Source organism: Oryzifoliimicrobium ureilyticum, from assembly GCF_037199735.1.
GTDB classification, from domain to species: Bacteria; Pseudomonadota; Alphaproteobacteria; order Rhizobiales; family Rhizobiaceae; genus Rhizobium; species Rhizobium ureilyticus.
In genome coordinates this window covers 1-57,267 of record NZ_JBBBVQ010000012.1, presented here as the reverse complement: position 1 = coordinate 57,267, position 57,267 = coordinate 1, and the positions used below count along the sequence as shown (strand labels likewise).

Below are 57,267 nucleotides of genomic sequence, written 5' to 3'. Positions count from 1 at the left end.
GACGGCATCGAACTGACCCATCAGGCGAAGACAGCCTACCCCGGCTTGAAAATCCTGCTGATGACGGGATATGCCGAACAGCGCGAGCGCGCGGATGATCTTGCAGAAAAGATCTTCGATGTCGTCTCAAAGCCGTTTGCGCTTCCCGATATTCGCCGCGCGGTGGCACGCGCTTTGGCCGCCTGAGGACAGCGCGACCGACGGATTTAAGGCCGTGCAAGGGAAATACTTTCCCCTCGGGCCAGGAAGTCAGCGATGAGATATTCATCATTTAAAAGTGCGGCGTGTCCTTCAACGCGCCGCGCTGTCAGCTTTTTGATCGAATGCATTTTTGTGTTGTCAAAAGTTGACGCGTCTCGGTCGCACACGCGTCCAAAACACGACGTCGCAGCCCTTACTATCGAAGAGATGTCTCAGGCTCTACAACGCGGCAGCGAGCCCATCCAGATCATTGCAGATCGAGCAGGCGCTCAAGATATTGGCGCTCCAGGACGCCGGCGGGATTATTTCCCAGCTTCTCACGGATGGCATCGAGGATTTCGCGAGCACGCTGCGCATCTATTTCGTTCGGGATCATATTGCGCGGATCGCCGTCTTGTTGCGTTCCGCCGGTTTCTCGTCCCAGGATGTCGCGCCCGTCCTGATTGCCCTGACCGACCTGACCGTTCGGTCCTTGATTGCCCTGCTGCCCGCGCATGGCCTGCATCATCTGGTTCATCATATCGCGCGTACCCTGGCGCAAGGCTTCCAGAGCGCGTCCCTGACCTTGCACGGCAGGATCGCTGCGTCCATCGCCAAGCTCGCGGCCAGCACCTTCCATCTCACGCTGTGCCTGAGGAAAGCCTTGACCCGGCTTCACGCCCATCTTGCCAAGGTTTTTCTGTAGCTCGCCAAGTTGCTTTGCAAGATCGTCCTGACGCGAGCGCAACTGCTTCAGCGCTTCACGCAATTGTTCCTGCGTCATCTGATTGTTCGGATCCTCGCGAGGCTGGCCGTTCTGGCCTTGCTGTTGGCCCTGTTGTCCCTGGTCCTGCGGATTTTGAGACTGATCCTGCTGCATGGGTGGCAAGTTGTCGAGCGGCAAGCCGTCGTTATCCATCGGCTGGTCTTGCAGCAACGGGTCATTCATGCCGAAGCGGGGATCGCCACGCTGCATGCGGTCTTTCAGTTGCTGATCAAGCTTGAAGGTTTCTTCCATCAACTTCTGCTGATCGCGCAAAATGCTGCCGAGCTTGTCCATCTGCTGGCGCATCTGGCTGTTGTCGCCCTGCTGCTGTTGGCCGCCACGCTGCGGCCTGCCTGCCTGCAGATTGTTCATCATCCGGTTCAGCTCGGAGAGCATCTGCTGGGCTGCGTCCCGATTTCCGGAGCGCGCCAGATCCTCCATCTGGTTCATCATCCGCTCAAGATCCTGCTGGCGAAGTACATTGCGCGCCGTCTGATTGGATTGCGGCGCATTGCGCATGCGCTCAGCCAGCTCCTTCATATACTCGCGCATCGCCTTCCGAAGCTCTTCCATCGCTTTCTTGATGTCTTCGTCAGAGGCGTTGCGATTCAATGCGTCCGAAAGCTTCTGTTGCGCATTGCGCAGATTGCGTTCTGCGTCCGATAGTTCGCCATCCTCTATGCCAAGGGCAATGTCCCAAAGGTAATCTGCGGTATCTTTCATCGCCTGATCTGTTTTGGCGAGCTTCATCCGGTTCTTGGCAGATTCGATCAGAAGGTAATGGGTCAGGTTCGGGATTGTTTCTTCCGGTCGCAGGGTCAATGATTCATTGAGCGCAATCGCTTGCGGCATCTGTCGCTTATCCAGCGCAAAGACCTGCCGCTCTTCGGCTATCGCAGCGGCCAACGGTTCGGCGAAAGGTTTTGCAGGAAGAACCATTTCATGTGGCGGGCTGCGGCCGATCTGGCCGCTGGCATCCTTGGCGACCAAGGTTACGCGCACGCGTTTACCTGAGAGCGGATGCTCGTTGATGTTCCTGCTTGTCACGGCCTTGATGTTGCGCGGGTCGCGGCGCGGCAGGTCGAGACGAAAATCCGGGAGAGGATAAAGGGGTTCGGCGCCGGCATCCGCGTCTGCCGGAACAATTTCCGCATAGGCCTGATCGACGCCGTAGTCGTCCTTTGCTGTGAACCCGATTTCGAGGGCACCCGTTACCGTCGCCTTCGGCATGCCATCGAAAGCAATCTCCGGAGCCTTGTCGGGGACAACCTCAAAGAGCCAGCTTTTGCCGTTCACCGTCACAGTCCCATTGTCACTCAGCTTCAAAAGGTAGCTGGCGGCCGCAAGACCTTGTGCATCTGCAGACGGGTTATTTGTATTGGCCTTTACCGGTGTTGCTTGGGCTTGGGGAGGTGCGCCAGCCGGCGTTTGTGCCTGCACATCCTCAGGGTTGGCTGCGGCGATCTCTTCCGTTTGTCCGTTTGCTTTGCGGAAGGTGACTTTTTCAGGCGTCTTGCTCCCGCTGACCCTCACCGTAGCGAGAGAATATTGCGGCACCTTGATCGGGGCGGAATCGCTTACAGTCGTCGCCAGGTAAATCGGCGCCTTTCCTGTATAGGAGGGTGGTGTCACCCAGGCATCGATGCGCACGCCAGGATCGGTATTCGGCGAGCCGACGCGCGGCAGAAATGCGTCGACGGCTGTGCCGCCGTTGACGGAGAGCGAATAGCCGAAGGCGATGAATACCATCAGGGCCGGAATCGCACGAAGGCCCCATCTGTCGAGGCCTGCAATGTCGGGCTTCGGAAAGCCCGCATCAAGGTTCGCGATCCGCGCCGCCATGCGCGTTTGGTGTTCGCGCCATAAAGCGCGCGCGAAGGGCGTATCAAAGGCCGGCTCGTCTTCCTGGACGCTCACCGGCTGGTGCGCCAGTCCGTTGCGCTCTTCCAGCAGACGATCAGCCGCATTCGTGGAAGGCCATTTCAGTTTGCGCAGAGGAAGAAGGCACGCGGCAAGCCCGAGAGCGCAGATGAAAAGAAGTGCATATCGCAGCCAATCCGCCCCGAAGCGGAACACCCCGAACCATGATAGCGACAGATAGAGCGCAATTACGCAGGCCAGTGCCAGCGCAAAGGGCGCCAGTTGTTCTGCCGTCAGAACAAGTTTGGCCACAAAGCGCTTTGCCGCGACCATCCTCCCCAGCGCTGGGCGCGCCGAAAAGGCGTTGTCGGGTTCCCGGCGAGGGCTTTTGTGGCTTTCGATCAATTCGCTCTCCGCGATCGTCCTTCTTGGTCTATGGATGTCGTAACCTCCTCGACCAACTCCACCGGCTCGTCTTTACCGGGCGTCTGGGAGGGCATCAACGGCACGCTACCAAGGACCCGCTCCATAAGAGCAAGGATAACATTCTTTGTGGCGAAGACGAGGGCAGACGGCCGGAAAATTGCATTTTCCGGCCAATTTACGCAGATGTTACGACGCGTTGATCTGGATAATCAATCCAACCAACCGGGCACGCTGTCGAGGCCGATCAGGTCCTCGTAGCTCGTACGCGGACGAATCACGTGGAATTCGTCTCCTTTGACCAGCACTTCTGGAACGAGAAGACGGCTATTGTAAGTGCCGGCCTGAACAGCGCCATAAGCGCCGGCCGAAGCGATGGCGAGAAGATCGCCTGCAGCGGGCTCTGCCATTTCGCGGTCGAGCGCAAGATAATCGCCGGTTTCGCAGACCGGGCCGACGACGTCGGCGCGAAGCCGTGGCACGCCGTCGTAAGGCTGAATGACGGGACGGATAGAATGATAGGCTTCGTAAAGCGTCGGGCGGATGAGGTCGTTCATGCCTGCATCGACGATGATGAAGGACTTGTCGTCGCCGTCTTTTACGTAGACGACTTCCGTTACGAGAATTCCGGCATTGCCAACAATCAAACGGCCGGGCTCGGTGACGATCCGGCAGTTAAGGCTTGCAAGCTGTTCCTTGACGATGGCCGCATAGGCATCGGGAAGCGGTGGCGGTTCGTTATCATCACGGTAGGGAATTCCAAGCCCGCCACCGATATCGACATGCTGGATCTGATGCCCATCGCCCCTCAACTGGTCGACAAGATCGCGCAGCAGGCGAAAGGCGTCCTGGAATGGCTGAAGTTCGGTAATTTGGCTGCCAATATGCATATCGATGCCGCTGACTTCGATGCCCGGCAGACTTGCTGCATGGGCATAGACGGCACGCGCACGGCGATAAGAGATGCCGAATTTGTTTTCCTTCTTGCCCGTCGAGATCTTGGCATGGGTGCGCGCATCGACATCCGGATTGATGCGGAAGGACACATGTGCTTTGCGGCCGAGCTTCAATGCTTGCTGGTTGAGCACCTCAAGTTCAGGCTCGGATTCGACGTTGAAGCAATAGATACCGGCTTGAAGGGCCACATCCATCTCATGTGGTGTCTTGGCTACACCCGAAAACATGATCCGCTCGGCCGGAATGCCTGCTGCCAGAGCCCGGCGCAGCTCGCCTTCCGATACGACATCGATGCCCGCGCCGAGGCGACCCAGCGTTTTCAAAACCGCCTGGTTGGAGTTTGCCTTCATCGCATAGCAAACCATCGCGTCGACATCGGCGAAAGCGTCCGAGAAAACGCGATAATGGCGCTCCAGCGTTGCGGTGGAATAAACGTAAAAAGGCGTTCCCACAGACTTTGCAATCTCCGGGACCGGAACATCCTCGGCATAAAGAACGCCGTTGCGATACTCGAAATGGTTCACGGTGCTTGCGCCTATCAGAGAAGCGGGTCGAGAACGAAAGGCTTGTCGGCGACGCCGGGCTGTTTCGTCGGCTTGCTTGCGTCACCATTCTTCGTTGCCATTGCGCTCGGCGGGTCAAGATCGCCCTTGCGTCCGCATCCGGCAACAGCAAGACCGATCGCAGCAACGATCAACGTCAGGCGGACATAATTCGGCAGGCTGGCAGGCATGAGTCCCTCTTCGTCAGGCAATCCGGCAAAACTTCATAGCGAAGTTCATACCGCTTGTGCACCCTTATTCGTTTGTCATCAATTGCGGGCGCGCCACCAGGCAATCTGCTGACGCACCTGGGAGGGGGCGGTGCCGCCAAAACTGGTGCGGCTGGCGACGGATGCGTCTACCGAGAGAACATCGAATACCTTTTCCGTGATCGCCGCATGAATATCCTGCAGTTCCGACAGCGATAGATCACTGAGATCGCAGCCCTTGCTTTCGGCAAGCGCCACGGCGCGACCGGTCACGTGATGGGCTTCGCGGAACGGCAGGCCCGCTTCGCGCACCAGCCAGTCGGCAAGGTCTGTCGCCGTCGAGTAACCCGAGCCGGCTGCAGCGCGCATGCGGTCGGTACGAATGGTCATATCGCGCACCATGCCGGTCATGGCTGCAAGCGCAAGCTCCAGGTTTTCGGCTGCATCGAAAACCTGCTCTTTGTCTTCCTGCATATCTTTGGAATAAGCGAGCGGCAGTCCCTTCATGATCGTCAGGAGAGCGATCAGCGAGCCGTTGATGCGGCCGGTCTTGGCGCGCACAAGTTCGGCTGCGTCCGGATTCTTCTTTTGCGGCATGATCGATGAACCAGTCGAGAACGCGTCCGACAATCGGATAAAACCGAACTGCGGTGTCGACCAGATGACGATTTCTTCGGCAAACCGCGACAGATGGGTGGCGGCGATCGCGGCAATTGACAGGAATTCCAACGCAAAGTCGCGATCAGAGACGGTATCGATCGAATTGCGCGTCGGTTCACGGAAGCCAAGCGCCTTTGCTGTCATATGCCGATCGAGCGGAAAGCCAGTGCCGGCCAAGGCCGCGGCACCGATCGGGCATTCGTCCATATGCTCGATGGCGTGGCGGACACGGGCACGATCGCGGCCGAACATTTCCACATAGGCCATGCAGTGATGGCCAAAGGTTACAGGTTGAGCAGTCTGCAGATGCGTGAAACCGGGCATGACGCTTTCGGCATGTTCGTCAGCGCGATCGAGCAGTGCTGCGATCAGATCCGAAAACATCGTTTCGGTCTTCTGCAGCTCTTCCTTGACCCAGAGACGAAAATCGAGCGCCACTTGATCGTTGCGCGAGCGCGCGGTGTGGAGGCGTCCAGCCGCCGGTCCGATCAAATCGGCCAGCCGTGCCTCGATATTCATATGGATGTCTTCAAGCTTGCGGGAGAATTCGAAGCGTCCAGACTGGATTTCTGACAAGATCGTGTTCAACCCCTCGACGATCTTGTCTTTATCATCAGCCGAAATGATGCCCTGATGAGCCAGCATGGTCGCATGCGCTATTGAGCCGCGGATGTCCTGGGCAAACAGCTTCTTGTCGAAATCGATCGAGGCATTTATCTCCTCCATGATCGCATCGGGACCGGACGCGAAGCGCCCGCCCCACATCTGGTTGGAGGATTTGGTATCCTGGTTGCCCTCTGCCATGGATGCGCCTGCCTTGCCTTGATCGTTCGGAGAATGAAATGACTGGAAAGACGCCCTTCCGCCTGCCATCCCTCAAACTGATAGGGATCGCCGCCGTAGCGGGCCTTCTTGCCGGTGCCGCAGCGGTTTACATGAAGGAAGCGGGGTATGGCAATGGCGACGATCAGGTTGCCGGCAACTGCCCGGCGTCAGCCTCCGTCAAAGAAAAAATCGCGCCGCTTCTGAAGGGAGATGTCGCGGCTATGACGGCTGTCGACAATCCGCGCCCCTTGACCTCGATCGCCTTCAAATCAGCAGACGGGCAGCAGACGTCTTTGCAAGGTTTTGCCGGAAAGACGCTGCTCGTCAATCTTTGGGCCACATGGTGCGTGCCCTGCCGGGAGGAAATGCCAGCTCTGAATGCGCTGCAACGGGATCTTGGCAGCGATCGCTTCACAGTGGTGCCGATCAATATCGATACGGGCGACGATGAAAAGCCAAAGGCCTTCCTCAGCGAGATCGGTGTCGATCATCTGCCGCTCTATCGCGATGCGACGATGGGTGTGTTCAACACCCTGAAGAAGGAAGGACTTGCGTTCGGCCTGCCGGTCACGCTGCTCGTCGATGGAAAGGGTTGCCTGATCGGGGCGATGAACGGACCTGCTTCATGGGACAGCGCCGATGGAAAAGCCTTGATATCAGCCGCCAGCGCGGCCGATCTTTAAGATGCTTTCGAGTACACCTTGATTTAGCGGGTCGGAACGGGCGTTTCGCCACGGTAGTCGTAGAAGCCGCGCCCCGACTTACGCCCGAGCCAACCAGCTTCGACATATTTTACGAGCAGCGGGCACGGCCGATATTTGCTGTCGGCGAGCCCGTCATGCAGCACCTGCATGATCGACAGACAGGTATCAAGCCCGATAAAATCGGCCAGCTGCAACGGCCCCATCGGGTGATTGGCACCAAGGCGCATGGCCGTGTCGATCGCATCGACCGTTCCAACACCCTCGTATAGCGTGTAGATCGCCTCGTTAATCATCGGCAGCAGGATGCGGTTGACAATGAAGGCTGGAAAATCTTCGGCCACGGTCACGGTCTTTTCCAGGGTCGCGACAAAAGCCTTGGCGGCCGAAAAGGTTTTTTCCTCTGTCGCAATGCCGCGCACGAGCTCAACCAGCTTCATGACCGGGACAGGGTTCATGAAGTGGATACCCATGAAACGTTCGGGTCGATCGGTAGCCGCCGCCAAGCGCGTGATTGAGAGCGAGGATGTGTTGGTGGCCAAAATCGCTTCAGGCTTCAGGACAGGGCAGATCAGCGTATAAATCTTGCGTTTGACCTGTTCGTCCTCGGTGGCGGCCTCGATGACAAGGTCGGAGACGGCGAGGTCGTTGACGTCGGACGATCCTGAGATCAGCGATAGCGCCTCGGTTCGCTGTTCATCCGTCATCTTGCCATTGGCGACCTGCCGGCCGAGATTCCCGTTGATCGTGGCGAGGCCAGATTCAATTCGATCCTGTGAGATATCGTAGATGTGGACTTTGTAGCCTGCCATTGCCGAGACATGTGCAATGCCGCAGCCCATCTGCCCGGCACCGATCACTCCGATATTCCTCAGGTCCGCATTCATGGCGTTTTTCCCCCGTTGGCGGCTCCTGTGGCGCCGTATTCCAGTCAAAAAAATTGCCGGGCAACAATTGCCCAGCATGATTAGTAGACTGGTCGAAGCGTTTTTTCCAGACGCTCGTAGCTTGGTTTAAAGTGCCTTTTCCAATTCCGGCAGCAGTTCGAAGATGTCTCCGACCAGGCCATAGTCGGCGACCTGGAAGATTGGCGCCTCTTCGTCCTTGTTGATCGCGACGATCACCTTGGAATCCTTCATGCCGGCCAGATGCTGGATCGCACCGGAAATGCCGCAGGCAATGTAGAGATCGGGAGCGACCACCTTGCCGGTCTGTCCGACCTGCCAGTCATTTGGAGCATAGCCCGCATCAACAGCCGCGCGTGATGCGCCAACGGCTGCGCCGAGCTTGTCGGCCACGGGCAGAATGACTTCCCTGAATTTTTCTGCCGAACCAAGCGCGCGTCCGCCCGAGATGATGATCTTGGCCGAAGTGAGTTCCGGACGTTCGGATGTGGAGATCGCATCTGAGACGTAGGAGGAAAGGCCTGGATTCCCAGCTGGCGAAACAGCTTCCACCGCTGCCGAGCCGCCCTCTGCCGCTGCGGCAAAGGCCGCCGTGCGCACCGTGATCACTTTCTTGGCGTCGCTGGACTGAACTGTCTGAATGGCGTTGCCAGCATAGATCGGCCGCTTGAATGTATCGGGAGATACGACTTCGATGATCTCCGAAATCTGCGCAACGTCGAGCAAGGCGGCAACGCGGGGCAGCACGTTCTTGCCAATCGACGTGGCCGCAGCAATGATCGTATCGTAGTTCGGCGCCAGCGATATGATGAGATCCGCCAACGGTTCGGCCAGAGCGTTGCCAAGGCTGGGATCGTCCGCCAGCAGCACTTTCGAGACACCTGCGAGCTTGGCAGCCGAATCGGCAGCCGCCTTGGCGCCGGCACCCGCTACCAACACATGAACGTCTCCGCCAATCTTCTGCGCTGCGGTCAGGGCCTTGGCAGTCTGGTCCGAAACCGCGTTGTTATCGTGCTCTGCAAGAAGAAGAATTGCCATTTTATCGTTTCCTCTGCGTGATGATCAAAGCACGCCGGCTTCAGTCTTGAGCTTCGATACGAGTTCGGCGACCGAACCGACCTTGATGCCGGCCTTGCGGCCGCCGGGCTCTTCCGTTTTCAGAACCTTCAGGCGAGGCGTTGTGTCGACGCCGAAGTCTGCCGGGCTCTTCTTGTCGAGCGGCTTCTTCTTTGCCTTCATGATATTCGGCAGGGACGCATAGCGCGGTTCGTTGAGGCGCAGGTCCGTCGTCACCACCGCAGGCAGCTTGACGTCGATCGTTTGCAGGCCGCCATCGATTTCGCGCGTAACGGTCGCTTTGCCGTCGCCGAGTTCCAGCTTCGATGCGAAAGTTGCCTGTCCCCATTTCAAAAGGGCAGCCAGCATCTGGCCGGTTTGGTTTGAATCGTCGTCGATCGCCTGTTTGCCCACAATGACAAGACCCGGTGCTTCCGTCTCGACGACACCCTTCAAGATTTTGGCAACGGCAAGTGGTTCAACGGCATCGTCGGTTTCGATCAGGATCGCGCGGTCGGCGCCCATGGCAAGTGCGGTACGCAACGTTTCTTCGGCCTTGGCCGGCCCGATCGAAACGACGACAACTTCCTCAGCCCTGCCGGCTTCCTTCAGCCGCAAGGCTTCCTCGACGGAAATTTCGTCGAAGGGGTTCATCGACATTTTCACATTGGCAAGCTCCACGCCGGAACCGTCCGACTTCACGCGGATCTTCACGTTGTAGTCAACCACCCGCTTAACGGGGACGAGTATCTTCATCGGGTCCTTCCTTCCCAGATCGGTGCTGTCAACATGCGCACTTGCAGGCCGGTCTGATTGTCGATTGGCGACATGGATACGCGTTTTTCCTCCAAATACAACGATTCCATGCCGCAGACAGGCAATTTACCAGCTATATTACGTTGACGTTCACGTCAATATTTTCATCCTGCGAAAGTTTATGCTGCGGTCCTGTGAGCAGCTCAGCGCCGTCAGCGATTCTTTCCCGGTACCCACAGGACGTCGGCCCTGCCTTTGTCGTTGGCGTGGCGGGCGGCGACGAACAGAAAATCGGAGAGGCGATTGACGTATTTCAGCGCATTCGGTCCGACAGCCTCGCCGGGGGTACGATCGAGCGAAACCATGAAACGTTCGGCACGCCGTGCGATCGTTCGCGCCAGATGCAGGTGGGCTGCAGCCGGGTGCCCACCGGGCAAAACGAAAGAGGTGAGCGGGTCAAGTTCTGCATTCAGGCTGTCGATATCGGCTTCTATCCGATCGACCTGAGAAGCGACGATGCGCAATGGCTCGTAACCGTCAGGAACATCCGTCTGCGGATTGGCCAGGTCGGCGCCGAGATCGAAAAGGTCGTTCTGGATGCGCATCAGCATCCCGTCGAGCGGATCGTCTTTCTCTAGATGTAGCCTTGCAATCCCGATGGCCGAATTTGCCTCGTCTATTGTGCCAAACGCCTCAATCCGCAGGTCGTCCTTGCGACGTCTGGGTCCCGACACAAGTGCCGTGGTGCCGTCGTCGCCGGTTTTCGTGTAGATCCTGTTCAGCTTGACCATTTCGTCCCTTTTTTAGTCTCGACTTGCTACCCTGGCCTGCCGCCACCGGTCAGCCAGAGCGTCAACATGATGAGGATGATAGCGACTGCCTGCAAAAGCACGCGAAGCTGCATCAGCCGATTGGATAGATTGGCGTCGCCGCCTTTCGTCATGTTGAACAGGCCGCGGATCAGAACCAGCGCCACTGCTCCCATAACGATGATGGCAAGTACATAGGTAAATGTCGACATGATGCGAGAGGCCTCCTCCTCAATCCACCCAGCGCATCAGACGATAGAAGAGTGCCGAGGGTAAAAGCCGCTTCAGAATCATTCCTTGCCGTGCCGGGACGGTGACCGGATAATGGGGCTTCGGTTGGGGCGCGGTCAATGCGCGTTTCAGCGCGGTATAAACGGCTTCCGGCCCCAACTTGTGGCGGTTTATCGGGCCGGAGCCATCAAGGCGCGCCAGCTGGCGACGATAGGCCGCAGCATGGACCGAACCCTCGAGATCGATATTTTCCCTGAACTTGGCAAGCCCTGTTGTGGTGAAGCGCGAGGCAATTGGTCCCGGTTCGATGAGGCTTACGTGAATGCCGCTTCCCATCAACTCCATCCGCAGCGTAATGCTCAGTCCTTCGATCGCGAATTTCGACGCCGTATAGGCACCGCGAAACCGATAGGGAACGATGCCGAGGATCGAAGAACACTGCACGATGCGGCCTGCGCCGCGGCGACGCATGAAAGGAATGACCTGTCGCGTCAATTCATGCCAGCCGAAAACGTTGGTCTCGAATTGCTCGCGCAACACTTCGGTCGGAAGGTCCTCGACGGCGCCCGGTTGACCGTATGCGCCATTGTTGAACAAGGCGTCGATCTGTCCTTCTGTTCGTTCTCCCGCCGCTGCGACAAAGTCGTTGATGCTTTGCTGGTCACGGTAATCCATTAAGAATGTCTCGATGCCATCGGCCTCAAGAGCAGCCTGGTCTTCGCTCTTGCGCACGGTTGCCAGAACGCGCCATCCATCGCGCACCAGTGCCCTTGCGCAATAAGCGCCGATGCCGGAGGAGCATCCGGTCACAATAACGACGGGCCGGTCTGACATCGGGCGGCTCCCTGTTTACGAAACGATCTTCGTTTCCCATATTCAACCCATCGAGACAATGCCATAGACATGCGAGGTTGGATGGCGAAGTTAGCGCGCAGGTTCTATGACGTGGCATACGATGCCGTCTGCCATCTCATCGATGATGACGGCTTTGCTATGGCGAGCCACATTGCGCTATCGACCTTGCTCGCGGTTTTCCCTTTTCTGATATTCGGAACGGCACTCGCCAACTTTCTGGGGGCCGATCAGTTCTCGTCGACGGCCGTGCATCTTATCTTCGACACATGGCCCGAGGAAATCGCCAAACCGCTGGCCGATCAGGTACTGCAGGTTTTGACGGTTCCGCGCGGCGGACTGTTGACGATCTCCGTCTTGGCGGCTGCCTACTTTGCCTCTAACGGCGTCGAAGCGTTGCGAATTTCGCTCAACCGCGCCTATCGCGTGCAGGAGACGCGTCCGTGGTACGTGACGCGCATGGCAAGCCTTGGCTTCGTCGTGATTGCCGTTTTCATTCTTGCGGCTGTCAGCATCCTGCTTGTCGTTGTGCCGCTCGGTCTCGATTATGCGCGACATTGGCTGCCACTGCTGGCGGACACCCTCGAGGTGATCTTCTCCTGGCGTATTTACGGTACATTGTTCATTCTGACGGCGGGCCTGCTCATCGTTCACCTCTGGTTGCCGGCCGGAAGACGCAAAGTCTATGACGTTATTCCGGGTGTTTTCATCACGCTCATCCTGTGGCTCGCCGGCGCACTGATCTTTGCTTATTACCTGAGCACTTTTGCTAACTACACGGCGACCTATGCCGGCCTTGCGTCGATCATGATCGTCTTGATCTTTCTTTATATGATCGGCGTCATCTTCATTATCGGCGGTGAGATCAACGCTGCTATGATGAAATTTCGCCTGCGCTCGATGCTGTCGCATCGCTTCTTGAGCGGACGCAATCGCAATAAGGCGTCAACAGCCGACAAGGCGGCGGATGTCCGCCGGTGACAGCCCCCGGTGGCGAAGCGCCTCTATGCCGGCATCGCCATCGCTCTTGGAAAGCTTGCGGCCGGTAGCATCTGTGATCAAGCGATGATGATGGTAGAGCGGCTGCGGCAGACCAAGGAGCTTCTGCAGGAGAACGTGGACGGCCGTCGCCTGGAAGAGATCGGCGCCGCGCACGACATGAGTCACGTTCTGGAGGGCATCATCTACGACCACGGAAAGATGATAGCTCGACGGCGCATCGGAGCGCGATAAGATGACATCGCCCCATTTTTCTGGATCAGCAAGGATTATGCCCCGTTCGCCGTCGCCGCTTTCCATCCAGGAAAGGTCGCGGCCGGCATGCTCGATCGCTTTTTCCATATCAAGACGCCAAGCATAACGACGACCGCTCTTCAGCAGCTCCGCGGATTCATACTCGGATCTTTGCCTGTCGTCTTGAGGATAAAGAGGGGAGCCATCCGGATCGCGTGGCCATCGTCCTCCTGCTATCTCGCTTTGCTTGACGCGGGCCTGGACCTCGCCGCGTGTCATGAAAGCCGGGTAGACAAGGCCCATCTCTTTCAGGCGTTCCAATGCCTGGCGATAGTCGGAAAAATGATCCGATTGCCGGCGGACCGGCTTTTGCCAATCGATTCCAAGCCAGGCCAAATCTTCGTATATGCCAGCCTCGAAAGCAGGGGTGCAGCGGGCAAGGTCGATGTCTTCGATGCGCAGAAGTAGTGTCCCCCTGGTTTGCGCGGCCATATCACTGTTCAGAAGAGCAGATAGCGCATGGCCAAGGTGCAGACGTCCATTTGGACTTGGGGCGAAACGGTAGACCGGACTTTGACGTTGGCGATCGAGCATGCTTTCTTCTGACACGAATTTTGCGCAAGGGGGAGCGGGGCTGACCATCATTCGCCATGAAGCTGATATCGCGCTCGGGCTTGCAGAGTTGATGCGCCTCGATCCGCGTCTTATACCCGTTGTCGACGCGGCCGGTCCTGTGCCGCTACGCCTGCGTGCGGCTGGTTTTTCGGGGCTTGCTCACATTATTGTGTCGCAGATGATTTCCCGCGCCAGCGCCGAAGCGATCTGGCGGCGCATGACGTATGGCGGCAACGAGCTGACCGCAGAGGAATTTCTTGCCGCTGGCCCAGAGGCATGGCGTGGCTACGGCCTGTCTGGGGCGAAGGCGAAAAGTCTTGCGGCTCTTGCTGAGGCGGTCGCTGCGGGAAACATCGATCTTTTTGATCTTGGCACCCTCGATGCTCCTCAAGCTGTGCAGAAACTGACGGCCGTCAAAGGTGTAGGCCCTTGGACTGCGGAGGTCTATCTGATGTTTTGCTGCGGCCACCAAGATCTTTTTCCGGTGGGCGACGTTGCTCTGCAAAATGCGGTTGCGGCGGGTCTGTGCCTCACTGAGCGGCCAAAGCCAGCGTTACTCGCCTCCATGGTCATGGCATGGTCGCCGTGGCGTTCCGTGGCGGCCCGACTTTTCTGGGCCTATTATTCAGCCAAACTGGGGCGCGGCGTTCTTCCGGTGGCGTGACTGTGCCTCATACCGCTCTCTGTGGCGCGGTTTTGTCGCAGTCTTCTGCATCCAACGAATGCGTGTGAGAAAGCTGAGATTTTTAAAGAAATTGAAGATTTTGGGCCGATTTTTCTGATCGGGCATTTCAAATCGTCGATTCTGGGTGACAAAATTATTGGGACTTCACAATAGCGTCACAACGCGCCTAATATAAGGATGCAGATGCCGAATCGATCAGGAGGGTTCCTTGACGATTGCAGTCTCTCCCCAGGCCCTTCCGGCGCTCGTGTTGAACGCCGACTATCGGCCGTTGAGTTATTATCCCTTGTCGCTCTGGTCCTGGCAGGACGCGATCAAGGCGGTCTTCCTTGACCGTGTGAATATCATTGCCGAGTACGACCATTCCGTATCCTCACCGAGTTTTTCGATGCGGCTGCCGAGTGTTGTCAGCCTGAAGACATATGTGCAGCCATCGCGGCATCCTGCCTTCACCCGGTTCAATGTGTTCCTGCGCGACCGGTTTCAATGCCAGTATTGCGGATCGCATGACGAACTGACATTTGACCACGTCATCCCACGCGCCCATGGCGGTGAAACGACCTGGCAGAACGTCGTTGCCGCGTGTTCGCCGTGCAATCTCAAAAAGGGCAGCAAGCTTCCGAAGCAAGCCGGCATGTTCCCGGCGCAGAAGCCGTATCAGCCGACCGTTCAGGATCTGCACAACAACGGCCGCCTGTTCCCGCCAAACTACCTGCACGAAAGCTGGCTCGACTATCTCTACTGGGATAGTGAATTGCAGCCTTGATCTCTTGCAATTCAACGCCGTGCCGTCCGGCTCGTATGTCTCAATCTCCGGCGCTCATATCGGCCTTGCGGCGTGAGCGCCTATGACTGACAGTCGAGCGCAGAGCCGGAGCGGCGATGTCGTTCCGCTGCCGGAGGCCGTCAAGGTCTGGGCGCGTGTGGCAGCTCTCAGCTTCGGCGGTCCTGCCGGTCAAATTGCCGTGATGCATCGCATCGTCGTGGAAGAAAAACGCTGGGTGGGAGAGCATCGTTTCCTCCACGCGCTCAATTACTGCATGCTTCTGCCAGGGCCAGAAGCGCACCAGCTCGCGATTTACATCGGATGGCTTCTCAACAAGACGAAAGGGGGCATCATTGCCGGGCTCCTCTTTGTCCTGCCGGGTTTTCTCGCGATTCTTCTCCTCAGCTATATTTATGTGATCTTCGGGAACGTCGCTGCGATTCAGGGCCTTTTCTTTGGTCTTAAGTGCGCAGTGCTCGCGATTGTCGTCCAAGCTGTGTTCAGGATCGGAGGAAGGGCGCTCAAGAACAAAGTCATGATCGCGATTGCGGCGCTCGCCTTTGTTGCAATTTTCGCGCTTCATGTGCCGTTTCCAGCGATTGTTATTGCAGCCGCGATGGCGGGCTATGTCGGTGGGCGGAGCGGGCTGCCTGCCTTCAGGGTTGGCGGCGGGCATCAGTCCGCATCGGACAAGACCCTTGAAGATCGGGACTCGGTGCTTGGCGAGGACATCCCTACGCATGCGCGGCCTAATCTCGCCTGGTCTCTCAAAATCTCGGGCCTGCTCGCATTGCTCTGGTTCCTTCCCGTGGTCTCGCTCATCCTTGCGCTCGGATGGGATAATGTCTTTTCGAGGATTGGCCTGTTCTTTAGCCAGATGGCAGTCGTCACCTTCGGCGGCGCTTACGCCGTGCTCGCCTATGTTGCCCAAGCTGCGGTCAATCACTATGGCTGGCTTCGTCCTGGAGAAATGCTCGATGGGCTGGGCATGGCGGAAACGACGCCTGGTCCCTTGATCATGGTGACCCAGTTTGTCGGCTTCCTGGCAGGCTATAGAGATCCCGGCAGCTTATCGGCACTGACAGCGGCGACGCTCGGGGCGATCCTGACGACCTGGGTGACGTTTTTGCCAAGCTTCCTGTGGATCTTTGCCGGCGCGCCCTTCATCGAAACCTTGCGTGGCAACAGGGCGCTTGCCGGGGCTATGTCGGCCATCACGGCTGCCGTTGTCGGGGTGATCCTCAATCTTGCCGTCTGGTTTGGTCTTCATGTGCTCTTTGCCGAAATCCGATCTGTCGCTTTTGGCCCGCTGATGCTGGACGTCCCTGTCTTCAGTTCGCTGGTGGCGCCTTCCCTCGTTCTCACGCTGCTGTCGGCCTTCGTTATTTTCCGTCTCAGATGGTCGGTCATCGCGAGCCTATGCATGGCCGCTGTGCTCGGCATAGGTTGGCGGTTGCTATCGCCGATTTGAAAAGTCGAAGGCAGTAGTTCCCTCAGGGACAATCGATCGACCTCTGATCACAGCAGCCTCACCTGTCCGGGCCATCGCTTTCGCCGGGGGCAAATGTCAGCGGCCAGATCAAGGTCTCCGGCGCATCCGGATAGAAGCGATTGTAAGCCTTCATGGTCGAAAGCAGCATCTCTCCCAAGCCTGTTCCGAGATCTGAGAGGGAGCAGCGGAAGCAGGTCAGCCTCGGCTGGAGGAATTTTGTGCGCGGCTGCTCGCGAAAGCCGATGACTGCGATATCGCGTCCGGGCAACAGCCCTTCTTCTTCCAGCTTGCGATAAAGCCCGATCGCCATCAGCTCGTAAACCAGGATAACTGCGGTTGGCCGTTCGGCCAGTTGAAGCAACTCGCATCCGGCTTGGTAACCGCCTTGCTCGCTTGCGCCGACGCGGATCACAAGCTCGTCGTTAAAAGCGATGCCGTGCCTTTGTAGGCTGGCGCGATAGCCTTCAAGGAAAACGTGGCCGAGATTGATATCGCTGGACGGGACGACGACGGCGATCCGTCGATGTCCTTTGGCAACCAAACGATCCACGGAAAAGCCGGCGACGCCTTCGAAGTCGAGATCCGCCCAGCGGAAGGGATGTGCGCTTGCGCTCCGTCCGAGCGCGACAAACGGGATCTTCGCCTTCATGAGAAAATCGAAGCGTTTGTCGTTGCGCCGCGTACTGGTGATGATGAAGGCATCGACGATATGGCGCGCGACCATTCGCTTTAGATATTCAAAGCGGTCTTCCTCGTTCGGACAGGGAAGCATGACGAGGTCAAGCTTATGCCGGCTAAAGACGCTTTGCAGGCTCGCCGTCAGGGCAGGAAAGAAGTTGTCGCTGTTTTCGATTGCCTCTGCATTCCAGTCCGTCATCAGCCCGATGACGTTGGTCTTTCCCTGGCGCAGGCTGCGGCCCGATTGATTGGCGACATAACCAAGTTCTTCAGCGGCTGCGAGGACGCGTTTACGCGTTTCCTCGTTGACGTCGTGCTTTCCGTTCAAGGCGCGCGAAACCGTTCCGATCGAAATATCAAGATGCTCGGCCAGCTTTCGAATGCCTGCCATCCGTGTTGTCTCCTCCGTCCGCCTCTTGCTCTCTATTGACATAGCATCTCACTTCCGCATAGTCTCGTAAACGTTTACGGAGCGAGGTTAGGAGGAGACTTGACCTCACCGACGGAGGAAAATTCTTGAGATATAATGCCGTTCTTTGCGGGTGCGGAGCTATGTCGAAAGGCTGGCTCACGGCCATCACGTCGGATCCGATGCTAGCGGGGTCGATCGATGTCGTCGGCCTGGTCGATCTGAATAGATCCGCGGCTGAGGAGTTGGCGGCTCAGTATGGTCTGGATAAGGCAGTAATTGGCTCGGATCTTGCTGATGTTATCGCAAAGAGCGGCGCCAACATTGTTTTCGACGTCGTTATTCCGACTGCCCGCTTCAATGTCGTTTCGACCGCCTTGAAGAGTGGTTGCCATGTCTTGAGCGAAAAGCCGATGGGCACCTCGCTGGCGGAGGCGGCTGCTCTCATCGACCTCGCTGCCGAACGAGGTCAAATGCATGCCGTGGTTCAAAATCGCCGCTTCATTTCCGGCGTCCGGCGCTTGCGTCGATTTGTCGAAAGCGGTGCGATCGGCACGTTAACCGCACTCCACTGTGATTTCTTCCTCGGGCCGCATTTTGGCGGTTTTCGCGAGGATATGGATAATGTGCTGCTTCTCGATATGGCGATCCACACATTCGATGCAGCGCGCTTCATGGCGAACAAGAAGCCGCTGGCTGTTTACTGTGTCGAGAAGAACCCGATTGGCTCCTGGTATCGACATGGCGCTTCGGCCAATGCCGTCTTCGAGTTTGCCGACGATGTCGTCTTTACCTATCGCGGGTCCTGGTGTGCCGAAGGTGAGCCGACGAGTTGGGAAGGTCGCTGGCGGCTGATTGGCTCCAAGGGTATGCTCACCTGGGATGGGGCCGAAGATTTTCGTGCAACGGTCGCCGGCAATGAGCCTGGCCTTTTGCACGGCTTTGTTCTCGCTGACGTGCCGCCGCCTGAACATGACGAAGAGACGCATGGCCATGCCAGCGTGATCGCGAGCTTCGTAAACGCGCTTGATACTGGAAAACCTCCCGAGACTGCCGGCTTTGACAATATCCGAAGCCTTGCCATGGTTTTTGGCGCAATCGAAAGTGCCAAGACCGGGAAACGTGTTGAAATTGCTGCTTAAGGTTTGAACAATGTCTGATCCCGCAAAAGCCATCCGCATCGGCACCATGCTTCAATCGACCAATTCGGATCCCGCAAGGCGGATTACCGAAATTGCCGATATGGGCTTTGAAAGCTTCCAACCTTTCTTCTGGCAGACGACGAATGGCAAAGACCTTGCCGAGCTTGGCAAGCGCTGCCGTGAGGCGATCGGCGACCGCGACATCACTATCCCGACGCTGGGTATGTTCGGTAACCCGCTTGAAGAGACTGAGATGGACCTTCAGACTCTGAAAGGCTGGAAAGATTGTATCGACAATGCTCATCACTTCGGTGCAACCTGTGTCGCAGGCTTTACCGGGCGTGTTCGTGGCCGACCGCTGCCCGAAAGCCTGCCGCGCTACCGGCAGGTCTGGAGCGAGCTTGCCAAGCGCGCCGCCGACAAGGGCGTAAAGATCGCGTTTGAAAACTGCGCCATGGATGGCAACTGGCAGAGCGGCGATTGGAACATCGCCCATAATCCCGATGCCTGGGAGATGATGTTCAACGAGACGCCTGACGACAATCTCGGTCTCGAATGGGAACCCTGCCATCAGATGGTCTATCTCATCGAGCCGTTGCCGCAGATCCGCAAGTGGGCCAAGAAGATATTCCACGTGCATGGCAAGGATGCCACCATTCGCTGGGATGTCATCAAGGAGCACGGTATCTTCGGCAAGGTGCCCTTCGTATTCATGCGCACGCCAGGGTTTGGCGACAGCAACTGGACCGACATCATTTCGGAACTGCGTCTTGCTGGATTTTCCGGATCGATCGACATCGAGGGCTGGCACGATCCTGTCTACCGGGACGATCTGGAAATGACCGGCCAGGTGCACGCATTGCGCCACCTGAAGCAGGCGCGTGGCGGAGACTTTGTTGCCTGACGAGAGGGTATAATCTGACCGCAGTGAAAAGAGGAGCGGTCGGATGATGCTTGAATTGAAAGGCTGAGAGTGCAGATCGGACGCAATCGTTTCGAACGGCGCTCTGATGTGCTGGTGGTAACTGCTGGAGGAGGTGTCGGCGGTTGCAGTCGGCAGACCCTTGAGTATTGGACGATCGATACGATGGGGTGAAGGACAGTGATCTTCCCGGTGCGATCGGGAAGAACGCTTTGGCGGTGAGGCGAGCAACGCCGCTGGGGAAGGTAAGACGCTCAAGACAGTGGAGGAGCACGGATGAGCAAGTTTACCCGCTTGATGGGGGCTGCAGGCGTCACGCTGATGATGGCGGCCGGTGTAGCGCAGGCACAAAGCAAAACATTCAGCGTGTGGTGGTTTGAGCTGCCCGATACGCCGCAAGCCAAGGCTTGGACCAAGGCTGTCGAGGAATTCAAGGCCAAGCATCCCGGCGTCGAAGTGAAGTTTGAGCAGAAGACATTCGATCAGTTGCAAAAAGCAGGCAGCATGATTTTGAACTCGGATCAGGCGCCCGATGTTCTGGAATATAACAAAGGTAACGCGACGGCCGGTCTCGTCGCCTCCCAAGGGCTTTTGACACCCCTTGACGACGTCGTAAAACAACGCGGCTGGGATAAGATCCTGCCCGAAGCCAATCTCCAACTCAGCAAATACGACGAGACCGGCATCTATGGGTCGGGCCCGATTGTGGGTCTTCCAGCCCATGCGGAATTTGTTTCCGTGTTCTATAACGAAGATATGTTCAAGGCGAACAACATCAAGATACCGACTTCGATGGAAGAGTTCGAAGCGGCGCTTGAAGCCTTCAAGAAGACAGGCGTTACCCCATTGACCGTTGGTGCAGTTGATTCCAACGGCCAGCACCTCCTTTATACGCTTGCGCTGACCCAGGCCGACGATACCTGGGTGAAGAACTACCAAGGGCTGAAAGCGCCGCTCGACACGAAGCCTTTCCTTTTTACCGCACAGAAAATCGCCGACTGGATTAAGAAGGGTTATATCTCTAAGGACGCGACCGGTCTGAAGGACATCGACGTGGCAGGTCTGTTTGCCGCGGGCAAAGCGCCGATGCTCGTTGCCGGGACCTGGAATAACGGCAAGTTTGCCGCCGGCATCAAGAATTTCCAATGGAACCAGTTCCTGTTCCCGACGCCGCAATACAGCGTCGGTTCCACCGGAAACCTTTTCGTCGTGCCGAAGAGCGCGAAGAACAAGGAATACGCCTATGACTTCATCGATATCCTGCTGAGCAAGGAAAATCAGAACCTGCAAGCCAATTACGGCGGCGTTGCCGTGGCGGCAGACCCTGCCAATATTACCGATCCGATCGGCAAGCGAAATGTTGAGATGTTCAAGCAGATTGCCGACAAGAATGGGCTCGGCTTTTATCCCGACTGGCCTGTTCCAGGTTATTACGAACTGCTGAACCAAGCCGATACGGGTCTGTTCAGTGGCTCGATCACTCCTGAGCAATTCGTCGAACGATTGAAGAAGGCTTATGATGACGAGCAGTCTTCCCGCTAAATCGCTTCGCGCATCGTCGCAATTGCGGTTTACGCCTTAAGGTCCCTTTTGCATGTCGCAGCCGGTCACAGATGAGAGTTCGGCGCGACATGCATCAAGGCCTTAACCTGAGCGGCGGGCTGTGACCGGCCCGCCTCGTTGCTTCCCAATGGAGAACGACGATGGCGAATGCCAAGGCAACCAGCAGAGCAGGCTATTATCTTTATCTCATTCCCGGCTGTACGGCCCTGATCTTGATCGTGCTCGTGCCGTTGATCGCCAATGTCTTCATCAGTCTGACGGCCTGGAAAGGGATCGGCACGCCGCGCTTCATCGCGTTCGACAATTACGTTCGGCTCCTGAGCGACACGGTGTTCTGGGGTTCCTTCAAGCACGTCGGTCTTTTCGTCATTCCGATGACCATCCTGCCGATCATGCTTGGTCTTGTCCTGGCGGCGGTGCTTTATGATTACGTTGCCGTTCACTTCAGCGAAAGACTGTCGAGCTTTTTTCGCGCCGGCTTTTATCTGCCACAGATTCTACCGCTGACAGCCGCTGGCGTATTATGGAGCTGGATTCTCAATCCCGTCGGCGTCGTCAACGCCGCCTTGAAGGGGATCGGCCTCGACTTCCTGGCACAGAACTGGCTGGGCGATGCCAACTACGCGATCTGGGCCATTTCAGCGATGATTGTCTGGATTCAGGTTGGATATTGCCTCGTGGTCTTCATGTCTGGGCTGGCGCGCATCGATCCATCGCTTTACGAGGCAGCCGAACTCGACAACGCGACCTGGTTCATCCGTTTCCGCTACATCACCATTCCCATGTTGAAGCCGGAAATCTTCGTGGTGGCCCTCACGACCTTGATCGCAGCGCTGAAAATGTTTGCGCCTGTCTATGTCCTGACTTCGGGTGGTCCGGATAATGCGACGACGGTGCCTTCCTTTATGTCCTACTATCACTTCTTCACCACCAACCGGGTCGGTTATGCCGCCGCCATCGCAACCCTGCAAACGGCTGCGACGATCATCGTCGGCGTCTTTTTCCTGCGCGTGCAGTCCCGGCAATCGGAGGAGGCATAATCCATGGCTCTTGTTGCTCCCTTTCCCGCAAAAGAAGCGGCACAAAATTCTGCCGCCCACCGGATCAGCCGGGGTAAAGGTGCCTGGTTCGTGCTCCTGATCCTTTTCGTGCTGCTGCTTGGCACACTCTTTCCCTTCATCCTGGCGGCGATGAACGCCATCAAGGCGCCTGCCGATTATGGCGCGAATGGCCCACTTGCCTTTCCTCGTTCTTTCGACCTCACAGCTCTGCAGAACTTCTGGGTCAACGTGAATTTTCCTCGAAAGCTCTTCAACAGCATTCTAATCAGCGCGTGCACGGCCGTCCTGTCGGTATTTCTCAGTCTTCTTAACGCCTACGCGATCGGCATCGGTCGGGTCCGAGGCGGGCGGGCGCTCCTGGTCGTGCTGATGATTTCGATCATGGCGCCGCAAGAAGCGCTCGTTTATCCACTTTATTACATGGCCAAACAGGTTGGCCTGTTCGATTCGATGATCTCCGTCATCTTGATCCTCGGCGTCTTGCATACCGCGTTCGGGACTTATCTCTTGTCGTCCGTGCTGAGCACCTTTCCGAAGGAGATCATCGAAGCGGCTCTCATTGACAATGCCAGCCGCTGGCAAATCCTCTGGTCAGTGGTGGTGCCGGTGCTGCGTCCGACGCTCGCGGTCCTTGCAACGTTCTTCTTTATCTGGACCTGGAATGAGTTCTTGATTCCGTTGGTTTTTCTCGTGTCGAACGACAATCAGACCGTCTCGGTTTCGATGGGGGTTCTGGTAGGTGCCACCACATCGGATCCAACCGCCATTGCGGCCGCCTCGCTGCTCGGCGTCACGCCAACGATTATTTTCTTCCTGATTTTTCAACGCACGCTCACCAGAGGTGTCGCCGTCGGCGCAGTTAAGTAGCCGCAAGGGGATCCGTAGGAAGTAGGCACCAGAGGACGCTTGGCGTCTTTCATATGAAGGAGACAAGGGTGTCAGGCATACAAATCAAGTCATTGAGCAAGAGCTTTAGCGCGTTTCAGGTATTGAGCGATATCGACCTGACGATCGAGCGCGGCGAATTCGTCGTGTTTCTGGGTGGCTCCGGTTGCGGAAAGTCGACGCTGCTTAGAATGATTGCGGGGCTCGAGAGTGTGAGCAGCGGCGAGATCTGGATCGGTGGGCGGCGCGTCGATCAGCTCGCGCCTGGCGAACGCGGCGTGTCGATGGTGTTCCAGTCCTATGCGCTTTATCCGCATATGTCGGTGCGCGATAACATGTCCTTCGGATTGAAGAATATCAAAACGCCGAAAGCTGAAATTCAAAAGAGGGTTGATGCCGCTGCAAAGATCCTCGAAATGCCGCACCTTCTCGATCGAAAGCCGTCAGAACTATCCGGCGGCCAGCGCCAGCGCGTCGCTATCGGGCGCGCCATCGTGCGAGAACCGGAGGTCTTCCTGTTCGATGAGCCGCTATCCAACCTCGATGCAGGGTTGCGCACGCGCACACGCGTCGAGCTTTCTCAGCTTCACCAGAGGCTTGGTGCGACAATGATCTTCGTGACGCATGATCAGGTCGAAGCAATGACCTTGGCAGATCGGATCGTGCTCCTCAACAACAGGAAAATCGAGCAGGTCGCTACGCCGACCGAGATCTATACGCGTCCTGCTACAAGGTATGTGGCTGGGTTTGTCGGCTCTCCCGGCATGAATTTCCTGCCCATCAAGGCCGTGGCCGACGAGGGCGGCTTTATTGCTGTGACGCTTGCCGATGGCGCGGGGGTCAAAACCTCTATCCGATCCGGCGACGTGCCGCAGGGTTCGCTGACGCTGGGCATCAGGCCTGAACACCTGGTGATGGCAACGAGCGCACCGGCCGACATCAACGGAACGCTTGAGACCGTGGAGCGTCTCGGCGACCGTTCGCTCCTGCACGTTCGCTTGAAGGACGGCTCCAAGCTCATCGGAACCGATCCCGGCATGAGCGGCGCTTCGGTCGACAGCGCCGTCGGTTTTACGATCGATAAAGCGAAACTTGCCCTTTTTGACGATCAGGATATTGCCTATCATCCGGCTCATTAGCGCCGGAGGTTCACGATCAGGCAGATTTGCGAACCCCGATAAATGCAAAGACGGCGAGCGCCAGACTTGCGATAAAATTCCAACCTGCGAAGGACAGGCCGAGGACGCGCAGAGCAGCATCCGTGCAGGACGGTCCTTTGATGGTATTGAGGTCACTCAAAAGGTTGCTGGCATCCTGGGTTACACCGGCAGCCGAGGTAGAGCAGGTCGCTGGCCCTGGCCAGAAGTGCCATTCTACGCCGGCGTGGTAAGCGGCCATGCCTGCATCCACCACCATCAAAAGGCCAACGGCGAGGATAAGTGCACGTGGAATCCACGCGGGCGTACGTGTCAATGTTAGAACCGCAGCAAGCAACGCGATCGGAATGGCATAATAATAGGGCTGGCGCTGCAGCAGGCAGAGCGCGCAGGGGATGTACCCGCCAAGATGTTCAAAGCCAAGCGCAGTCCCGACGACCGCAGCCATGGCGACGGCCAGAATAGCGGCGTAGGTAAAGGTAGGGCGGGAGACAGAAGCTGCAGCGGTCACAATGTTTCTCCAGAACCTTAAGTCAACGTCACCGTAATGGCTTGGGCGAGATCGACAGGTGGCACCATTCAAAGTTTAGAACGCCCGATGTCGAATCAGAGCGAAAATGACGTCAATGAGCAAGAAGTTTGTAGGCGAGGAAGGCTAGGATCACGACGACCGCAGCAATGCCGACGATCTGGCCGAGCCTTTTCTCTATAAAGTGGCGTATCGGTTCGCCATAACGGCGCAAAAGCCAGGCAAGCGCAAAGAATCGTGCACCACGCGCGATGACGGCTGACACGATGAAGAGCGTCAGGCTCATATTGATGACGCCCGAGAGGATGGTCACCACCTTGATGGGCGGTAGATGCGCAAGCCCCGAGGTCACCAGCAGCAGCAGGATCCACTCGCTATCGAAGTAGTTCTTCATCTGCTCGAAGCTGTCGAGCTTGCCATAAAATTCCAGGATCGGCCGCGCAACGCCTTCGAAAAAGTAATGTCCGATAGCCCAGCCAGCAATGCCGCCAAGAACCGACGCGATGGTCGCCACAGTTGCATAGCGGTAGGAGCGTTCAGGCTTGGCAAGAGCCATCGGCAAAAACAGCACGTCGGCCGGAACCAGAAAAACGGAGCTTTCAACGAAAGCAATGACAGCAAGCCAGACTTCAGCCGATTTGCTGGCGGCGAGGGACATTGTCCAGTCATAAAGTCTGCGCAGCATTCAGATCCTTTCCACCGCCTCTTTCGCAGCGCAAAAACTGTTGCTGCGCATGCTCAAAAACGCCAGGAGGAGGTTTAGGGATATGATTGCCCGCTGTAAATGCCCCTCTGTGACATGACAAAAGGCGCGGTCACATTTTTTCGTGAAACGATGTTTCTACAGCTCGCGCAACTTCGCGCTGCCGGCTGTGTAATCACTCTGAAAAGAAGATATGGTGCGGGCGGTCGGACTCGAACCGACATGTCTTTCGACGGCGGATTTTGAGTCCGCTGCGTCTACCAATTCCGCCACGCCCGCACAGGGCCGATGTTGCAAACAGTGTTGCAAAACCTGACGAGGCGGGTCTCTAGCATGGGGCGACGGGGCTGCGCAAGCGGGCGGTTGACCTGCTTGCGCTTTTTCTGTCAATGCCTCTCTAAGCGGCCGCAGGTGTCCTGACGGTTATGCCGGGCTTCTGCAGTGTAATGGCAAGGATTGCCGCGAGAATGCAGAAGGCGCCAGCGATGAAGAACGCCGGAAGATAGCTCGACAGCGCGGTGCGGGAGAGCCCAGCGCCATAGGCTGCCGTTGCCGCCCCCAGTTGATGCCCGGCAAAGACCCAGCCGAAAACAAGACCTGCTTTTTCCCGTCCGAAACGATCGGCAGCGATCTTGACTGTTGGCGGTACCGTCGCGATCCAGTCGAGCCCGTAAAAGATTGCGAAGATCGAGAGGCCATAAAACGTGAAATGGCTGAATGGCAGGAAGAGCAGGGAAAGCCCGCGCAAACCGTAATACCAGAACAGAAGCCAGCGATTGTCGAACCGGTCAGACAGCCAGCCGGAGCCCACTGTGCCGAAGAAATCAAAGATGCCCATGACGGCAAGCACACTGGCGGCGGCAACCGGAGCAATGCCAAAGTCGCCGCATAGAGTCACAAAGTGGGTTTGAATGAGGCCATTGGTGCTTAATCCGCAGATGAAGAAGGTTGCGAACAGGATCCAGAATGTGGAGGAACTCGAAACATCCCGCAGCGTCGTCAGCGGTGTTTTCAGCGCCGCCAACAACGTGCCTCTTGCGGGCGCCGGTGCAATCTGTACCTCACCGAACGGCGCAAGGTTCAGGTCGGATGGTCGGTCGCGCATCAACAACACAACGATCACAGCCGCAACGGCGATCATGGCACAGACGAAAAGCACCGTGGCGCGCCAGCCATAATTTGCCGTAAGGTCCGCCATCAGCGGCAGAAAGACGAGCTGGCCCGTCGCCGAACTGGCCGACAGCATCCCGACCACCAGACCGCGGCGCTTGGTAAACCATCGCGCTGAAACGGTGGCCGCAAGAACCATGGCCGTCAGCCCGGTGCCGAAGCCGACGACGATGCCCCAAAGGGCTAGAAGCTGCCATAGCTGCGTCATGAAGATGGAGCCGATGAAGCCTGCTCCTATCAACGCCAAGGCAAAGATGATCACCCTTCGAACACCGTAGTAGTTCATGAAGGCTGCGGAGAAGGGACCCATAAGGCCAAATAGCAAAAGGCGAACGGCAAGCGCCGAGGAAATCTGCGAAGTTTCCCAACCGAACTCGTCCTGCAACGGCTTGATCAGTACGCCCGGCGCGCCCATGGCGCCCGCCGTTACGAGCATTGTCAGAAAGGTGGCGACGACGATCACCCATCCATAGTGGACGTTTCGCCTCGCGAGGCTGGCAGCAAGCGGCGTGGATAACATTGGCGATCCATTTGTCTGGGTGATCAATCCATCACCTATTTAGATGATGGTCATCATGTTTCTTGCACATTCATGACGTGATCGTGTAGTTTGTCAAGGCTGTGTGTGAGCCTGGAGTTTAGAATGCGTGTCAGCCGCGAAAAATTTGCCGAAAACCGCGAAAAGATCATTCTCGTTGCAGGAAGAATGTTTCGCGAGCGGGGCTTTGACGGTGTTGGCGTTGCCGACATCATGAAGGCGGCTGGTTTTACGCATGGCGGCTTTTATGGCCACTTCCAATCAAAGGATGAGCTTGCAATCGAGGTCTGCAAGGGACTGATTGCAAAGGTCGAGGACCGCTGGAGCGAGATTATCGCAAGCAATCCCGCAAGGCCTTTAGCGGCTTTGCTTGAGCATTATATTTCCTGGTGCATGATCGATGACCCGAGCGATAGCTGTGTCTTTGCCGCCCTGATGCATGAAGTCAGTCGCAGCGAAGGAGAGATGCGAAAGGTCTTCAACGACGGCCTCAGTATGCTGGCTGATCTCCTGGCACAAATTGCGCCCGGTGCGACGACGCAAGAAAAGCGGAAAAACGGCCTGACGACGCTGGCTTCGATGATGGGAGCGATCAATCTGGCACGCGCTGTCGAAGACCGCGCCCTGGCCGCGGAGATCTTGTCCTCCATGCGTGAAAAACTTGGGGCGCGTGCGCTGCAATCGTGAAATTGCCGTCAGCTTCGTCGGGCGATCAAGCCGAAAGTCTCCACATATTCGCAGTAGTCTCCGCCTGAGGAGAGCGCTGCTAATTCTGACCGCAAAGCGGCTTCGAAGGCCTTTGCTCGCCCGCCCAGAGCCTGAACCGAGGTGACTGACATGGAGAACGCGCGGCCGACAATGTCATCTGCTGTCAGATGACGCTTTTCGACGACGCCAATCCGGAGGAGGTCGTTGAAGGGCGATTCCAAAAGAAAGGCTTCGTGTGGCGCCCAATCCGCCGAGCGCCTCTTGTCGCGTTCGGCGGCGCGCTCCGGTGAAAAGCGTGTCGAGAGTTCGTTGAGCAGGCCACGCCAGTCAGGCGCACAACTGATGTGACGATCCCCGAAAAGAACGACCGCGCCGCCGTTCCTTGTCAGACTGTCGAGAGATTGCAGCGTTTGAGCGCGATCCATCCAATGGAAGGAGCGTCCCATGACGGTGAGCGCGAGCGGACCAAGGCCGGGGCCTAAATCATAGGATGAGCCTTGTCGGAATTCTGCCGCAACGCCTTCCTGCCGCGCGGCTTCGCGTGCGGCCTCGAGCATTTCAGGTTCGGGATCCATGCCGATAACTGCAGCTCCTGCAAGACGGGCAAAGGCGATGCCGAGCTGGCCAGGGCCACAGCCGAGATCGAGCAGGCGCTCGCCGGCGCGAAACCCGGTTTCAATTGCCACCTTTTGAATGAGGCTGTCCGGATAGGGAACTCGATAGCGCGTATAGTATGCGGCTGTTGAACGAAAACGATCTGCTTCAAAGGCAACGGTCATAATGGTGTACTCGCCAAGGAATGAAGAAGCAGAAGCCGGTATGAAGGTGCTTTATGGCAATAACATAACAGGCCACCGTTCCGCCAACCCAAGAGGGACGGCGCGCCGTGAGCTTTATCGTGATGGATGGAGCGTTCGGATCAATCCGTTCGCACGCGCGATGCCTTGGCGTTGGCAGCGAGCGATAAGATGCGATCGCGCAGCATTTTGGCCATGTTGCGCGTGCTGCGATACAAATGCAGTTGCCCCGTGACCTGGCGCACGTCCCTGTCGCTGTTTTGGGTCAATCCCACGACCAAAGTGCCCATTTCCTCACGCTCCTGCCAAAAACGGCTCATGATCGGGTGATCGGGAACGGCGCAAGAATCCGAGCGGATGATGTTAGGATCGTCGAGGTGCCATTCCGTCAATTCGGCCATCAGCAGCTTGCCAGGCGAATAGCGCGCATATTCTTCCGCGTAAGCCGTCTTCCAGGTATAGGCCTCGCTGCCCATCATGAGAACGACGACGGCAGCAATGGCCTTTCCATTGAGGTCGATGGTGTGGATACGCACGGCATCGATCGCGGAAAGGTTCGAGATGGCCTCTCTTGCGAAGGCAGTGTGGTAGCGGTCCGTGACGAGCGCGCTTCGGCGTTTACCCTTCCAGCCGCCCGCTTCGAGGGCCAGGAATTCTTCGAACCGGCGGTAAACATCGCGTGGTTGACGCGCAATATTGTAAGCGACCTCGCCCTTTTCTTCGAGAAGCCGCCACTGACGCCGCATCTCGCGCATATGCGAACTCGAAATTGAATCCTTCAAGTAATCGAGAGCGTCTTTCTCACTCTCCAGCATCGGCCTCAGCGCCTTGTCCGTAACGGCCACCGGAAGATTGCGCGCCATCGCAACAGCCTTCAGCATGCGCGAAAAAACGCCATTGAGCCGCAGGTCCGGCAAGACCAGAATTTGCGGCATGCGCAGATCATCGTGGGTCAGCGCCTCCAGAAGATTGTCGAGCGTTTCGGCCGTCCCTTCGGCATCGATCAACGGCGTGCCGAGCGGTGCAAAGTGGTTCGACCAAATACGCGTGATCGAGGGACCAACGGCAAAGCCGGGACGTTCGGTCGAAAACGGCATCAACAGCCGAAGCCGATTTCGCTCCGCGTTGCGGTCACGCATCAGCAGGAAATTCACCCGGCGCTCATCCAGTCGCGGCATGGCGGGAGCTAGGAAGCGTGCGGAGAAAAAGACGTTTGGCTCCAGAGCGCGGTTGGAGAGAAAATCAAGCTCGTCCTGAAGGTCGTAACCGATCTGACCCGGATAGATGCAGAGTTCGCGCCCCTGCCTGCCGATTTCGATGCGTGTTTCCGTTGGGCGAGTTTGTAGATTGAGAGCAGCAAGATCGCTGATCATCCGGTCGCTCGGTTCGGAAAAAGGAAGATGTGGCGGGCGGCTCATCGTCACGCGACTCCTTCACGTCTTGCTGATGCTGGCAGTACAGCGCAAAGCCGGATGCCGAGTGCATGGCGGCAGGCGATGTGAAGCAAAAGCGCCTCGAAGGCCATCGCCGATGCGGTGGCAACCGCCGTGCCGACGATCCCGAAATGCGGAATGAGCACCACGTTAAGCACCACATTGGCGCTGAGCACGGCGGCATAGACGCAGACGCAAATGTTCTGGCGCCCGGCCATCATCAGCAAGGTTTCGGCTGGGCCAACAAGCGCCTTCATCAGGATGCCGCACAGAAGAATGCCCATCAGAACATAACCTGCCGTGAAGGCGCCGCCGAAGAGCGACAGCAGGAGATGCCCGAAAGCGAGAATGACAAGGCCCAATGCAAGAGCTGGCCAGAAGGTCCATCGCGCAGCTTCGCCGGCAGCTTCCGCCAGTTTGCTTTGCGAGCCTTCCGCCATGATGGTTGCAAAGCGCGGACCTGATGCGGCCTTCACCGAAAACATGATGAAGTGGACAAGCGCCATGGTCTTTGCTGCAGCGAAATAGATTGCCACATTGTGCGGTTCGAGAAAGATACCCACCACCACGACGTCGGAATTGGTGAGAAGAAAACCGGCGGCCTCGACGAGAAATATCGGACCGGCCACGCCAAACCAGCGGGCAAGCTCAATCTTGCGTGGTCCGCTGTCGTAGTGCCGCCGTAAGCGGAAAAGCGTTGCCGCATATTGCCCGAGAGCGGTTACATAAGTCGCAAGAAGCGCCACCTGCATTGCTGTGACGGCCGTTGCCGGCGCACCTGCCAAGGCAGCCGCTCCCATGAAGACGATGATCAACAGAGGTCGAACAAGATAGACCGGCCCCAGGGCCATGATCGGCCAGTGATTGGCGCGCGAGGTTCCCTCCAGCATATCGCCGAGCGTCACCATCGGCATGGCCAGAAGGCCGATGAATGCCGGTAAGAGATAATAGGGCTCAATCCGATCTCCGAAAAAATGCAGAAATGCCATGCCTGCGAGCATGAGGCAGGTGCCGGAGACCAGGGCGAAGACCCTTGCAGTTCCTGTCAATCCACGGATTTCGGCAAAGGCTCCGTCCGCTTTGTATTGCGGCAGAAAGCGGATAATTGCGATGTGAAAGCCGAAGCAGCAGAGATCCCCGCACAGAACGATCAGCACCCAGACAAAAACAAAGATGCCATACTGATATTCGCCCATCAGGCGTGCCAGGGCGATCTGAGAGAGGAAGGCAAGGCCAGCGCTGGCAATTCGGATGGCAAATGCGACCAAAGCCATGCGCTGGGCGGCCGCCTTGTCGCCTCGTTCGAATAGGGCGGCGTGAAGAGCTGCAACTGCCTTCTGACCGGCCGGCCGCAAACGCGCCGGTAGCATTTTTTCCGCCGCCTCGATGACCGCCATAACAAACACGCACTACTTTACGTTACGGACAAACTCTCCGTGAAGTCTTGCCGCAACAAAGTTAAGAAAGCGTTCGCCAGCCCGTTTAGCGACAGAGTTTAAACCGCGCAACGGGTTTTGGCCGAGCCTTTTCCAGAGATGAAAAAGCGGCTGCGCCAAACGCAGCCGCCTATTGATCTCAGGACAATCCGCCAGTGGTTCAGAAGTGGCTTTACGCCTGTTCGAAAGCACCGTGGCAGTGCTTGTATTTCTTGCCCGAGCCGCAGGGGCAGGTTTCATTTCTGCCCACCTTGCCCCAGGTCGAAGGATCGTTCGGGTCGCGATTTTCCGGCGGAACATAAACATCGGCAGCGCCATAGGCCGCTTGCGCAAATTCATTTTCGCCGGTCGTCGGATCAAGGTGCTCCGCATGCATCTCAAGCGGCTGCGGTTCGCTCGGCTGCTGCACCAACTCCACCCGCATCAGCTGTGCGGTTACGCCCTGGCGCAGGTTGCCGATCAAGGCATTGAACAGCTCGAAGGCTTCCGACTTGTATTCCTGAAGCGGATCGCGCTGAGCATAGCCGCGGAAACCGATGACAGAACGCAGATGATCGAGGTTGACGATGTGCTCGCGCCACAGGTGGTCCAGCGTCTGCAGCAGGATTGAGCGCTCCACATAGCGCATGATATCGTCGCCGAAACGTTCTGCCTTTTCGGTGAAGGCGGCATTAGCGGCTTCGGTGATGCGCTCGCGAATATCGTCTTCGGCAATGCCTTCTTCCTTGACCCAATCGTCAATCGGAAGATCGAGATTGAGAATGTCCGCTACCTGCTTCTTCAGCCCTTCGGCATCCCATTGCTCGGCGTAGGCGCGCTCCGGAATATGTTTGTCGACAAGCTCTTCGATGACTTCGCGGCGCATGTCGGAGACGGTCTCGGCAATATTGTTGCCGTCCATCAGATCGAGGCGCTGCTCGAAGATGACCTTACGCTGATCGTTCAGAACGTCGTCATATTTCAGAAGGTTCTTACGGATATCGAAGTTGCGTGCTTCGACCTTCTTCTGGGCGCGCTCCAGGGCCTTGTTGATCCATGGATGGACGATGGCTTCACCTTCCTTCAGGCCGAGCTTCTGCAGCATGGAATCCATTCGGTCCGAACCGAAAATGCGCATCAGATCGTCCTGCAGAGACAGGTAGAACTTCGAGCGGCCAGGATCGCCCTGACGGCCGGAGCGACCGCGCAGCTGGTTGTCGATACGTCGGCTTTCGTGGCGCTCTGTGGCAATCACGTAAAGGCCGCCGGCTGCGAGCGCCTTTGCCTTGAGTTCCTTAATTTCCTGACGGATCGCCTGTTCACGCGCTTCGCGCTCCGGGCCTTCCGGAACATCGGCAAGCTCGCGCTCGGCGCGCATGTCGAAGTTACCGCCGAGCTGGATGTCGGTACCACGACCCGCCATGTTGGTTGCGATCGTCACGGCGCCCGGCACACCGGCCTGGGCGACGATATAGGCTTCCTGTTCGTGATAGCGTGCGTTCAACACCTGGAAGTTCGTGAAACCTTCCTTGCGCATGCGATCTGCAAGATATTCCGACTTTTCGATCGACGTCGTGCCGACGAGAACCGGCTGGCCGCGCTTGTGTGCTTCAATGATTTCGACCGTGATCGCCTTATACTTCTCTTCGAAGGTCCGATAGACTTCATCGTCTTCGTCGATGCGCTGAATCGGAAGATTGGTCGGAACTTCGATGACATCGAGGTTATAGATATTGGCGAATTCTTCCGCTTCCGTTTGCGCCGTACCGGTCATGCCGGCGAGCTTGTCATACATGCGGAAGTAATTCTGGAAGGTGATCGAAGCCAGCGTCTGATTTTCCGGCTGGATCTGCACCTTTTCCTTGGCTTCCAGCGCCTGATGCTGACCTTCCGAATAACGGCGACCTGGCATCATGCGGCCGGTAAACTCGTCGATGATGACGATTTCGTCATTGCGGACGATGTAGTCCTTATCCCGCTGGAAGAGCTTGTGTGCCTTCAAGGCGTTGTTCAGATGGTGAACGATGGCGACATTTTCGATGTCGTAGAGCGAGGCGCCTTTGAGGAGACCTGCATCACGGAGCAGGTTTTCGAGCTTTTCGGTGCCGGCTTCGGAGAATGCAGCCGAACGCTGCTTCTCGTCGATTTCGTAGTCTTCAGGCGTCAGGGCCGGGATATAGGCATCGATCGTCGTGTAGAGATCCGAGCGGTCGTCCAATGGGCCTGAAATGATCAGCGGCGTCCGCGCTTCATCGACGAGGATCGAGTCCACCTCGTCGACGATCGCGAAATTATGGCCGCGCTGGACCATCTGCGCCTTCTCGTACTTCATGTTGTCGCGCAGATAATCGAAGCCGAGTTCGTTGTTCGTCGCGTAGGTAATATCGCAGCGGTAGGCTTCGGCGCGCTCTTCGTCTGTGAGCCCATGGACGATGACGCCGGTCGTCAATCCGAGGAAGCTGTAAAGCTTGCCCATGGTCGCTGCGTCGCGCTGTGCCAGGTAATCGTTGACGGTAACGACGTGAACACCCTTGCCGCTCAGTGCATTCAGATAAACGGGGAGCGTGGCGACCAGCGTCTTGCCTTCACCCGTCTTCATTTCGGCGATAGCGCCGGAGTTCAGGATCATGCCACCGACCAGCTGTACATCGAAGGGACGCATGCCCAGAACGCGCTTGGATGCTTCGCGCACCACGGCAAAGGCCGGGATGATGATATCGTCAAGCGTCTTGCCTTCGGCGAGCATCTTGCGGAATTCGACCGTCTGCTGCGCGAGCTGCTCATCGGAAAGCGCGCTGGTCTTTTCCTCGATCGCATTGATGGAAGCCACTTTCGGCTGAAACGACCGAACGCGGCGATCATTGGAAGAGCCGAAAATTTTGCGGGCGAGACCGCCAAAGCTGACCATGCAAATGGTCCTTTCTAAAATAAGCCGTTTCCAGGTCTCGCTCCTTCGAACTTCAGAATTTGGAAGTCTGCCGAGGAACGACCGGAAACTGTTCTGGACGCGAGGTTGCGTGACAGATAAGAGGGGGGTCGAATTATGTCAACGGATTTGGCCGATATAGAAAGGCCACATTCCAGTGCTGATGGCTGTTTTCGAGCCGGTTTGGTCAGATCGACACCGGTGGTTTAACTTGTGAAGGGTTATTGGATGTTGAGCACTCCCAAACTTGCCGTGATGGCAATGGCAGCCTTTGTCGCGCTGCAGGCGCCGGTTCATGCGCAGGACAAGGCAGATCCGGTTGTTGCCAAGGTCGGTAATGTCGAGATCCATCAGTCTGAACTTGACCTTGCCGTCAGCAACCTCGATCCGCAGCTCGCGCAGCTTTCTGACGAGCAGAAGAAGATCGCCGGGCTCTCGGCTGCAATCGACGTGAAGCTTCTCTCCCAACAGGCAGCTGACGAAAAGCTCGACCAGACCGCGGAATTCAAGAAGCGGATGCAGTATTTGTCGGATCGCGAGCTGCACAACGCTTACTTCAAGAAGCATGTCGTCGACACGATCACCGATGCCGAAGTCAAGGCGCGTTACGACAAGGAAGTCGCTGCCCTGCCCAAGCAGGAAGAGGTGCACGCCCGTCACATCCTCGTCAAGACCGAAGACGAAGCCAAGGACATCATCAAGCAGCTGGATGCCGGCAAGGATTTTGCCACGCTCGCCAAGGAAAAGTCGACCGATCCCAACAAGGATGACGGCGGCGATCTCGGCTATTTCAGCCGCGGCCGCATGGTCAAGGAATTCGAAGACGCAGCCTTTGCGCTCGACAAGGGTGCCTACACCAAGACACCCGTGAAGACCGACTTCGGCTATCATGTCATCAAGGTTGAAGACAAGCGCGACGCACCGCCTCCGCCGTTCGATCAGGTCAAGGACCAGGTTCGTCAGCTGATCATGCGCGACAAGTATCTTGCTCTGCTGGCGGATGCCAAGCAGAAGGAAAAGATCGAGATTTCCGATGAGACGCTGCGCAAGGGCTACGAAGACGCCAGCAAGATGCAGCAGCAGGGCGGAAGCGATATTGAAGGCGATGCACCTGGTGCTGCACCCGATGCGGCTGCGCCAGATGCAGCAGCCCCAGATGCCGCGACCCCGGACGCTGCTCCCAAGCAGTAATTCATGATGCCCTTTCGGGCTTCATCGTAATCTTCCAGATGGCCGCATCCTGCAAAGCGAGATGCGGCCATCGCCATTCGGCACGATCGAACATCTTCGGCACGTTCAGGAGACCATCTATGTCTGCGACTGTTTCGCCTCTGGCACCCAAGATTTTTGCTTCCATGCCTGCCCTTCGCGGCGTTCGCATGGCAACAGCTGCCGCGGGGATCAAGTATAAGAACAGGACGGATGTGCTGTTGATGGTCTTCGATCGTCCTGCCGCCGTTGCGGGCGTCTTCACCCGTTCGAAATGCTCCTCCGCGCCGGTCGATTTTTGCCGCGCCAACTTGTCGCATGGCCAGGCGCGGGCCGTAGTCGTCAATTCCGGCAATGCCAATGCCTTTACCGGTCAGAAGGGACGGGCTGCCACGGCTCTGACGGCCAAGTCCGCAGCGGCGGCCGTTGGCTGCAGCGAAAGCGAAGTCTATCTTGCATCGACAGGCGTCATCGGAGAGCCTCTCGATGCCACGAAATTTGCCGGCGTTCTGAGCGACATGCACCAGAAGGCCGATGGTGACTTCTGGTTCGAGGCCGCCAAAGCGATTATGACCACGGACACCTATCCGAAAGTGGCAACGCGGTCCGCAGACATCGGCGGCGTGAAAGTCATCCTTAACGGGATTGCCAAAGGCGCCGGCATGATTGCGCCCGATATGGCGACCATGCTGTCTTTCGTGGTGACGGATGCCGATGTCGCGCCGGCCGCGCTTCAGGCGATGCTATCGGACGGCGTCGGCCCGACCTTCAATTCGATGACTGTCGACAGTGATACCTCGACCTCCGACACTTTGATGCTTTTTGCGACAGGAGCTGCCGCGCAGGATGGGCAGGCCCGCATCGAAGACGCCGACGACAGTCGCCTTGCGTCGTTTCGCGCCGCTCTGAACGATCTCCTCAAGGATCTGGCCTTGCAGGTTTGCCGCGATGGTGAAGGCGCGACGAAGATGCTTGAAATCACCGTCACGGGCGCAGAAAGCGATGCCGCTGCCAAGCGTATCGCGCTTTCCATCGCCAACTCGCCGCTGGTCAAAACGGCGGCCGCCGGCGAGGATGCCAACTGGGGTCGTATCGTTATGGCCGTGGGCAAGGCGGGCGAGGCTGCGGATCGCGATAAGCTTGCAATTTGGTTCGGCGATGTGCGCGTTGCCGTGGACGGCGAACGGGATCCGGCCTATTCCGAAGAAGCGGCCTCCGCTGTCATGAAGAGACAAGATATTCCTGTGAGGGTTGATCTCGGACTGGGGCAGGGGAAAGCCACCGTGTGGACCTGCGACCTTACCAAGGAATATGTCGCAATCAATGGCGACTATCGGAGCTGATTGGATAGTGACCGAGAACGAAATCATTGCGAGACCGAGTCTGCCCCTAGTGCGCCGCCTGGAGGCCGTCGGTTTTCGTGCCTGGCCCGCCTCTACGGTTCAATATGATGGCAGCTGGCAGATCAGACTGACGGCAGGTCATCCGTCAAATCGGCTCAACTCCATCGTGCCGCTCGACCCCTTCGATTGCCGCGACGCGGAACTGCGCCTCGATAAGGCAACCCGCAAGTTCGAGGCCTATGGCCGTCCGGCCGTTCTGCGCCAGACTCCGCTCGCCCCGCCGGAACTCGTTGACATCGTTAAGGCGCGCGCATGGACTCACTTCGATGAGACGATGGTGATGACGTGCGACCTTCTTAACGCGGTATTCCCGGATACGCTCGATCATCTGCCGACCCATGATGTGGGTCGCTTTGTCGATGCCAATCTTACGATTGAAGATGTTTCGTCCAAACTGAAGCCGGCGCTTGCTGAAGTGATTGCTTCGATCAAGCCGCCGAGCGGCCTGTTCATGATCGAGGACCCGAGCACGGGGCCGGTTGCGACTGTGCTTTGCGTGCAAGACAACGATCTGGCCGGCATCATGTCGTTATCGGTGGTCCGGCATCGGCGTCGGCAAGGGATCGGTCTTGAGATTCTAACGTCGGCATTGCGATGGGCGCGCATGCGCGGCGCTCGTATGGCCTGGCTTCAGGTCAAGATCGCCAATGCTGGCGCGATCGAGCTTTACCGTCGTCTGGGCTTCATTGAGGCTTACCACTATAGCTATTGGCGAAAGGCGCAGGGATGAACGAAGTCGGCAAGCCGCTACTCCTCGTTGCAGCCTGCGCTTTGATCGACAGCGACGGGCGCATTCTTCTTGCACAGCGTCCGGAGGGTAAATCGCTGGCCGGGCTGTGGGAGTTTCCAGGTGGCAAGCTCGAGCCCGGCGAGACACCTGAGGAAACGCTGGTGCGCGAACTGGATGAGGAACTGGGTGTGACGACGAAGGTCGCTTGTCTCGCGCCACTCACCTTTGCCAGTCACAGCTATGAAAAATTCCATCTTCTCATGCCGCTCTACATATGCCGACGCTACGAAGGGATCCCGCAGGGGCGGGAGGGGCAGGCCATCAAATGGGTTCGTCCCAAGGCCCTGCGCGATTACCCGATGCCGCCAGCCGATGAGCCCTTAATCCCTATTTTGCAAGATTTACTTTGAATTCATACTTTGCCGTCACGATCATAAATCGTCCTGAAGTGACGCAACCTCCTGTGGATATTAATCGATCGTTTAACACCTTCTGCCAATGATCAGGCTCATCAAGCACGTAACGCGTGAAAAAGGCTTGAGGCAATGGAAGACGATTTTTGGAAAGCAGTGCGCGAAAAGGAACGGCTGTCGGCTCCTCCGACAAGGACTGGCGCGTTGAATATCGCCTTGTTGTTCGGCACAGCTGCTGTTGCGCTGGCTCTTATTCTTACGCCCATGCTTGCGGAGAAGACGAAATCCGGCAGCGTCTTCGCCAGCGCTCCTGAATTCGATGACATCGTCACGGGTTCCGTGCCGAAAGAGCCTTCGGATCATTCTGGAAAGCGCTATATTATCCGCCGCAGCATTCTTCAGGACACTCCAGGATCAGTCTGCATCACGCCGGGCTATGCAGCCGAGCCGGGTTGCTGACGGTCTCTAGCCTCCTGACCTCTTTAAAAGAACAGCGCACTCCCTGGAGTGCGCTGACTTTCTTGTTGGTGCCATCGAAACTCATGCGTTGTCTGCTGCGGCAGTGACGCATGATGCTTAAGACGATGCCCGACGAAAGCTGCCACTCACCATTCTGACCATGGTCTGCATCGTTGCGTCGATGATGTTGCGGCCTATTGCTTGAGCTTGCGCTCCTCCACCTTCAGCGCATCCGCCAATCTGGTCGTTGCCGAGCCTGGCTTCAAAGGTTTTTGCTGGCTTTCATGCGGAGCCCAGCCGGAGAGGTAGATAATCGAGAACGTCGCGCGAATGCGTCCATCCGGATCGGCGTATCGCTCCGCGTAAATCTCAGCAGCCCGCATGAAGACCGCTCGGCTCGTCGGCTTGCGGCTGCGGTCCGCAAGAGGATTTGTCATCCCCATTGAGCGCAGGTCGCGCATCAAGGCAAAGAGCGTATCGTAACGCACGGTATAGGTTTCGGCGTCGACGACGGGCAGGGCAAATCCCGCGCGCTGCAACAGCCCGCCCAGGTCTCGAACATCGGCAAAAGGAATAACACGGGGACTTGCACCGCCGGTCACTTCGATTTCAGCAGCCAAGAGCGCATCACGTAACTCCTGAAGGCTTCCGGAGCCTGGAATGGCGGCAAGGAACAATCCGTCGGGCTTCAGAGCGCGACGGATACGAACGAAGACGCCCGGCGTATCATTGGTCAAATGAAGACAGAGCGGTGCAATGACAAGATTGGCTGCTTGCGGCTCCAGAGGCACATCCTCCAGCGGTGCAATTTGCACAGTATCGCCGCGGGTAGCAAAACCACTTTCGGCTTCGATGCGGATCAATTTATCGATCTTGCCGGTAGCAAGCGCCGCTTGCCCCGCCGCACCCGTCGCGCCATGAAGTTCGACTGCGTTTTCGAAACGTCTTTCAACAATCGCGATACGATCTGCGAGTTCCTCGGCGGCAATATCGAGGAGGAAACTTGCCTTCGGATCGGCAGCAACGAGTGCCCGATGACGGTGCGCGGCAATTGCCGCCGGATCGAAAATGATGTCCATGACCGGCAGATAAGCTGCTCCGCTTTGGCCTGCAAGGGATGATGCCATGCTTATTGCATTTGATTATCCATGAAATCCTGTGCAGCTTTCCCAGGTCACACACCATGATGTAGGCTTTTGAGATGGATGAAAACCGTACCGATACTTCGTGGACATTTGCGCCATTTTGGGTGCGGCGGCCGGTGCGTGCCTTTATTGATCTCCTCTATCCGCCCGTCTGCGCAGATTGCGGCGTCACCATGGGTGGGCATGCCGGCCTCTGTCCAGCTTGCTGGGGTGCGGTCCGGTTTATCGAGCGGCCGTTCTGCGAGATTTTGGGCGAGCCGTTCTCTCACGATCTCGGCAGTGGCATCGTCAGTGCTGCGGCGATTGCCAATCCGCCGCCCTTCGATCGTCTACGCTCAGCCGTCATTCACGATAAAGCCGGGCGTGCGTTGGTGCATGCGCTCAAATATCGTGACCGAACCGATCTTGCTCCCATGATGGCTCGGTGGATGATGCGTGCAGCCGATGGAACGACCCAGGACTGCGACGTGATCGTTCCGGTTCCGCTTCACCGAACGCGGCTTTTCACTCGCAAATTTAACCAGGCAGCCGAGCTTGCGCGCCATGTCTCGCACCTGTCTGGAAAGCCGCTCTTGCCGGATACGCTAATCCGCATCAAGCGGACCGCACGCCAGGTGGGCCTCGGCGCAAAGGCGCGCGAGGACAATGTACGCGGCGCTTTTGCCGTCCGATCCGAATTTCAGAACGAGATCTTTGGGCGTAAGGTTCTCTTGATTGACGATGTCTACACCACGGGCGCAACAACTGCAGCGGCTGCCCGCGCTCTTCGCAAGTCTGGTGCTGCCCATATCGGCGTTTTGACCTTTGCAAGGGCAGTCGCGCAAACTATATGAACAAAAAGCGACAGCGATCTTTGCGGAGATTTTTCATGGTTCCGGTTACGATTTATACGCGGCAAGGCTGCGGCTACTGCAGCCGTGCGAAAGAACTGCTGCAAAACAAGGGCATCGACTTCGTCGAACACGACGCAAGCTTTTCTCCCGATCTTCGCAAAGAGATGATTGCCAAGGCCAATGGCCGCAATACCTTCCCGCAGATCTTCATCGGTGAGGTCCATGTCGGCGGGTGTGACGACCTTTATGCGCTCGAGCGTGCCGGCAAGCTTGATCCGCTTCTGGCGGCCTGAGGCAAAACAATGAGTTTTAAGGCTGCCGCCATTCAGATGTGCTCTGGGACCGACCCGGCGAAGAATGCCGCTACCATGGCGCAGCTCGTGCGTGAGGCAGCGGCAGCCGGGGCAGTCTACGTCCAAACGCCGGAAATGACGGGGCTCTTGCAGCGCGATCGTGCTGCGGCCAAAGCCGTCATTACCGATGAAGGCGCCGATCTCATTGTTCAGTCGGCCCGAGCTCTTGCGCAGGAACTCGGCATTTATCTGCACATCGGGTCCACTCCCATTCTTTTGGATGAGGGGCGGATGGCCAATCGCGGCTTTTTGTTTGCACCGGATGGTGCGATCCTCGCCCGCTATGACAAGATCCATATGTTCGATGTCGATCTTGACAATGGCGAAAGCTGGCGCGAAAGCGCCGCCTACCGGCCAGGGTCGGAAGCGCACGTCCTATCGCTACCCTTTGCCGATCTCGGCTTTGCTATCTGCTACGACGTTCGCTTTCCCCAACTCTTTCGGGCTCAGGCAATGGCTGGCGCCGAGGTCATGAGCGTTCCGGCTGCCTTTACGCGCCAGACGGGTGAGGCACATTGGGAGATCTTGCTGAGGGCGCGCGCCATTGAAAATGGCATTTTTGTCATTGCGGCCGCTCAGGGCGGTCTACATGAGGACGGCCGAGAAACCTTCGGCCATTCGATGATCGTGGACCCTTGGGGCAAAATCCTGGCAGAAGCTGATGGATCGGCTGCGTGCGTCATTTCGGCTGAGATTGACCGACAGGCCGCCGCCTCTGCTCGTCAAAAAATTCCCAATTTAAAAAATGGCCGAGACTTTACCGTGGAGAAGCTCGTCATGGATCCGCTCGGAGGCGTCGTCGCTTGATCCGATATTCGCTTCGCTGTGAAAATGCTCATGAATTCGAAGGCTGGTTTTCCGAAAGTGCCGATTTCGATCGACAAGTTGCGTCCGGTTTCCTGACTTGTCCGACTTGCAATTCCGCCACGGTCACGAAAGTCCTGATGGCTCCCTCTGTTTCGACGGCGCGCAAGAAGGACGAAGTGCAAACGCTGGCAATGGACAAGGCACGGCGCGAGGCAATCACCAAGCTGAAGGAAGCGGTCGCCGCTGTGCGAGCAAATTCTGAGGATGTTGGCGAGAAATTTCCGGAAGAGGCGCGCAAGATCCACTATGGCGAGGCAGATGCACGCGGGATCATTGGCCAGGCAAGCCTTGATGAAGCCCGCTCACTCATCGAGGAAGGCATTGAGATTGCACCTCTGCCGGTCTTGCCGGACGACGTAAACTAGAACGCCGTCCGCTCTTGCGGTAGCGGATCAGCCTGCCTTGCTCAGGCAGGGTTCGATGTCTGCTCTGCCGGGCGCTTGGCCAGCAGCATGTAGTTGACGTCCATGTCTTTCGACAGGCGCCACTGATTGGCGACCGGATGGAAAAACACGCCAGTTCTTTCGGTGATCAACAGGCCGTTGGCGGCCAGGGGGCGTTCGACTTCTTCCGGACGCACCAGCTTTTCATATTGATGCGTTCCGCGCGGCAGCCAGCGCAGGACGTTTTCCGCCGCGAAGATGGCAAGCGCGCGTGCTTTCATCGTGCGATTGATGGTGGCGATGAACATGATGCCGCCGGGTCTTACCATCTTTGCGCAGGTGCTGAGGAAAAGGTTCACATCAGAGACGTGTTCGACAACTTCCATGTTGAGGATGATATCGAAGGTCTCGCCGGCGGCTGCCAGTTGCTCGGCGGTCACGGCGCGATAATCAACGGAAACGCCCGACGCGCGGGCGTGCGTGGTGGCGATGCCGACATTCTTCTCGGACGGATCTGCGCCGACGACATCGGCTCCCATACGGGCAAGCGGCTCTGACAGCAGACCACCTCCGCACCCAATATCCAGTACGCGCAAACCTGCAAGCGGTTTTGCGTCGCGCTGATCGCGGCCGAAATTGGCGGATGCTTTTTCCCTGATGTAGGCAAGGCGGACCGGATTGAATTTGTGCAATGGGCGGAACTTGCCTGCCGGGTTCCACCACTCTGCAGCCAGTGCGGAAAAACGATCCACTTCGCTTTGATCGATCGTGGTCTTTGCCGCTTCGCTCATCGCCTGTCTCCTTCATCCGCGGTGCCGATGCCCTGGGGCCCGTCTTCATTCGTCATGTCGTGCGGATGAAGTCGGACGAAGCCCCCCGGAAGTCAAGGGGCGGGTGGCCATAAGTCGCAATGGCTTGCCGAGATGCACCCTGAAATGGAGGTGTCGCATTCCTTCCGAGCGACCTTGCCACCTCATCACAAAGCCGCTAAGAGACGCCGCAACTTGGAGCCCTTGTTCATCAGGCTTTTTAGAGCGTTTCCAGACTGTGTTCCGGCCGCTCTTGGCAGGCTGTAGGGGGTATGGAATGCCGGCTCGCTCCAGCGGGCAGGCGGCAGTCGTGGTAGAGGCATATGGCACGCATCGTCATGAAATTCGGTGGGACATCCGTCGCCGACCTGGAACGCATCAAAAATGTCGCCCGCCATGTCAAACGTGAAGTCGATGCCGGTCATGAGGTTGCCGTCGTCGTTTCCGCAATGTCCGGCAAGACCAACGAACTCGTCGGATGGGTACAGGGCACGCCGAAGGTCGTCGGCGCCATCTCTCCTTTTTACGATGCACGCGAATATGATGCAGTCGTTGCCTCAGGCGAACAGGTAACGTCCGGTCTTCTGGCAATTGCGCTGCAGGCAATGGATATCAATGCGCGCTCCTGGCAGGGTTGGCAAATTCCCATCCGAACCGACAATGCTCATGGTGCGGCGCGGATCATGGAAATTGACGGCAGCGACATCGTCAGACGCATGGGCGAAGGGCAGGTTGCCGTCATCGCTGGTTTTCAGGGAATTGGACCCGATAATCGCATCTCCACGCTTGGCCGCGGTGGCTCCGATACGTCGGCCGTCGCCGTTGCCGCCGCACTCAAGGCTGACCGCTGCGATATCTATACCGATGTGGACGGCGTCTATACGACAGACCCGCGTATAGAGCCTAAGGCGCGCAGGCTGAAGAAGATCGCTTTCGAGGAAATGCTCGAGATGGCCTCGCTGGGCGCAAAGGTCTTGCAAGTGCGCTCGGTCGAGCTTGCCATGGTGCACAAGGTCAGGACCTTTGTGCGCTCGTCGTTTGAGGATCCCGATGCTCCGGGCATGGGCGATTTGCACAACCCGCCCGGAACGCTGATTTGTGACGAGGATGAAATCGTGGAACAGGAAGTAGTCACCGGCATCGCCTATGCCAAGGATGAGGCACAGATCTCGCTGCGTCGTCTTGCCGACCGGCCGGGTGTTTCGGCGGCGATCTTCGGCCCGCTTGCGGAAAATCACATCAATGTCGATATGATCGTTCAGAATATTTCTGAAGACGGGTCGAAAACCGACATGACGTTCACGGTACCTTCCGGCGATGTGGAAAAGGCTCTGAAGGTCCTTGGCGACAACAAGGAAAAGATTGGCTTCGATGTCATCCAGAGCGAGTCCGGTCTTGCCAAGGTCTCGGTTATCGGCATCGGCATGCGCAGCCACACTGGTGTTGCAGCCAGCGTGTTCCGCACGCTTGCCGACAAGGGTATCAACATCAAGGCGATCACCACGTCCGAGATCAAGATTTCCATCCTGATCGACGGTCCGTATGCAGAACTGGCTGTCAGGTCTTTGCATTCCTGCTACGGTCTGGATAAGAATTGATTCCACGCCTGCGGCCTCGTCTTCCGATCTTTGAAAGATAAAGGCGGACCGCGGGGGTCCGAGCCTTTGTTTTGGAGCCTGAGACGCCATGAGAGACCAGTCCGGGGGTCCGCGCGTATTGCTGAGGCGGTTGCGCGAATTGATGGCGGAGCCGCTGGAACCGCAGGAGCGGCTCGACCGCATCGTGCGCCAAATCGCCAGCAATATGGTGGCGGAGGTTTGCTCCGTCTACGTGCTGCGCGCCGATGGTGTGCTTGAGCTTTACGCGACAGAGGGCCTGAATAAAGAGGCGGTGCACCTTTCCCAGTTGAAGATGGGGCAGGGCCTGGTCGGGACCATCGCGGCCTCTGCTCAGCCCCTCAACCTGTCGGACGCCCAATCCCACCCGGCTTTCCGCTATCTCCCGGAGACCGGCGAAGAGATCTACCATTCCTTCCTTGGCGTCCCGATCCTGCGTGGCGGTCGCTCGCTCGGCGTTCTTGTCGTTCAGAACAAGGCGAGTCGCAACTACCGCGATGACGAGCTCGAAGCGTTGGAAACGACGGCGATGGTTATCGCCGAAATGATCGCTACCGGCGATCTTAAGAAGATCACCAAGCCCGGCCTCGAGCTCGATCTCACGCGTTCGATCACCATTGATGGCGACAGCTACAATGACGGAATTGGTCTCGGCTATGTCGTGCTGCATGAGCCGCGCATCGTTGTGACAAATCTCTTGAACGACGATGCGGAAAAGGAAATTCGCCGGCTTGCCGAAGCCTTGGGAAGCTTGCGCATCTCCATTGATGACATGCTGTCGCGCCGTGAAGTTTCGATGGAGGGCGAGCATCGTGAGGTTCTGGAAACCTACCGCATGTTCGCGCATGACCAAGGGTGGGTGCGCAAGCTGGAAGAGGCGATACGCAACGGTCTGACGGCAGAAGCTGCAGTCGAAAAGGTCCAGAGCGACACCAAGGCGCGCATGATAAGGCTCACGGATCCTTATCTGCGCGAGCGGATGCACGATTTCGAGGATCTTGCCAATCGCTTGTTGCGGATGCTGACCGGTTATACCGGCCGCACGCTGGCAGAAGGTTTGCCGGCGGATGCGATCATCTTCGCGCGCGCCATGGGCGCGGCAGAGCTTTTGGACTATCCGCGCACCAATGTTAGAGGCCTTGTTCTCGAAGAAGGGGCAGTCACAAGCCACGTGGTGATCGTGGCAAGGGCCATGGGCATTCCCGTTGTCGGCCAGGCAGCCGGGGTTGTCGCCTTGGCGGAAAATGGCGATGCGGTGATCGTCGATGGTGAGGAAGGGCATATTCATCTTCGTCCGCTCAGCGACCTGCAGCGCGCCTATGAGGAAAAGGTGCGCTTTCGCGCCCGCCGTCAGGAGCAGTTTCGCGCTCTTCGGGCTGTCGAGCCAGTGACCAAAGACGGCCAGCGCATTCACCTTCTCATGAATGCCGGTCTTCTTGTTGATTTGCCGCAACTGTCGGAATCAGGTGCTGAGGGCATCGGGCTTTTCCGCACCGAGCTGCAGTTCATGATTGCCTCCACTATGCCGAAGGCCGACGAGCAGGAAAGCTTTTATCGCAGCGTCATCAAGCAGTCTGGTTCGCGGCCGGTGACGTTCCGCACGCTCGATATCGGCGGTGATAAGGTCGTTCCCTATTTCCGTGGGCATGAAGAGGAAAATCCTGCGCTCGGCTGGCGCGCCATTCGCCTGTCGCTGGACCGCCCCGGTCTGTTGCGCACGCAGCTTCGTGCCATGTTGCGAGCGGCAGCAGACCGCGAGTTGAAGCTTATGGTGCCAATGGTCACCGAAGTGCAGGAAATCGTCAGGGTGCGGGATATCCTGCGTAAAGAAGTGCAGCATTTGTCGCGCTTCGGTCATGGCTTGCCGCGCAAGCTTCAGGTTGGCGCGATGCTGGAAGTTCCGGCCCTTCTATGGCAGCTTGACGAGTTGATGGAGGCGGTGGATTTCGTGTCGGTCGGCTCGAACGATCTTTTCCAGTTTGCGATGGCCGTCGACCGTGGCAATGCACGTGTCTCGGATCGATTCGATCCGCTTGGCAGGTCTTTCCTTCGCATTCTGCGCGATATCGTCAGGGCAGGCCAGCGCACCGGCACACCGCTGACACTTTGCGGTGAACTCGCCGGAAAGCCTTTGTCGGCGATGGCCTTGCTTGGCCTTGGGTTCCGGTCGATTTCCATGTCGCCTGCTTCCATAGGTCCGGTCAAAGCTATGCTGCTTGCACTCGATGTCGGAGCGCTCTCGAAGGTGATGGAAGACGCTCTGAACGACACGCAAGCTGTGGAGCCGATGCGCCATCTCCTTGAGCATTTTGCCCATAGTCACAATATTCCTCTCTAAGCGGCAGCTGATTTCTTTGGATAAGTTGCCATATGTCTTGCAAAGTTGCGCATCCTGACATGGGTTCTGCATCCTCCTAACGAGACACGACCGCTGCAGGGCGGATGATACGAATAAGAAAAAAGCGGGGTGAAGGGTGGCGAAGCTTCCCGTTGAAAAAATGCGTGAGCTCGAGCGTCGTTTTGCCGAGATCGAAGCGCGAATGTCTGCCGGACCGGCAGCCGATGTGTATGTTAAGCTTGCCGCCGAATATTCGGAACTGCAGCCGGTGGTCGCGAAAATCCGCGCCTATGAAAAGGTCTTGGCGGAGCGCGGCGATCTTGAGGTCATGTTGGAGGATCGCGGTGTGGATCGCGAAATGCGCGATCTCGCCGAAATGGAACTGCCTGACGTCAAGGCGCGCATCGAGGAACTGGAGCATGAGATCCAGCTTGCCCTGTTGCCAAAGGATGCGGCCGACGAAAAAAGCGCTATTTTAGAAATTCGCGCTGGAACGGGCGGGAACGAAGCTGCGCTTTTCGCCGGCGATCTCTTCCGAATGTATGAGCGCTACGCGGCTGCCAATGGCTGGAAGGTCGAACTTCTGTCAGCCAGCGAAGGCGAAGCAGGTGGATATAAGGAAATCATCGCCTCAATCAGCGGACGCGGCGTCTTTGCCAAGTTGAAATTCGAATCCGGCGTGCACCGGGTGCAACGTGTACCGGAAACAGAATCTGGCGGACGCATTCACACTTCCGCAGCAACGGTCGCTGTTTTGCCCGAGGCGGAAGATATCGATATAGAGATCAAGCCGGAGGATATTCGTATCGATACGATGCGGTCCTCAGGTGCGGGCGGACAGCACGTCAACACGACCGACTCCGCCGTTCGCATCACCCATTTGCCGACAGGCATCGTTGTCACGAGTTCGGAAAAGTCACAGCACCAGAACCGCGCCAAGGCGATGGCCGTCCTGCGCTCGCGTCTCTACGACGCGGAGCGCCAGCGCATCGATAGCGAGCGGTCGGCCGATCGCCGCAGCCAGGTTGGTTCAGGCGATCGCTCGGAGCGGATCAGGACCTATAACTTTCCGCAGGGCCGCGTGACCGACCACCGCATCAATCTCACGCTCTACAAGCTCGATCGGATGATCGAAGGCGAGATGGACGAGGTCGTTAATGCGCTGATTGCCGATTACCAGGCGAGCCAGCTTGCCAGCCTCGGTTCTGACGCGTGAGCGTTCAGACACATACGATTGGATCCTGTCTTGCTGAAGCTAGGCAAAAGCTGGCTCATGGCGGCATCGATCACGCTGCTTTGGATGCGCGTCTTCTCATTGCCGGGTTGCTTGGACTGTCCGCCACCGAAATGCTGACCCATGAAGGGGCGGCAGTGTCCAGCGATGATGAAGCGCGAATCGCCGCTGCGCTGGAGCGCAGGCTTTTGCGCGAGCCGGTTCACCGCATTCTTGGTGCGCGTGAATTTTACGGTTTGAACCTTTCACTCTCCGCCGCAACACTCGAACCACGCGCCGATACGGAAATCTTAGTCGAAACTGTGCTTGCGCACCTGCGCGACCTTGTAAGTCCGGCTAGTCCTCTCCATATCCTGGACATGGGCGCTGGAACTGGTGCCATCGGGCTTGCTCTCTTGAGCGCTTTGCCCAATGCGACTGTGGTCGGCAGCGATATTTCCGAGGATGCACTTAAAACCGCGCGGGCGAATGCTGAGACCAACGGTCTTGCCGATCGTTTTCATACGCAATGCGCGAATTGGTTTGACGGTATTGAAGGGCACTTCGACGCGATTGTCTCAAATCCGCCCTATATCGCTTCCAGGGTCGTTGACGATCTCGAGCCGGAAGTGCGGTGTTATGATCCGCGAGCTGCGCTCGATGGCGGGCAGGATGGGCTCGATGCCTATAGAGAGATTGCCGCTGGCGCAGCAAGCTTCGTGCAGCCTCGAGGCCTTATAGGACTTGAAATCGGTTACGATCAGAAAGATGCAGTAACACAAATCTTTTCCGATCAAGGTTTTATGCTTTTGCAGGCAGCGAAAGACTATGGCGGCCGCGATAGAGTGTTGATCTTCACAACGAGTTCAGAACCCGTTTCGGCATCAAAATAGGACTTTTTGCGATTGCGAAGAAAAGGCTTGGATTTCCGTGGGAAGCAATATAGGTTGCCGTCACGCATCGGGCGGCTGGGAGGAAACGGAGATTCGTTTTCTACTTGCTTGACCTCGGGGGCTAACTCTTCTGGAGAGTTAAAAAGGTTGAAAACAACCTGATGCGTGCATTCAGTCAAAGTGACTTGAGATCAAGCGGCAGGTCGGCGCGAAGGCGCAGTATGCTTGCGACAGGAACGACCGGAGGCATTTGGGCCGCCGGGGCGGTCTTTAAAATAAACTCCATCACGAACAGAAAATTGGTGAACGATCTATGAGGCCAGGACAGCAGAACAAGCGCGGTCGAGGGCGTGGTAACAATAATAACGGCGGAAATAACAATAATAACTTTAACCGCAAGGGCGGTAATCCGCTGACCCGGACCTACGACAGCTCCGGCCCCGACGTGAAGATTCGCGGTACTGCGCAGCATATTGCCGAAAAATATGCCCAGTTAGCGCGCGATGCGCAAAGCTCAGGCGATCGGGTCATTGCGGAAAATTATTTACAGCACGCTGAACACTATAATCGCATCATTGCAAGCGCCCAGGCGCAGATGCAGGAACGCTTCCAACGGGAAGAGCGCTCCGATTATCAGGATCGTGAAAACATCGACCGCGATGGTGACGATCTCGATGCGGGCGATCTCGATGACGTCGTCGTCGTTCAGCCGCCGCGCCACCAATACAACGGCAATGGGCAGCATCAGCCGCGCCGCGATGAAAATCGTGGGCAACAGGACCATCAGCCGCGCCGCCAGCAGGAAGAGCAGCCTCGTCAGGTTGCTGCCCCTGCCGTAGCACCACAGGCTGAAGAGGAGGCTGCCGAACAGCCGCCGGTCGTTGCTGAACGCGCGCCACGCCAGTCCAGCAGCGAGCGTCCTGCCCGCACACGCCGCAACGAAAATCGTCCAGCGCCCGCTCCCAAGGAAGAGGCGCCAGCCGCTGTGGCATCGAGCGTTGATGGCAGCGGCCCCCAACCTGATATTGCGGGCATCCCAGCGGAAGTCGTCATGGAAGATCAGGCTGGCGAACAGCCGCGCGAGCGTCAGACGCGCCGCCGCTCGACGGGTCCGCGCCAGCGTCGTCCCCGCCGGAGCGAAGAAGGTGAGGCGTCCGAACCGGCGCTTGCCGACGTCGCTTCTGAATAAGCTTAGTCACGAAACCGGCTGCATCATTTTCTGAGGCAGCCGGTTTTTTTTATCGATTTGCATCTTCGTCCAGGAATTTCCATGACAGTTTTTTCGAAAGCCCTCCCTCGCGTTTGCGTGATGCTGGGGATTTTCATGGCTGCTGTATCCTCTGCCTTTGCGAGTGAAGCACATATCGTCGTTAATGCAGCAACGGGTGAAGTCCTGGAAGCTTCCGACGCTGATACGCTGCATTACCCCGCCTCGCTCACAAAGATGATGACGCTTTATCTTGCATTTTCGGCGCTGAAGGATGGCAAGCTCAATTGGAATGACCGGCTGCCGATATCGGCCAATGCGGATGGCAAAGAGCCATTCAAGCTTGGTGTCGGTGTTGGTAAAGAGGTAACGGTGCGCGAGGCAGTCGAAGGCATGGTGGTGCTTTCTGCAAACGATGCGGCGGCTGCCATTGCCGAAAAGCTGGGCGGCAGCGAGCCGGCATTTGGCGATCTGATGACGGCGCAAGCGCGTCGGCTCGGCATGACGAGCACAGTCTTTCGCAATGCGACAGGACTTCCCGATCCAGCGCAGGTCACGACAGCACGTGACATGGCGCGTCTTGGTATTGCGCTCGCCCGGGATTTTCCCACGGAGTTCAAGATGTTTTCGATGCGCTATATTACGTTTCGCGGCATGAAATTGCGAGGGCACAACCGTCTGGTGCGAAGCTATGAAGGCGTCGACGGCATCAAGACCGGTTATACCAAGGCTGCCGGCTACAATCTCGTGACCTCTGTCAATCGTGGCGGAACACGCCTTGTTGCCGCTGTGCTCGGAGGCAAAAGCGCCCAGCAGCGTGACGATGAAATGGCAAGCCTTCTTACCCGCTTTCTGCCTGCGGCAAATTCCGGAATCGCGACCGCTGCGGGCGCCCATTAACCGTCAGCGGTTGATTTTGATGTGAGACAACGGCGGCTTTTCGAAGCTGCCGTTTTTCATATGAGATCCTCTTTAAACGACTTCGATTTTCCCCCATATCTTAATCGAAATATGGATAGGCACCTGCCGATCCATGCGGCCTGCCTCGAAGAGGGGGCTGATCCCAATCATCGTTCTGTGCCTTGACGGGCAGGGCGATCAAGGAGGTTAAGATATGAATATCGAAAAGTATTCCGAAAGAGTGAGGGGCTTCGTTCAATCGGCCCAAACCTACGCACTCGCTCAGGGTCATCAGCAATTTACGCCAGAACATGTGCTGAAGGTCCTGCTTGACGACGAGCAGGGCATGGCAGCCTCTCTCATCGAACGCGCCGGCGGTGATGCTAAGGCTGCGCGTCTGGCTAATGATGCAGCCCTTGCCAAACTGCCAAAGGTGTCCGGTGGCAATGGTCAGATCTATCTGGCACAGCCTTTGGCGAAGGTTTTCTCGACTGCCGAGGAAGCGGCAAAGAAGGCAGGCGATAGTTTTGTCACTGTGGAACGCCTGCTGCAGGCACTGGCGATCGAGACGACGGCTGCGACCGCGTCGATTTTGAAGAATGCGGGCGTCACGCCGCAGGCTCTCAACCAGGTCATCAATGACATCAGGAAGGGCCGCACGGCTGACTCGGCAAATGCCGAGCAAGGCTTTGATTCGTTGAAGAAATTTGCGCGCGATCTGACCGCGGAGGCACGCGAGGGCAAACTCGATCCGGTTATTGGCCGTGACGATGAAATTCGCCGCACCATCCAGGTTCTGTCGCGCCGCACCAAGAACAACCCTGTCCTCATCGGTGAGCCCGGCGTTGGTAAGACTGCGATCGTCGAAGGTCTCGCGCTGCGCATCGTCAACGGCGACGTGCCTGAATCGCTCAAGGACAAGAAGTTGATGGCGCTCGACATGGGCGCGCTGATTGCGGGTGCGAAATATCGCGGTGAATTCGAGGAGCGGCTCAAGGCTGTCCTGAACGAAGTGCAGTCGGAGAACGGCGAGATCATCCTTTTCATCGACGAAATGCACACGCTTGTTGGTGCCGGCAAGGCCGATGGCGCTATGGATGCATCAAACCTTCTGAAGCCTGCTTTGGCACGTGGTGAATTGCACTGTGTCGGCGCAACCACGCTGGATGAGTACCGCAAGCACGTCGAGAAAGATCCGGCTTTGGCCCGGCGTTTTCAGCCTGTGGTCGTTGATGAGCCGACCGTCGAAGATACGATCTCAATCCTGCGCGGGCTGAAGGAGAAGTACGAGCAGCATCATAAGGTTCGCATCGCCGACTCGGCGCTTGTTGCCGCCGCGACGTTATCGAACCGCTATATTACAGACCGTTTCTTGCCCGATAAGGCGATCGATCTCGTTGACGAAGCTGCGGCTCGTCTTCGTATGCAGGTGGATTCCAAGCCGGAAGAACTCGACGAACTTGATCGTCGCATCATCCAGCTGAAGATCGAGCGTGAGGCCTTGAAGAAGGAAACCGATCAGGCGTCCAGCGACCGCTTGAAAAAGCTGGAAAGCGATCTGGCGGGTCTCGAAGAACAGGCCGATGCCCTGACGGCGCGCTGGCAGTCCGAAAAACAGAAGCTCGGTCTGGCCGCCGACCTCAAAAAGCAGCTCGACGAAGCTCGTAACGAACTGGCTATCGCCCAGCGCAAGGGAGAATTCCAGCGGGCTGGCGAGCTGACTTACGGCGTCATTCCTGCGCTTGAAAAGCAGCTTGTCGAGGCTGAAAAGCAGGATGGCGATCGCAGCGCCATGGTGCAGGAAGTCGTGCATGCGGATAACATTGCCCATGTTGTCTCGCGTTGGACGGGGATACCCGTCGATCGGATGCTGGAAGGCGAGCGGGACAAGCTGCTTCGGATGGAAGATGAACTGGCGAAGTCCGTTGTCGGTCAGGGTGATGCCGTTCAGGCCGTATCACGTGCAGTCCGCCGCTCTCGTGCGGGGCTTCAGGATCCAAACCGGCCTATCGGTTCGTTCATCTTCCTCGGCCCGACCGGCGTCGGCAAAACGGAACTGACCAAGGCCTTGGCTCGCTTCCTGTTCGATGACGAGACGGCGATGGTGCGTATGGATATGTCGGAATATATGGAGAAGCACTCCGTTGCCCGGCTGATCGGGGCGCCTCCCGGCTATGTCGGCTATGAGGAAGGCGGTTCGCTGACCGAAGCGGTTCGTCGTCGGCCGTACCAGGTGATCCTGTTCGATGAGATCGAAAAGGCGCATCCGGACGTGTTCAATGTTCTGCTTCAGGTGCTGGATGACGGCCGGTTGACGGATGGACAAGGGCGTACTGTGGATTTCCGCAACACCATGATCATCATGACGTCCAACCTCGGCGCGGAATATCTTTCGCAGCTTGGTGATGGTGAGGATAGCGATAAGGTTCGCGATCAGGTCATGGAAGTGGTTCGCTCCCATTTCCGGCCAGAGTTCTTGAACCGTATCGACGAAATCATTCTCTTCCATCGCTTGCGGCGGGAGGAAATGGGCTCCATCGTCGATATCCAGTTGCGGCGGCTTCTCGAGCTCCTGGCGGATCGCAAGATCACGCTTGAGTTGGATGATGATGCGCGCGCCTGGCTCGCCAACAAGGGTTATGACCCGATCTATGGTGCAAGGCCGCTGAAGCGTGTGATCCAGAAGTTCGTGCAGGACCCGCTGGCCGAGCAAATCCTCGGCGGGGAAATTGCCGACGGCTCTCTGGTCAAGGCAACGAGTGGAAGTGATCGCTTGCTATTCCGCAGTCGGCCTTCTTCCGTCAGCGTCGCGGCGTAACAAGAGCTGAGCGGGTTTCGGCCCGCTTACTTTTTGCGTTCGAGATACTTTGTTCTGCTGCCGGATCGATTGTCCGGCGCAGGCATTTACGCTTGAAATGATGAACGCGAACAAAGGTAGCTAAGTGCATTGCATGCAGCTAGGTCGCGTTGCTTGTTAGTGGCTTTCGCTCGATATTTCGAGCTTAGGACCGGACGCCGCCTCCATAAGAGAGCGCACAATCGCATTGCGCAGCAAATACGCATTCGATTGCGTGCGCTTCTTATCCAAAGCCTGAGCGGCATCCATCAGAAGATAACCTTCTTTATGGAGAATCTCCTGCGCCCTGCATAGCGCCCAGCGTTCAATTGCCTCACTCGATTCCATTCCGCCTCGCCAAATCATTTAGCAATCGATGTCGAATCACTTGGTACGATCTTAACGAAGATTTCACGAATATGAGGCTTGCAAAAAATAACCCGTAGTTTTTGGGGTATTTTAGACGTTATACGCGCTTTTTGCGGAATTTATCTACTTGCTGGCGACTTGATCGGCTTCGGCGGTGCCTAACAATGTGTCGATGCGCTTGCGCTCGGTCTCGAACTTGGCGAGCGCATCGCCGGTCAAGGACTTGCCGCCGGGCAGGCGAATGCGAAGCGGGTCGACGCGTGTACCGTTGACCAGAAGTTCGTAATGCAGATGCGGACCAGTCGATTCACCTGTCGTGCCGACCCAGCCGATTACTTGGCCCTGTCGTATTTTCGCGCCGGGAACAACACCCTTCGCAATGGCGCTTTGATGGTTATAAGAGGATTCATAGCCGTTAGCGTGACGAATGATCGTCTGGTTACCGTAACCGCCGGAATCCCAGCCTGCTTTTTCGACAACGCCGTTGCCGGCTGCGATGATAGCCGAGCCGCGCGGCGCTGCCCAGTCGACGCCTGTATGCATGCGCGCAAAACCGAGGATAGGGTGACGGCGCATACCGAAGCCGGATTTGAAGACACCGTTGGGAAGCGGGTTGCGCAACAGGAATTGTCGGATGCTTTTTCCGTCCGGGTCGAAGTAGTCGATGGAACCGTCGTCGGGATCCTGATAGCGGTAAAAGCGCGTTACCGTATCGCCGAACCGTGCATTGACGTAAAGAAGCTCGGAATCTTCACTTGCTCTGCCGCTTGCATCCGCCACCGAGAAGAAGGCTTCGAGATAATCAGTGGGCCGCAATTGCGATTGGAAATCGACGTTGCTGGCCAGAAGCTTGATGATCAGCGCCGTCATATCCTTGGTCATGCCGTAGGAAAGAGCTGCGCGATAAATGCCATCGTAAACACGTGGCAGGTTTTGGTTCGCCGGTGTCGATTGGGAGGTATCGTCGAAGGCCGTGTTGATCGCGTCAAGACGCGGTGGTTCCTGCGCAGAGACGAACTTGCCCGTGTCATCGATCGCGATCGTTCCCACATGGCGCGCATCGCGGTAGACGCTGGCGCGCATGATTTTCGCCTGCTCGCCACGCTGGAGAATGCCCATGCGCAGGACATCGCCCTTCTGCACATTTTCGGTGCCGAGGATCTGGGACAGGTAATTTGACATGCCGCGTGCCTGTGGCTCCGGATAACCGGCATCCATCATCGCTTTGACGATGGTTGTATCTTCGTGAACCGGCACGATGTCATCGGCAAATTCTTCCGACTGCGGCGATGTCGCTTCGGGGGCGGATACCGTCATGTTCTGTTCGAGAACGCGCGCCGTCAGGCCTGCTGTCAGGTCGACATCGGTATCATTGTTTGAGAAGCGCTCAGGGTCCACATAATAGAGCGCGGCCACCTGCTTTGTGCCATCGGTCAGAACGGAGCCGTTGGAACGAACATTTTCCTCGACCTCGTCGAGCGTCATTCCGGCCGCAACTTTCAAATTGGTTTTCGTCGTTGGATAAGGAACCGTCTTGAGACTGACTTCGGATTCCACATCAGAGCCGTAGATCGTTCCGGTACGTGCCGCAGGAGCGGGCTGCGGCTCGTCGGCTGAGAAAATCGCGAGCGGATCGAAATCGGGATAATCTTCCGTACTGATGTGATTGGCGGCCAGCATCATTTTCACATGCGCAAAGGGTTGGCGCCGGACAATCTCTTTGTCGCCTTCGTGAACGACCGTCGAAACGTCCATGATCTTGCGATCAGACGGCCGTGCAGCAATTGCCGCCGACACAAGACGACCGCCGCGAACGACGCTGGTATTGTCACTGTGTGGCAGGGAGATATTGGCATAGGCCTCAGCGGGAATGGCAAGTTGCTGGCGCCCGTCTAGGGCAGCAAACAGAGCAACGCCCATCAACACGCTTGAGGTAATGCCGGTCAGAAATGTTCCGCAGAGCCAGCGAAGCGAGACTTCACGGCGATCCGGTGCTCGCCTGCCATCGGCAAGAAGCGGCGGCTCGTTGCCGAGCGAGCGGATCATCATCTTCTCCGTTGTCATCGCTTCACTTCATACGCCTCGTTGGATCCCGCCTTATTATGCTGGCAGGCCGCAAAGATGTGCATCTTTTGGCCCGGCAAGTCAAATAGGTCGCCGTCTTTGTCCATAGCATTGCCAACTTTCGCGGGCCGTTCGTCCTGTAACCACTGGAATGTGAAGAAGTCAGGGCGGGCATAAGCCTATTCGCTTTTCGTGCACAGTTGTGCACTCGCCGGCTCACTGACGAGTATCGAGACAGTTGGTGGAGTCTCCATGGAGGGGGAGAGGGGAGAAGCGTGTGCGAGGGTTTTGCAGTATACGGCTTTATTACTGGACAGGCGCTTAGTACCTTCCTCATCGCGGCCCCGAAACGGCCAGTCCCGAGCGTAGATTTAGAGACTTCGGCGATAATTCTGATATATATCTTTTATAATCAATGACTTGTGAGAAAATTGATTTTGTTCTGTCTTGGACTGTTGACTGATGAGCTGTGGGGGGTCTATAAGCCCGCTCACTGACGAGGGCGGCGGGCGCTGCAAGCGGTTGTTGCCTTTGTTTCTGGTTTCCTTTGATTGGCTGGATTGCTGATTGTGCGGGTTTTGGCTTTTGAGCTGGGACTTGTTGGAGACGGATTGACTGGGATTACTGGTCTGTTTTTTGACAATTGAAGATGAGAAGAAAGAGAAACG

At 57.3% G+C, this 57,267-nt stretch carries 53 protein-coding genes and 1 tRNA gene (1 of these 54 only partly in view); 29 read left to right on the top strand and 25 right to left on the bottom strand.

The features are described from left to right. A protein-coding gene (locus tag VQ830_RS16790) for a response regulator (RefSeq protein ID WP_337269294.1) crosses the window boundary here: on the top strand, positions 1–186 show its 3' portion. It extends 174 nt beyond the left edge of the window; the window shows 186 of its 360 coding nt (coding positions 175–360); its start codon lies off the left edge, out of view; its stop codon occupies positions 184–186. Between the two features lie 262 nt (positions 187–448). On the opposite strand, the gene VQ830_RS16785 is transcribed toward VQ830_RS16790, so the two are convergent. The 4 genes from VQ830_RS16785 to argH form a co-directional block, all read right to left on the bottom strand. Then, positions 449–3,139, bottom strand: coding sequence for a TIGR02302 family protein (locus VQ830_RS16785; protein ID WP_337269405.1), 2,691 nt, complete (start codon positions 3,137–3,139; stop codon positions 449–451). Positions 3,140–3,441: 302 nt separating this feature from the next. After that, entirely contained in the window at positions 3,442–4,710 is a 1,269-nt protein-coding gene (gene lysA, locus VQ830_RS16780; protein WP_337269293.1) for a diaminopimelate decarboxylase, read from the bottom strand. Between the two features lie 14 nt (positions 4,711–4,724). Continuing rightward, a complete protein-coding gene (gene lptM / locus VQ830_RS16775; protein WP_337269292.1) occupies positions 4,725–4,919 on the bottom strand; it encodes an LPS translocon maturation chaperone LptM in 195 nt (64 codons plus the stop codon). A 78-nt stretch (positions 4,920–4,997) separates the two neighbouring features. After that, complete coding sequence (gene argH, locus VQ830_RS16770) at positions 4,998–6,401, bottom strand: argininosuccinate lyase (RefSeq protein WP_337269291.1); 1,404 nt, start codon at positions 6,399–6,401, stop codon at positions 4,998–5,000. A gap of 38 nt (positions 6,402–6,439) precedes the next feature. Here argH and tlpA point away from each other — a divergent pair, with 38 nt between their 5' ends. Further along, positions 6,440–7,105 (top strand): thiol:disulfide interchange protein TlpA, encoded by a 666-nt coding sequence (gene tlpA / locus VQ830_RS16765; RefSeq protein ID WP_337269290.1) that lies wholly within the window; start codon positions 6,440–6,442, stop codon positions 7,103–7,105. A 23-nt stretch (positions 7,106–7,128) separates the two neighbouring features. Here the strand turns inward: tlpA and VQ830_RS16760 are convergent, their stop codons facing one another. The 6 genes from VQ830_RS16760 to VQ830_RS16735 all read right to left on the bottom strand — a co-directional run bounded on the left by VQ830_RS16760 (position 7,129) and on the right by VQ830_RS16735 (position 11,714). Next, complete coding sequence (locus VQ830_RS16760; protein WP_337269289.1) at positions 7,129–8,010, bottom strand: 3-hydroxybutyryl-CoA dehydrogenase; 882 nt, start codon at positions 8,008–8,010, stop codon at positions 7,129–7,131. Between the two features lie 126 nt (positions 8,011–8,136). Further along, the gene (locus VQ830_RS16755) at positions 8,137–9,066 is read right to left on the bottom strand and encodes an electron transfer flavoprotein subunit alpha/FixB family protein (RefSeq protein ID WP_337269288.1); all 930 of its coding nucleotides are present in this window, start codon (positions 9,064–9,066) and stop codon (positions 8,137–8,139) included. A gap of 24 nt (positions 9,067–9,090) precedes the next feature. After that, complete coding sequence (locus VQ830_RS16750; protein ID WP_337269287.1) at positions 9,091–9,840, bottom strand: electron transfer flavoprotein subunit beta/FixA family protein; 750 nt, start codon at positions 9,838–9,840, stop codon at positions 9,091–9,093. A gap of 212 nt (positions 9,841–10,052) precedes the next feature. Then, on the bottom strand, positions 10,053–10,631 hold the full coding sequence (locus VQ830_RS16745) for a cob(I)yrinic acid a,c-diamide adenosyltransferase (protein ID WP_337269286.1): 579 nt from the start codon (positions 10,629–10,631) through the stop codon (positions 10,053–10,055). Between the two features lie 26 nt (positions 10,632–10,657). Next, entirely contained in the window at positions 10,658–10,861 is a 204-nt protein-coding gene (locus VQ830_RS16740; RefSeq protein WP_337269285.1) for a twin transmembrane helix small protein, read from the bottom strand. Between the two features lie 19 nt (positions 10,862–10,880). Further along, on the bottom strand, positions 10,881–11,714 hold the full coding sequence (locus tag VQ830_RS16735; RefSeq protein ID WP_337269284.1) for an SDR family oxidoreductase: 834 nt from the start codon (positions 11,712–11,714) through the stop codon (positions 10,881–10,883). 81 nt (positions 11,715–11,795) lie between these two features. Between VQ830_RS16735 and VQ830_RS16730 the strand changes: the two genes are divergently transcribed. Continuing rightward, positions 11,796–12,713, top strand: coding sequence for a YihY/virulence factor BrkB family protein (locus VQ830_RS16730; RefSeq protein WP_337269283.1), 918 nt, complete (start codon positions 11,796–11,798; stop codon positions 12,711–12,713). On the opposite strand, the gene gluQRS is transcribed toward VQ830_RS16730, so the two are convergent. Beyond that, the gene (gene gluQRS, locus VQ830_RS16725) at positions 12,678–13,559 is read right to left on the bottom strand and encodes a tRNA glutamyl-Q(34) synthetase GluQRS (protein ID WP_337269282.1); all 882 of its coding nucleotides are present in this window, start codon (positions 13,557–13,559) and stop codon (positions 12,678–12,680) included. The two genes, VQ830_RS16730 and gluQRS, sit on opposite strands and share 36 nt — an antisense overlap. Between gluQRS and VQ830_RS16720 the strand changes: the two genes are divergently transcribed. The 3 genes from VQ830_RS16720 to chrA all read left to right on the top strand — a co-directional run bounded on the left by VQ830_RS16720 (position 13,558) and on the right by chrA (position 16,502). After that, the gene (locus VQ830_RS16720) at positions 13,558–14,244 is read left to right on the top strand and encodes a DNA-3-methyladenine glycosylase family protein (protein WP_337269281.1); all 687 of its coding nucleotides are present in this window, start codon (positions 13,558–13,560) and stop codon (positions 14,242–14,244) included. The two genes, gluQRS and VQ830_RS16720, sit on opposite strands and share 2 nt — an antisense overlap. A gap of 229 nt (positions 14,245–14,473) precedes the next feature. Continuing rightward, positions 14,474–15,031, top strand: a complete 558-nt coding sequence (locus VQ830_RS16715; protein ID WP_337269280.1) for an HNH endonuclease — start codon at positions 14,474–14,476, stop codon at positions 15,029–15,031. Between the two features lie 82 nt (positions 15,032–15,113). Next, the gene (chrA, locus tag VQ830_RS16710; RefSeq protein WP_337269279.1) at positions 15,114–16,502 is read left to right on the top strand and encodes a chromate efflux transporter; all 1,389 of its coding nucleotides are present in this window, start codon (positions 15,114–15,116) and stop codon (positions 16,500–16,502) included. A 58-nt stretch (positions 16,503–16,560) separates the two neighbouring features. Here chrA and VQ830_RS16705 read toward each other — a convergent pair whose 3' ends face one another. Then, positions 16,561–17,592, bottom strand: a complete 1,032-nt coding sequence (locus VQ830_RS16705; RefSeq protein WP_337269278.1) for a substrate-binding domain-containing protein — start codon at positions 17,590–17,592, stop codon at positions 16,561–16,563. 125 nt (positions 17,593–17,717) lie between these two features. Here VQ830_RS16705 and VQ830_RS16700 point away from each other — a divergent pair, with 125 nt between their 5' ends. The 6 genes from VQ830_RS16700 to VQ830_RS16675 all read left to right on the top strand — a co-directional run bounded on the left by VQ830_RS16700 (position 17,718) and on the right by VQ830_RS16675 (position 24,322). Next, on the top strand, positions 17,718–18,752 hold the full coding sequence (locus VQ830_RS16700) for a Gfo/Idh/MocA family protein (RefSeq protein WP_337269277.1): 1,035 nt from the start codon (positions 17,718–17,720) through the stop codon (positions 18,750–18,752). Between the two features lie 10 nt (positions 18,753–18,762). Further along, positions 18,763–19,656, top strand: a complete 894-nt coding sequence (locus VQ830_RS16695; protein WP_337269276.1) for a sugar phosphate isomerase/epimerase family protein — start codon at positions 18,763–18,765, stop codon at positions 19,654–19,656. Positions 19,657–19,950: 294 nt separating this feature from the next. After that, a complete protein-coding gene (locus VQ830_RS16690) occupies positions 19,951–21,216 on the top strand; it encodes an ABC transporter substrate-binding protein (protein WP_337269275.1) in 1,266 nt (421 codons plus the stop codon). A 161-nt stretch (positions 21,217–21,377) separates the two neighbouring features. Next, positions 21,378–22,277, top strand: a complete 900-nt coding sequence (locus tag VQ830_RS16685) for a carbohydrate ABC transporter permease (protein ID WP_337269274.1) — start codon at positions 21,378–21,380, stop codon at positions 22,275–22,277. A gap of 3 nt (positions 22,278–22,280) precedes the next feature. Beyond that, positions 22,281–23,165, top strand: a complete 885-nt coding sequence (locus VQ830_RS16680; protein WP_337269273.1) for a carbohydrate ABC transporter permease — start codon at positions 22,281–22,283, stop codon at positions 23,163–23,165. A gap of 68 nt (positions 23,166–23,233) precedes the next feature. Then, positions 23,234–24,322, top strand: coding sequence for an ABC transporter ATP-binding protein (locus tag VQ830_RS16675; protein WP_337269272.1), 1,089 nt, complete (start codon positions 23,234–23,236; stop codon positions 24,320–24,322). Between the two features lie 16 nt (positions 24,323–24,338). On the opposite strand, the gene VQ830_RS16670 is transcribed toward VQ830_RS16675, so the two are convergent. The 4 genes from VQ830_RS16670 to VQ830_RS16655 form a co-directional block, all read right to left on the bottom strand. Next, positions 24,339–24,851 (bottom strand): disulfide bond formation protein B, encoded by a 513-nt coding sequence (locus VQ830_RS16670; protein ID WP_337269271.1) that lies wholly within the window; start codon positions 24,849–24,851, stop codon positions 24,339–24,341. Between the two features lie 112 nt (positions 24,852–24,963). Continuing rightward, positions 24,964–25,554, bottom strand: a complete 591-nt coding sequence (locus tag VQ830_RS16665) for a YqaA family protein (RefSeq protein WP_337269270.1) — start codon at positions 25,552–25,554, stop codon at positions 24,964–24,966. 212 nt (positions 25,555–25,766) lie between these two features. Next, positions 25,767–25,851, bottom strand: a tRNA-Leu gene (locus VQ830_RS16660). Positions 25,852–25,969: 118 nt separating this feature from the next. Then, on the bottom strand, positions 25,970–27,262 hold the full coding sequence (locus tag VQ830_RS16655) for an MFS transporter (RefSeq protein ID WP_337269269.1): 1,293 nt from the start codon (positions 27,260–27,262) through the stop codon (positions 25,970–25,972). Positions 27,263–27,385: 123 nt separating this feature from the next. Between VQ830_RS16655 and VQ830_RS16650 the strand changes: the two genes are divergently transcribed. Then, on the top strand, positions 27,386–27,967 hold the full coding sequence (locus VQ830_RS16650; RefSeq protein WP_337269268.1) for a TetR/AcrR family transcriptional regulator: 582 nt from the start codon (positions 27,386–27,388) through the stop codon (positions 27,965–27,967). Between the two features lie 8 nt (positions 27,968–27,975). On the opposite strand, the gene VQ830_RS16645 is transcribed toward VQ830_RS16650, so the two are convergent. The 4 genes from VQ830_RS16645 to secA form a co-directional block, all read right to left on the bottom strand. Further along, positions 27,976–28,770, bottom strand: a complete 795-nt coding sequence (locus tag VQ830_RS16645) for a class I SAM-dependent methyltransferase (protein WP_337269404.1) — start codon at positions 28,768–28,770, stop codon at positions 27,976–27,978. A 137-nt stretch (positions 28,771–28,907) separates the two neighbouring features. Beyond that, positions 28,908–30,203 carry a GNAT family N-acetyltransferase gene (locus VQ830_RS16640; protein ID WP_337269267.1) on the bottom strand — a complete coding sequence of 432 codons (1,296 nt, stop codon included), beginning with the start codon at positions 30,201–30,203 and terminating at the stop codon, positions 28,908–28,910. A gap of 2 nt (positions 30,204–30,205) precedes the next feature. Beyond that, positions 30,206–31,615: a lipopolysaccharide biosynthesis protein gene (locus tag VQ830_RS16635; protein WP_337269403.1), complete on the bottom strand. Its 1,410-nt coding sequence runs from the start codon at positions 31,613–31,615 to the stop codon at positions 30,206–30,208. Between the two features lie 211 nt (positions 31,616–31,826). Next, positions 31,827–34,541, bottom strand: coding sequence for a preprotein translocase subunit SecA (secA, locus tag VQ830_RS16630; RefSeq protein WP_337269266.1), 2,715 nt, complete (start codon positions 34,539–34,541; stop codon positions 31,827–31,829). Between the two features lie 246 nt (positions 34,542–34,787). Between secA and VQ830_RS16625 the strand changes: the two genes are divergently transcribed. The 5 genes from VQ830_RS16625 to VQ830_RS16605 all read left to right on the top strand — a co-directional run bounded on the left by VQ830_RS16625 (position 34,788) and on the right by VQ830_RS16605 (position 38,773). Further along, positions 34,788–35,750 (top strand): peptidylprolyl isomerase, encoded by a 963-nt coding sequence (locus VQ830_RS16625; protein ID WP_337269265.1) that lies wholly within the window; start codon positions 34,788–34,790, stop codon positions 35,748–35,750. Between the two features lie 119 nt (positions 35,751–35,869). After that, complete coding sequence (gene argJ / locus VQ830_RS16620; RefSeq protein WP_337269264.1) at positions 35,870–37,111, top strand: bifunctional glutamate N-acetyltransferase/amino-acid acetyltransferase ArgJ; 1,242 nt, start codon at positions 35,870–35,872, stop codon at positions 37,109–37,111. Next, entirely contained in the window at positions 37,092–37,901 is an 810-nt protein-coding gene (locus VQ830_RS16615) for a GNAT family N-acetyltransferase (protein ID WP_337269263.1), read from the top strand. The genes argJ and VQ830_RS16615 overlap by 20 nt, the downstream gene beginning before the upstream one ends. Then, positions 37,898–38,311, top strand: a complete 414-nt coding sequence (gene mutT, locus VQ830_RS16610; protein ID WP_337269262.1) for an 8-oxo-dGTP diphosphatase MutT — start codon at positions 37,898–37,900, stop codon at positions 38,309–38,311. The genes VQ830_RS16615 and mutT overlap by 4 nt, the downstream gene beginning before the upstream one ends. Before the next feature lie 135 nt (positions 38,312–38,446). Next, positions 38,447–38,773, top strand: a complete 327-nt coding sequence (locus VQ830_RS16605) for a hypothetical protein (protein WP_337269261.1) — start codon at positions 38,447–38,449, stop codon at positions 38,771–38,773. A gap of 194 nt (positions 38,774–38,967) precedes the next feature. Here the strand turns inward: VQ830_RS16605 and VQ830_RS16600 are convergent, their stop codons facing one another. Then, the gene (locus VQ830_RS16600; RefSeq protein WP_337269402.1) at positions 38,968–39,852 is read right to left on the bottom strand and encodes a methyltransferase domain-containing protein; all 885 of its coding nucleotides are present in this window, start codon (positions 39,850–39,852) and stop codon (positions 38,968–38,970) included. 122 nt (positions 39,853–39,974) lie between these two features. On the opposite strand from VQ830_RS16600, the gene VQ830_RS16595 reads away from it, so the two are divergent. The 4 genes from VQ830_RS16595 to VQ830_RS16580 are packed head-to-tail and all read left to right on the top strand — an operon-like array spanning position 39,975 to position 42,336. Beyond that, the gene (locus tag VQ830_RS16595; protein WP_337269260.1) at positions 39,975–40,751 is read left to right on the top strand and encodes a ComF family protein; all 777 of its coding nucleotides are present in this window, start codon (positions 39,975–39,977) and stop codon (positions 40,749–40,751) included. Positions 40,752–40,786: 35 nt separating this feature from the next. Further along, positions 40,787–41,044: a glutaredoxin 3 gene (gene grxC, locus VQ830_RS16590; RefSeq protein WP_337269259.1), complete on the top strand. Its 258-nt coding sequence runs from the start codon at positions 40,787–40,789 to the stop codon at positions 41,042–41,044. 9 nt (positions 41,045–41,053) lie between these two features. Beyond that, positions 41,054–41,911 (top strand): carbon-nitrogen hydrolase family protein, encoded by an 858-nt coding sequence (locus VQ830_RS16585; protein WP_337269258.1) that lies wholly within the window; start codon positions 41,054–41,056, stop codon positions 41,909–41,911. Then, a complete protein-coding gene (locus VQ830_RS16580) occupies positions 41,908–42,336 on the top strand; it encodes a DUF1178 family protein (protein ID WP_337269257.1) in 429 nt (142 codons plus the stop codon). Before VQ830_RS16585 ends, VQ830_RS16580 begins: the two co-directional genes overlap by 4 nt. Positions 42,337–42,377: 41 nt before the next feature. Here VQ830_RS16580 and ubiG read toward each other — a convergent pair whose 3' ends face one another. Continuing rightward, positions 42,378–43,145, bottom strand: coding sequence for a bifunctional 2-polyprenyl-6-hydroxyphenol methylase/3-demethylubiquinol 3-O-methyltransferase UbiG (gene ubiG / locus VQ830_RS16575; protein WP_337269256.1), 768 nt, complete (start codon positions 43,143–43,145; stop codon positions 42,378–42,380). Positions 43,146–43,486: 341 nt separating this feature from the next. On the opposite strand from ubiG, the gene VQ830_RS16570 reads away from it, so the two are divergent. The 7 genes from VQ830_RS16570 (at position 43,487) to clpB (ending at position 54,148) form a co-directional block, all read left to right on the top strand. Then, positions 43,487–44,761 carry an aspartate kinase gene (locus VQ830_RS16570; protein WP_337269255.1) on the top strand — a complete coding sequence of 425 codons (1,275 nt, stop codon included), beginning with the start codon at positions 43,487–43,489 and terminating at the stop codon, positions 44,759–44,761. 88 nt (positions 44,762–44,849) lie between these two features. Beyond that, positions 44,850–47,117, top strand: a complete 2,268-nt coding sequence (gene ptsP / locus VQ830_RS16565; protein ID WP_337269254.1) for a phosphoenolpyruvate--protein phosphotransferase — start codon at positions 44,850–44,852, stop codon at positions 47,115–47,117. A 136-nt stretch (positions 47,118–47,253) separates the two neighbouring features. Beyond that, on the top strand, positions 47,254–48,333 hold the full coding sequence (prfA, locus tag VQ830_RS16560; protein ID WP_337269253.1) for a peptide chain release factor 1: 1,080 nt from the start codon (positions 47,254–47,256) through the stop codon (positions 48,331–48,333). Then, entirely contained in the window at positions 48,330–49,223 is an 894-nt protein-coding gene (gene prmC, locus VQ830_RS16555; protein ID WP_337269252.1) for a peptide chain release factor N(5)-glutamine methyltransferase, read from the top strand. Before prfA ends, prmC begins: the two co-directional genes overlap by 4 nt. 313 nt (positions 49,224–49,536) lie before the next feature. Continuing rightward, entirely contained in the window at positions 49,537–50,412 is an 876-nt protein-coding gene (locus tag VQ830_RS16550) for a DUF4167 domain-containing protein (RefSeq protein ID WP_337269251.1), read from the top strand. Between the two features lie 81 nt (positions 50,413–50,493). After that, positions 50,494–51,330: a D-alanyl-D-alanine carboxypeptidase family protein gene (locus VQ830_RS16545; RefSeq protein WP_337269250.1), complete on the top strand. Its 837-nt coding sequence runs from the start codon at positions 50,494–50,496 to the stop codon at positions 51,328–51,330. A gap of 214 nt (positions 51,331–51,544) precedes the next feature. Continuing rightward, positions 51,545–54,148, top strand: coding sequence for an ATP-dependent chaperone ClpB (gene clpB, locus VQ830_RS16540; RefSeq protein WP_337269249.1), 2,604 nt, complete (start codon positions 51,545–51,547; stop codon positions 54,146–54,148). A gap of 156 nt (positions 54,149–54,304) precedes the next feature. Here the strand turns inward: clpB and VQ830_RS16535 are convergent, their stop codons facing one another. From VQ830_RS16535 to VQ830_RS16525, 3 genes are all read right to left on the bottom strand, one after another. Continuing rightward, entirely contained in the window at positions 54,305–54,514 is a 210-nt protein-coding gene (locus VQ830_RS16535; protein WP_337269248.1) for a hypothetical protein, read from the bottom strand. A 144-nt stretch (positions 54,515–54,658) separates the two neighbouring features. Then, a complete protein-coding gene (locus VQ830_RS16530) occupies positions 54,659–56,599 on the bottom strand; it encodes a M23 family metallopeptidase (protein WP_337269247.1) in 1,941 nt (646 codons plus the stop codon). A gap of 371 nt (positions 56,600–56,970) precedes the next feature. After that, positions 56,971–57,267 (bottom strand): hypothetical protein (locus VQ830_RS16525; protein ID WP_337269246.1); only part of this gene is annotated, 297 nt, incomplete at its 5' end.

Coding starts and splice junctions, on each gene's coding strand:
- tlpA (WP_337269290.1), top strand. CDS start 6,440: ATGACTGGAAAGACGCCCTTCCGCCTGCCATCCCTCAAACTGATAGGG.
- ubiG (WP_337269256.1), bottom strand. CDS start 43,145: ATGAGCGAAGCGGCAAAGACCACGATCGATCAAAGCGAAGTGGATCGT.
- VQ830_RS16695 (WP_337269276.1), top strand. CDS start 18,763: ATGTCTGATCCCGCAAAAGCCATCCGCATCGGCACCATGCTTCAATCG.
- VQ830_RS16550 (WP_337269251.1), top strand. CDS start 49,537: ATGAGGCCAGGACAGCAGAACAAGCGCGGTCGAGGGCGTGGTAACAAT.
- VQ830_RS16680 (WP_337269273.1), top strand. CDS start 22,281: ATGGCTCTTGTTGCTCCCTTTCCCGCAAAAGAAGCGGCACAAAATTCT.
- VQ830_RS16665 (WP_337269270.1), bottom strand. CDS start 25,554: ATGCTGCGCAGACTTTATGACTGGACAATGTCCCTCGCCGCCAGCAAA.
- VQ830_RS16655 (WP_337269269.1), bottom strand. CDS start 27,262: ATGTTATCCACGCCGCTTGCTGCCAGCCTCGCGAGGCGAAACGTCCAC.
- grxC (WP_337269259.1), top strand. CDS start 40,787: ATGGTTCCGGTTACGATTTATACGCGGCAAGGCTGCGGCTACTGCAGC.
- VQ830_RS16735 (WP_337269284.1), bottom strand. CDS start 11,714: ATGTCAGACCGGCCCGTCGTTATTGTGACCGGATGCTCCTCCGGCATC.
- VQ830_RS16650 (WP_337269268.1), top strand. CDS start 27,386: ATGCGTGTCAGCCGCGAAAAATTTGCCGAAAACCGCGAAAAGATCATT.
- secA (WP_337269266.1), bottom strand. CDS start 34,541: ATGGTCAGCTTTGGCGGTCTCGCCCGCAAAATTTTCGGCTCTTCCAAT.
- VQ830_RS16730 (WP_337269283.1), top strand. CDS start 11,796: ATGGCGAAGTTAGCGCGCAGGTTCTATGACGTGGCATACGATGCCGTC.
- VQ830_RS16640 (WP_337269267.1), bottom strand. CDS start 30,203: ATGAGCCGCCCGCCACATCTTCCTTTTTCCGAACCGAGCGACCGGATG.
- VQ830_RS16615 (WP_337269263.1), top strand. CDS start 37,092: ATGGCGACTATCGGAGCTGATTGGATAGTGACCGAGAACGAAATCATT.
- VQ830_RS16785 (WP_337269405.1), bottom strand. CDS start 3,139: ATGGTCGCGGCAAAGCGCTTTGTGGCCAAACTTGTTCTGACGGCAGAA.
- argJ (WP_337269264.1), top strand. CDS start 35,870: ATGTCTGCGACTGTTTCGCCTCTGGCACCCAAGATTTTTGCTTCCATG.
- VQ830_RS16750 (WP_337269287.1), bottom strand. CDS start 9,840: ATGAAGATACTCGTCCCCGTTAAGCGGGTGGTTGACTACAACGTGAAG.
- argH (WP_337269291.1), bottom strand. CDS start 6,401: ATGGCAGAGGGCAACCAGGATACCAAATCCTCCAACCAGATGTGGGGC.
- mutT (WP_337269262.1), top strand. CDS start 37,898: ATGAACGAAGTCGGCAAGCCGCTACTCCTCGTTGCAGCCTGCGCTTTG.
- VQ830_RS16760 (WP_337269289.1), bottom strand. CDS start 8,010: ATGAATGCGGACCTGAGGAATATCGGAGTGATCGGTGCCGGGCAGATG.
- VQ830_RS16585 (WP_337269258.1), top strand. CDS start 41,054: ATGAGTTTTAAGGCTGCCGCCATTCAGATGTGCTCTGGGACCGACCCG.
- chrA (WP_337269279.1), top strand. CDS start 15,114: ATGACTGACAGTCGAGCGCAGAGCCGGAGCGGCGATGTCGTTCCGCTG.
- VQ830_RS16745 (WP_337269286.1), bottom strand. CDS start 10,631: ATGGTCAAGCTGAACAGGATCTACACGAAAACCGGCGACGACGGCACC.
- clpB (WP_337269249.1), top strand. CDS start 51,545: ATGAATATCGAAAAGTATTCCGAAAGAGTGAGGGGCTTCGTTCAATCG.
- lptM (WP_337269292.1), bottom strand. CDS start 4,919: ATGCCTGCCAGCCTGCCGAATTATGTCCGCCTGACGTTGATCGTTGCT.
- VQ830_RS16545 (WP_337269250.1), top strand. CDS start 50,494: ATGACAGTTTTTTCGAAAGCCCTCCCTCGCGTTTGCGTGATGCTGGGG.
- ptsP (WP_337269254.1), top strand. CDS start 44,850: ATGAGAGACCAGTCCGGGGGTCCGCGCGTATTGCTGAGGCGGTTGCGC.
- gluQRS (WP_337269282.1), bottom strand. CDS start 13,559: ATGCTCGATCGCCAACGTCAAAGTCCGGTCTACCGTTTCGCCCCAAGT.
- VQ830_RS16720 (WP_337269281.1), top strand. CDS start 13,558: ATGCTTTCTTCTGACACGAATTTTGCGCAAGGGGGAGCGGGGCTGACC.
- VQ830_RS16530 (WP_337269247.1), bottom strand. CDS start 56,599: ATGACAACGGAGAAGATGATGATCCGCTCGCTCGGCAACGAGCCGCCG.
- VQ830_RS16595 (WP_337269260.1), top strand. CDS start 39,975: ATGGATGAAAACCGTACCGATACTTCGTGGACATTTGCGCCATTTTGG.
- VQ830_RS16685 (WP_337269274.1), top strand. CDS start 21,378: ATGGCGAATGCCAAGGCAACCAGCAGAGCAGGCTATTATCTTTATCTC.
- VQ830_RS16600 (WP_337269402.1), bottom strand. CDS start 39,852: ATGGACATCATTTTCGATCCGGCGGCAATTGCCGCGCACCGTCATCGG.
- VQ830_RS16705 (WP_337269278.1), bottom strand. CDS start 17,592: ATGGCAGGCATTCGAAAGCTGGCCGAGCATCTTGATATTTCGATCGGA.
- VQ830_RS16605 (WP_337269261.1), top strand. CDS start 38,447: ATGGAAGACGATTTTTGGAAAGCAGTGCGCGAAAAGGAACGGCTGTCG.
- VQ830_RS16535 (WP_337269248.1), bottom strand. CDS start 54,514: ATGGAATCGAGTGAGGCAATTGAACGCTGGGCGCTATGCAGGGCGCAG.
- VQ830_RS16635 (WP_337269403.1), bottom strand. CDS start 31,615: ATGGCGGTCATCGAGGCGGCGGAAAAAATGCTACCGGCGCGTTTGCGG.
- VQ830_RS16740 (WP_337269285.1), bottom strand. CDS start 10,861: ATGTCGACATTTACCTATGTACTTGCCATCATCGTTATGGGAGCAGTG.
- VQ830_RS16570 (WP_337269255.1), top strand. CDS start 43,487: ATGGCACGCATCGTCATGAAATTCGGTGGGACATCCGTCGCCGACCTG.
- VQ830_RS16625 (WP_337269265.1), top strand. CDS start 34,788: ATGTTGAGCACTCCCAAACTTGCCGTGATGGCAATGGCAGCCTTTGTC.
- VQ830_RS16755 (WP_337269288.1), bottom strand. CDS start 9,066: ATGGCAATTCTTCTTCTTGCAGAGCACGATAACAACGCGGTTTCGGAC.
- VQ830_RS16690 (WP_337269275.1), top strand. CDS start 19,951: ATGAGCAAGTTTACCCGCTTGATGGGGGCTGCAGGCGTCACGCTGATG.